The organism is Providencia sp. (genome assembly GCF_052096715.1).
GTDB lineage: Bacteria > Pseudomonadota > Gammaproteobacteria > Enterobacterales > Enterobacteriaceae > Providencia.
In genome coordinates this window covers 131,883-189,553 of the sequence record NZ_JBQDNB010000004.1, presented here as the reverse complement: position 1 = coordinate 189,553, position 57,671 = coordinate 131,883, and the positions used below count along the sequence as shown (strand labels likewise).

Here is a 57,671-nt window from a genome sequence, read left to right as displayed (position 1 = left end):
TAAAACTAGAGCAGTATTTTGTGAAACAATCTCTAATCCTGCCGGTTTTATCGTTGATATTGAGGCACTAGCCGAAGTTGCTCATCGTCATGGTGTTCCTTTAATTGTTGATAATACCGTCGCAACGCCTTATTTATGTCGCCCGTTTGAATATGGTGCGGATATTGTAGTTCATTCATTAACTAAATATATTGGTGGGCACGGCTCTTCTCTTGGCGGAATGGTTGTTGATTCGGGTAAATTCCCATGGGCACAATATCCAGATAGATTTTCTCTATTAATTGAACCTGATGTTGCTTACCACGGCGTAAGTTATACCGAACATTTTGGCGCAGCGGCTTTTATTGCCCGTTGTCGCGTTGCACCGTTACGTGGAACTGGCGCTGCACTTTCACCATTCAATTCATTTTTAATTCTTCAAGGGCTTGAAACACTTGGGTTAAGAATGGATCGCCATACTGAAAATGCATTAAAAGTAGCGAATTATTTAGATAAACATTCACAAGTTGAATGGGTTAAATATGCAGGCCTCGCGAGTAACCCTGAACATGCATTGGCGCAAAAATACATGGATGGCAAACCAGCGGGTATTTTGTCATTTGGTATTAAAGGTGGGCAAGAGGCTGGTGGGCGTTTCATTGATGCACTAAAATTAATTGTGCGTTTGGTTAATATTGGTGATGCCAAGTCTTTGGCTTGTCATCCAGCGTCAACTACGCATCGTCAGTTGAATGATGCCGAGTTAGCACAAGCGGGTGTTTCGCGGGATATGATCCGTTTATCGATTGGTATTGAGCATATTGATGATATTTTAGCCGATTTAGCACAAGCGTTAGATGCTGCTAAATAAAGATTAAGCTCAAAATTTAGTTGGTTTTTCATTTTAAACCATCAATTAAACAACTGCTATTAGATGATTTTTATTATCAATAGCAGTTTTTTATGGGCACTATTATATGGGGCTTAGGTGTTTAACGCTTATTTTGACTATGTATGACAACTAATATGATATTCATATGACATAGAAATGAGCATTTATATGAATTGAGTGAAAATAGCAGCAGGAGCGCTGAACTATTTTTTTTAGGTTGAGTCTGATATGTTGATTCTTATCTTCATCTTATCGAAGTAAATTTTGTTTTCATTTATTGATTGTTTATACACAGCAAGGTTACTAAAAATAAATTGTTGATTTGTTTATATGGGGTTTAGTAAAGCCAACGATAATGGAAATGATTGGAAGATCATGAGCATTAATCTTGTGTTAAAGCGTCCCTAATTATTAGATATTCATAAAAAGAATGGTTGAGATGAGATGATTATGGCAAATAATAAAATTGCCTATTTAAAATGGTGTCTGTTATTTGGATTTGTACTAGTAACTTATTTTATCCCACTTAATGGCCGGTTGCTTTGGCAGCCAGACGAACTACGTTACGCAGAAATAAGTCGTGAATTGATCCGTAGTTATAATTGGAGTGTACCGGAACTGCTTGATATACGTTACTTTGAAAAACCTATTTTTGGTTATTGGGTTGGTGCCGTATTTCAAATGTTGTTTGGTGAAAATAATGTCTCAGTACGGCTAGGTGCGGTATTTAGTACATTATTAAGTGGTTTTTTTGTCTACCTCAGTGCAAAAATGGCTTGGAAAAAAGAAAATATCGCTTTTAATGCCGTTTTTATTTATCTCTCTATGTTAATGGTATTCACCATTGGCACTTATAATATCCTAGACCCCATCGTAACAGCATTTATTACGATGATTATCTTCTTTTTTCAATGGGGATTAACCACAAAGTACTTTTCTCATAAACTTATCGCCTTTATTTTTATTGGTATTGCGTGTGGCTTAGGGGTATTAACCAAAGGTTTTTTAGTTTTAGTATTACCTACATTGGTATGTTCGGTTGCGGCTATTTATTTTAAACAGTTTAAAGAAATATTTTTCTTTTCATTTGTCGCTATATTTACGGCTTTTCTAATCTGCTTACCTTGGGCTTTTGTTATCGCGAGCCGTGAGCCTGATTATTGGCATTATTTTTTCTGGGTTGAACATGTACAGCGTTTCATGTCTAACGACGCTCAAAATAAATCGCCAATCTGGTTTTACATCCCTATCTTATTAGCCGCTGTTATTCCTTGGTTAGGATACTTATTTGCTTCTATTGCTCATGCATGGCGCCAAAAAGGTATTCATCTGTATTTTCTGCTCTGGCTAGTCATACCTTTCCTCTTTTTCAGTATTACAAAAGGAAAGTTACTTACCTATATTTTACCCTGCATTGCACCTATTGCTATTTTAATGGCAGCTTATATTGATAGTGCTTTTTTGCAGAAAAAAGTGGGTACTGTGCGTCTAAATGCCTGTATCAATATCGTATTTGGCCTGATAGCCACTATTGCCATTATTACTTCACCATATTTCCCTAAAATTAATGTTTATCAAATAGATGAAAGCAATAAGCTATGGTTAGCCGCAGGTGCATTTATATTTTGGACACTTGTGGCTTTGGTGTCGTTTAAACCAAAGTTTTGGTATCTCGCCGCCGCGTGCACTTTGGTGCTGAGCTTGAGTGTTGGTCATGTTATTCCAAAGTATATTGAAAGTAACAATACTCCGCAAAATGTGATTGCTAAGTACCAAGACAAGTTGTCGAAAAGAGCTGTTTTGTTGACAAACAATGTAGGGCTCGGGACGTCATTAGCATGGGTATTAAAACGTAGTGATATTACGATGCTTCATCAAACGGGTGAGTTAGGTTATGGATTGAAGTATCCTGATGCGGTAAATCGTTTTTATCGCTTAGATCAACTGACTAAGTTATTGGAAGACAATCATTATCGTGATGTTGCTGTCGTGGTTGATAGTTCTCAAGATACGATACTCGATGCATTACCCGGCAATCCCATCATTATTAAAGAAGGTAAACTGGTTTTTGCTTTCTACGAAGGGCTTTAAATAGAAAACCGCATAATAAATTATTATGCGGTTTCTAACCTAAACACATCGACGTAGTTAGACTAGCGAACTATTTTTTGTATGCTATTTTCATTTTTGTCTGCAAGTTGTTTATTCTTTGTTGGCGCAGCAGGACCATGATAAATAAATAGCATTGCCATACTATTACTCATCTCATTGACGTCGATTTCATTGATGATGCGGTTATCCCTTTGATGACTTGTTAAAGAACTTCTCATTAAGATATCTCCTCAGTGTGTTTAATCAGACGATTGGCTTCTGCAAGCTCATAACGCCTTGGTGTCAGTGCGGTTGTACTGTGATTACGGGCAAGTAGTGAATAAATGGTTGGTAAAACAAATAGCGTGAACAAAGTACCCACTAACATCCCGGTTACAATAACGAGGCCTAATCCAAAGCGGCTATTGGCTCCGGCACCAGTTGCAAATAGTAAAGGCACTAAACCGATAACCATTGCCGCAGTGGTCATTAAGATAGGGCGTAACCTAATTTGTGCTGCTTTTAAGATAGCTTGGCGTCGGTCTAATCCTTCATGGGCTTGTAATTCATTGGCAAATTCCACCATCAAAATGCCGTGTTTACTAATAAGTCCTATTAGAGTGACCAATCCTATTTGAGTATAAATATTCAAGGTGGCATAACCCAAAGCGAGTGGGATCAAGGCGCCACAAATGGACAGTGGGACGGTAATCAAAATAATCAGTGGGTCGACTAAGCTTTCATATTGTGCTGCTAAAACTAAATAAATGATAAGAAGCGCCGCCATAAAGGCAAAGGCGAGGGTGTTTCCTTCTTGTTTATATTGGCGCGAATCGGATTGCCAGTCGTGGCTAAATCCTGCGGGTAATTCATTTGCGATAGTATCAAGGTAGCTAACTGCTTCCCCTAGAGTAACGCCTGGTGCAGGAATTGCTTGGAAAATGGCTGCGTTTTGTTGATTAAACTGAGTAAGTTTATTGGGCTCAACTTGTGTATTGATATCCACAACCGTTGAAAGCGGGATCATGGTGTCATTTTGAGCTTTTACATAGTGGCGTGATAGTGCTTCCGGTGTTAGGCGTTGGCTGCGAATACTCTGTGGAATAACATCATAAGAACGGCCATCCATACCAAAGCGGTTTATATAGTTTTCACCAACTAATAAGTTGAGTGATTCACCAATATTTTGCATGCTAATGCCTAGGCTATTTGCTTTGGCTCGATTAATACGGATCTCAACTACTGGATTGTTGTAGTCAAGGTCACTATCGACCACCATAAATAGGCCACTTTTCCGAGCTTGTTGTTTAATCTCCTCCATTGTCTTATATAACACTGGATAGTCTTGCGGGCTCCTTAATACCATTTGAATCGGTAATCCCCCTGTGGAGCCGGGTAAGGCCGGTAATTGAAAGACAAAAATACTGCTTCCTTCAACATCCCCTACCATACCCTGTAAATCGGACTGAATTGCGGATGCGGGGCGTTCACGCTTTTCCCATGACGACAAATTTGTGCCCCCAAAACTTGACGATGGGCCATCGGTACCATTAATGATCCAAGTGCTTTCGGTCTCGGGTAATTGCATGAAAACATCATGTAATTTGTGAGAGAAGCGTTCAACATATTCAAGATTGGCATGTTGCGGTGATTTAATTGCAGTCAGTACACTGGATTGGTCTTCAACGGGCGCAAGTTCGCGAGGGGCTGATTGATAAAGTAATGGCAAACTGATTACGACAGCAATCGCCAGAATACCCGTTATCCAACGATTATTGAGGGAAAAATTAAGTACAACAGTGTAATAGCGAGCAAGCGTAGCAAAGAACTTTTCTGCTATTCGTGCCATTCGGCCTTCATTTTGCTGTGAATTCAACATAAATGAGCTCATGACGGGGGAAAGCGTTAATGCCACGATACCGGAAACGATGACGGCACCAGCTAAAGTCAGTGCAAATTCTTTAAATAAAGCGCCTGTTAAACCCGACATCAAGCCAATGGGCGCATAGACCGCCGCTAATGTAATTGTCATGGCAATTACCGGCCCTGAGACCTCTCGGGCACCTATCAATGCCGCAAGTACAGGCGATTTCCCTTCTTCAATATGGCGATGTACATTTTCGACCACTACAATAGCGTCATCTACAACTAGCCCAATGGCTAGAACCATCGCAAGTAGCGTTAACAAATTGATACTAAATCCGAAAGCCATCATTAGGGCTGCGGCACCGAGCATGGACAAGGGAATTGCTAAAATAGGAATAATGACACTGCGAATTGAACCCAGACATAGATAAATGACTACAATAACAATAAGTAATGCTTCAATTAAGGTATTGACCACTTGGCTTATGGAGGCCTTGATAAAGCGAGATGTTTCGAATGCCATCTCAATTTTCACTTCGGGTGGTAATGTTTTGATGATATCAGGCATTAATTTATTCATACCATCAACAATGACAAGGGGGTTTCCTGTTGGGGTGGCAAATAATCCTAAGTAAATCGCGGGTTCACCATTCATCAAACCACTGGTTTCGGTTGAAGATGCACCGAGTTCAATCGTGCCAACATCTTTTAAACGTACCAGACCATTGCCATCATTGCGTATGACGAGATCGCGAAATTCGTTAACGTTAGTTAAATCCGTATTAACGTAAACGTTAGAAAGCACGTATTCGCCTTTTACTTTACCGGGAGCGGCTTGGTAGTTGTTTTTGCGTACCGCCTCAGCAACATCAGCGGCAGAAAGTCCTCGGCCAGCAAGTTTATCGGCATCTAACCACAAACGCATTGCGAGTTGTTGCCCACCAAAAACTTGTACTTTAGCAACGCCTTCAATAGAGGAATACATTGGCTCGACGACGCGAGAAATGTAATCTGTTAAGGCTGGAATGGATAAATTGGTACTGGAAAAACCAATGTAGGCCACAGCAGTTGATTCTCCTGAGGAGAGTTCAATTACAGGGTCATAGGCTTCTTTTGGTAATTTATAACGGACCTGGTTCACTTTCGCCATGACTTGAGTAAGCGCTTGTGTTGAATCACGGTTTAGCGCCATACGTACAGTAACAAGGCTGCTTCCTTGTACTGATGAAGAAGATAAATAATCAATGCCTTCAACAGAAGAGACAGCTTGAGCAATAGGTTGAGTGACAAATCCCTGCATGAGTTTTGCTGAAGCACCAGGATATTGAGTTGTAATGGTAACAGTGGCACTTTCTAATTGTGGATATTGGCGAATAGGTAATTTACTTAATGCAAATAACCCGAGTAAAACAATTAATGCACTGACCACGAGTGCCAAAACAGGTCGACGAACAAAAATATCAGTAAATTTCATAGCGTCTTCCTTATGAACCTTGAGCCGTATCTATCATCGGTTGAGACAATGTATCTTGCGCTATAGGCGTGATTGGCGAACCATCATTTAGACGTAATTGCCCTGAAGTGACGACTTGATCATTTGCTTTTAAACCTTGTTCTATCTCGATTTTTCCATTCCAGCGTTGACCGGTTTTGACTGAAATTCGTTTTGCAGTCATGGCATTACCACTCCCCTTTGTAATAAAAACAGTGTCACCGTAAGCGGTATACGTTACTGCTGTTTCAGGGATCGTCAGCACTTCATTACTCACTTGGCGAACAACATTAACATTGGCATACATGCCAGATTTTAATGTGCCATCGCTATTATTTAATGTGGCTTGTAGGGCGATAGTCCGTGATTTGCCAATGAGTGGGTCAATAGCGGTAATGCGAGCGGGAAAGACTTTTCCGGGGTAAGCATCGACAGAAATATCAACAAGTTGTCCTTGGTGTAGTTCAGGTGAAGCTTGTTCGTCTAATGAAAAATTGAGCTTTAATGTTTGAGTATCAACGAGGCTAGCAATGGCTTCCCCAGGGCTTAAATATTGTCCATCATGCACTTGACGAATACCAATGACGCCATCAAAAGGGGCGTGAATAGCTTTTTGGGCGATCAAGGCATGGGTTTGTAAAATAAGTCCTTGGGCGATATCTCGTTCTGCTCGGGTACTATCAACTTGAGCCTCTGCTACTAAGTGCTGAGTTGCTAGTGAGCGTGTTCTATCATACAAGCGTGTTGCATTGCGCATTTGTGCTTGATAGCGAGTCAAATCGGCTTGTTCGACGGCATCATTGAGTTGAACTAAAAGTTGGCCTTTTTTAACTTGCTGACCAGATTCAAAATAGATTTTAGTAATACGACCTTGAGTTTCCGCGGCAACAAAAACTTGGTTACCAGCTTCTAATTCGCCTACGCCATAAAATGTACGAGGGGCACTCGCTAAAGTGACGGGTGCTAAGGCTACTTTGACAGGAGGATATTGATAAGCGGTTTGTTTATTTTCATCATGTTGTGCATAAGTCGAATAGATGGCTGCGCCACTACCTATTGTGAGTAATGTTACACAGAAGGTTATTATTGTTTTTTTATTCATATTTTTTTTAGTCATTCTAGTTTCCTACTACTTTTACGCAGTTTGCGTGAAATACAGACGCCGAAAATGTTCAGTAATAGCCACCACTATTAACTCACCCATAAGTGCACATGTTCGATTGCCCAAAATATTGTGATTTTGGCTAAGCTGGTTGAAGCAAATAAAACTAAGATCAACACCTGAGTAATAATCCACACTTGTTGCTCTCTAAAATTTTGTTGATTATCGATGACATAGTGCCTCCCCCTTAAAAATAACTTTAATTGACAAGTGCAGAGTGGGGCACTATAAAACCTTAAGTTAAGTTGAGGTCAAGCAAAGGTGTATGAAAATGGAAAACAAAGACACAAAAACGATAAAAATAAGGGAAGTCAAAGAAGAACCCATTGATTTTAGTAGGGCTTTAACGGTAGGTGAGGTTGCGAGTCGTTCTGGAGTGGCGGTATCCACGGTGCATTTTTATGAGTCAAAAGGATTGATTCAAAGTACCCGAACACAAGGAAATCAGCGACGTTTTCCACCCATTGTGCTGCGTTATATCGCTATTATTAAAGTCGCTCAAAGTACAGGTATCCCTTTGAAGGAGATTCAAGATGCGCTGGGACGTTTTCCGGCTAACAGTAAGCTAACTTCTGAGCAATGGAAAGAGATGTCAACGCAATGGAAAACATCTTTAGATCGACGAATCAAACAGTTAACTCGTTTACGTAATGAGTTAGATCACTGTATTGGTTGTGGCTGTCTCTCACTCAGCGATTGTCCATTGCGCAACCCTGAGGATTTTTTAGGAAGTCGAGGCCCAGGAGCACAAATTTTAGAACGTCCATAAAGCGATTATGGCGCAATATTTTATCCCTTTTTCTTTTCATAGTGGTAACTCACACTTTTCATTTTTTGGATAGCCACTGCTTAATGTGGCTATTTGTCTAATTATATCATCACTTTATTTCTCAAATTGCCGCGCTGATTGGATAATCTTTGCGTATAGCGGCTACCGATTTTTCCTTTTTTTGCGCAATGATAAGTCATGTTAATTATTTGTGAATGCATTGTTTCGAATGAGCAAGAAGAGGGCACAAAAATGAAAGGTTTGCAGGGGAAAGTTGCAATTGTCACCGGAGGCGCAACTAAGATTGGCGCAACAGTGGCGAAAATATTGAGCTCTTATGGTGTTAAAGTCACCATTTTTGATATCGATAGAATTAATGGCGAAAAAGTCGCTCAGTCTGAGCCTAGTATCGATTTTTTAGCGGTTGATATTACTGATGATCAACAGCTTAAACAAGGTATTGATAGAGTTGCGCAAAAATATGGTCAACTCGATTTTTTAGTTAATCTGGCTGCCACTTATCTTGATGAAGGCCAGTCATCCACAAGGCAGGATTGGCTCACTGCTTTGAATATTAACGTTGTTAGTGCTGTCATGGCGGCACAATTTGCTAAGGCGCATTTTGTAAAAGCAGGCAAAGGCGCGATTGTTAATTTTACCAGTATTTCATCTTCTGTCGCCCAGACAGGCCGTTGGCTTTATCCCGCATCAAAATCAACCTTACTTGAAGTGACACGTAGCCAAGCGATGGATTATGCCGCCGAGGGAATACGTGTGAATTCGGTCTCTCCCGGTTGGACATGGTCTCGAGTGATGGATGAAATTACGGGTGGCGATCGTCAAAAAACAGACCGCGTTGCGGCTGATTATCACCTATTAAAACGTGTTGGCGATCCTGAAGAAATTGCTCAGGTGGTGGCTTTCCTACTTTCTGATCTGGCAAGTTTTGTTACTGGCGCAGATTACGCTGTCGATGGCGGTTACTCCGCTATGGGGCCTGAACAGGCTAAACCCGCAATTCCCCGTCTTGCTGAATAAGACATCATCATTTTAATTTCATTGAGGAATAAACTATGCGTCGTATTGCAATCGTAGGTGGTGGTCAAGCGGGTATGCCATTGGCTTTAGGCCTCTTGAACAAAGGTTATGAAGTCACCGTCGCCACTAACCGCACACCGGATGATGTCAAAAATGGTCGCGTGATGTCTAGCCAATGTATGTTTGATATTTCACTGCAATTTGAGCGTGACCTAGGAATTAACTTTTGGGAAGACGAATGCCCACCCGTTGAAGGTATTGGCTTTACCGTTCCCCATCCAGAAAAACCGGGTGAAAAAGCGATCACATGGCGTTCTCGCTTAGATAACTATGCACAGGCAGTTGATCAACGAATCAAAATGCCTTACTGGATGGAGCTATTTGCCGCTCGTGGCGGTAATTTGCGCATCGAAGATGTGGGTGTTGCTGAGCTTGAGCGTTTAGCTGAAACTCATGATTTAGTGATACTCGCAGGTGGTAAAGGCGAGATAGTCAAACTTCTCGAGCGTGATGCATCTCGCTCACCCTATGATAAGCCACAGCGCGCATTAGCGCTGACTTATGTTCATGGCATGTTACCAACGCCAGAATATTCACAAGTCTCCTTTAATTTGATCCCCGGTATTGGCGAATATTTTGTGTTCCCCTCACTTACTAATAGTGGCGATTGTCACATCATGGTATTTGAAGGCGTTCCGGGGGGGCCGATGGATCAATGGAATGAAGCGCGTACTCCACAAGAACATTTGGCTTATAGCAAAAAGATCCTCAACACATATTTACCTTGGGAAGCGGATCGTTGCCGCAATATCGAGTTGACCGATGATAACGGTATTCTGGCGGGTCGTTTTGCACCAACGGTACGTAAACCTGTTCTGACATTGCCATCGGGCAAGGTAGTGTTCGGATTAGGGGATGCATTAGTGACCAATGACCCACTCACAGGACAAGGTTCTAACAATGCCACCAAAGCGTGCAAAGTCTATTATGACGCGATTTTAGCGCATGGAGACAAGGCTTATACCGCGGAGTGGATGACTGAAACATTCGAGCAATTCTGGAAATACGGCCGCAATGTTGTGGAATGGACTAATTCATTATTAGCCCCGCCAGAGCCTCATATTTTGCACTTATTAGGTGCGGCGCAACAATTGCCATCACTCGCCCATACTATCGCGAATGCTTTTAACTATCCGCCAGTATTATTCCCATGGTGGAAAGATGGGCAAGCCTGCGAAGCCTATATTCAATCACAAATGATGGAAGAAGCCCGCGCTTAACGGGAAGGAATCAGTATGTCTATGATTGCAGAGGATACGCTAATGTGTGACAGCCAATGGGGTCATACCGAATTTGAATCAAAAACGTTGCGCAATTTACTTGGTTGCTACCCGACAGGGGTGGCAATCGTCACGACGCGTACTGCGGATGGTCGTGATGTTGGGTTGACCATTAACTCATTTGCATCCCTTTCACTCGATCCTCCGCTAGTGTTATGGAGTTTAGTTAACCATTCGCCGAACTTAGCAGCATTTCGTGATTGCCAGCATTTCACTATTAATATTTTGGGTAAGGATCACCAAGAGCTAGCCATGCGTTTTGCGAATCCTCGTATTGAAAATAAATTTGAGAATGTTGCCATTCATATTACGCCAGAAGGTTTACCTGCATTACATGGGGCTATCGTCACTTTAGTTTGTGAAAATCACAAACAGGATCACATTGGTGACCATCTATTAATGGTTGGACATGTTCGCCGTATTGGCAGTGAAACGGGTAAACCTTTAGTTTTTCATAGCGGTGCTTTTACTGCTTTACATGACGCGCTCTAGGCGCAGGAGACACTATGGATCAGCAATTATTAATGTCATTTGCCACGCAATTACAACAAGGCAATATTCAGGTTATCGACCTGACACAGACGCTATCACCGTCTTTTCCTGCGCTGCAACTGCCGGAGCAATTCGGACAGGTATGGTCATTTAGTATGGAGCAAATCTCCCGCTATGATGACAATGGTCCTGCATGGTATTGGAATAATTTTAGTTGTGGTGAGCATACTGGCACCCACTTTGACGCCCCAATTCATTGGATAAGTGGTAAAGATCAAGCCAATAACACCGTTGATACCATCCCTGTGCACCACTTTGTTGCCCCAGCAGTGGTTGTTGATGCGAGTAAAGAAGTGGCACAAAATTCGGATTGGGTACTGACTGTCGATTTCCTACAACAGTGGGAAGTTAAACACGGAAAAATTCCGTCAAATGCTTGGGTTTTGTTTAGAACTGATTGGTCGAAAAAATCAGATAATCCAGAAGCGTATGTCAATATGCGTGAAGACGGCGCTCATACGCCGGGGCCTTCTCAAGAGGCGGTCGAGTGGCTTATTCATCAGCGTGATGTAAAAGGTTTTGGCGTTGAAACTATCAATACCGATGCAGGGCAATCCTACGCTTGGCCGGTGCCTTATCCATGCCACACTTTAATGCATGGCAATAACAAATATGGCCTGCAATGTTTGAAGAATCTCGATCAACTGCCTGCAACAGGAGTGGTAATTGTGGCTGCGCCTTTGAAAATTGAAGGCGGTTCTGGTAGTCCTTTGCGTGTACTCGCACTCGTGGGGTGAGGTATGGCGACATTCTCCGATCCTCAAGTCATTGTTGTTGGCAGTGGAATGAACTCATTAATGTGTGCCGCCTTATTGGCAGTGCGCGGAAAATCGGTTTTAGTGCTTGAGCGAAATGAAAGCTTAGGTGGCTGTATTCGTACAGAAAATTTATTTGAAGGCTATACCCATGACCTGCTTTCTTGCTGGTATTCCTTATTTGTGGGCAGTCCTGGTTATCAAGAGCTCGAACCCTATTTAAAAAAACAGGGTTTGGAATTTGCGCAATGTGATTATTCAACCGGATTGGTTCAACCGGATGGTAAATCAATTGCTTTAAAACGTGATATTGCTGAAGCGGCTAAGCAACTCGATAGTATTGCTCCTGGTGATGGTTTGGTCTTTCGTCGAATGGCCGATAAATTATTTACAGAAGATGCGGCGCTAACTTTTGGTTTGTTAGGACAGAATCCGTATAGCGGTGGCATGTTAAAGCTGTTGTTTTCTGAGTGGCGCAAACGCGGCGTTGATGGATTGCTTGATTTCGCTAAGTCGGGTGTTGAAAGTTTTCGTCGTTGGTCTGAACGTGAATTACAGCATGATTTTAGTCGCGCGCTGATGGCTCCATGGGTGTTGCACACTGGACTCGGGCCTGATGAAGCTAGTTCAGCGTTGATTGGTAAGCTTACTTTTGCCGCGGTTGTTGCAGGTGGAATGCCGGTTGTTAAAGGGGGAAGTTTCCGTATTGTCGAGGCTTTTGCCAAAGTCATTGAAGAGCACGGCGGTCAATTACAAACGGGAATGCATGTTGAGAAAATTATCACTCAAGGCAGTGGAAAAAATAGTCGAGCGACGGGTGTCATTGCAAATGGTGAAGTGTTCAATGCCACTGAAAGTGTGGTGTGCAATGTGACGCCGACTCAGTTGTATGGCTCATTACTTGATGATGTTTCTCCCCAAGTGATGCAAAGTGCAAAAGGCTATCGTTATGGACGAGCAGGTATGCAAATCCATTTTGCATTGAGTGCGCCGCCGCCATGGTGTAACCCTGAATTGCGCAATGTGCCTTTAGTGCATTTTACGGAAAGTATGGAACAAGTTTGTCTATCGGTAACACAAGCGAATAATGGTTATTTACCTGACAGGCCGACTTTTGGTATTGGCCAGCCAACCGCATTAGATCCAAGTCGAGCCCCTGATGGTGGGTGGATCTTATGGATCCAGATGCAAGAATTACCTCGTCAATTAAAAGGTGATGCGGCAGGGGAAATTACAGTTCCAGCGGATGGTCGTTGGAATGAAACTGTCCGTGAAGCAGTCGCGGATAGAATCCAGCAACGTTTAGAGTTGGTCATGCCTGGTTTTACTTCCTTAATTGTTGGACGAAAAGTAATTTCTCCAGCAGATTTAGAGAATTACAACTGTAATCTGGTTGGTGGCGATCCTTATTCAGGAACCTGCTCACCTGATCAATTTTTCTGGTTACGTCCTTTTGCTGCATCAGGGCAAACAAAAACACATCAAACCGCAGTGAAAAATCTATTTCATATTGGAGCCTCAACTCATCCTGGTCCCGGTCTTGGTGGCGGCTCAGGATATTTAGTTGCTCAGAAATTAGCTGTAAAACGTAGAACATAATCAAATAAGCAATGGAAATGCACAATAACAAGCAAAGCACACACAGTAAGACAACCCACTATGGCAGGAAAAATGATGAATAAGAAAACAATCAGCAAGCTGGTAGCAGGTTCGTGTCTCGGCGCACTTTCATTGGGTGCTGTTGCAACCGAAGGGGGAGGATTAGGGATCTATCCTGACGGATTAGAGAATTTTATGTCAGGTGCGCTGCCACCGCCAGGAGTTCATGTATTGATGTACGGCGGTAATGCGCACTATGACAGTGTGCGAGATAACAAAGGCGATAAAATACCCGTTCCGGGTTTTAGTGTGAATGTGAATGTTTTAGCGCCGCGTTTAATTTGGGTTACTGATCAAAAGATACTGGGTGGCGATCTGGCTTTTCATACTATCGTCCCATTGTTAGATGTGACCGCAAAAGCGGCAGGGAAAAAAGATACCAGTCGAGGCTTGGGGGATGTTACTTTTGGTCCTGCATTGGGTTTTCATCCATCCGCTGATTTACATTATGTGGTTGGCTTAGATGCTTATGCGCCAACAGGAAAATACAGCAAAACAGATCCATCAAGCTTAGGTAAGAATTACTGGGCGCTACAGCCAGTTTGGGCAATTAGCTATATTCCACCTGTTGGAATCAATGCCGATTTAAAAATGATGTATGACTTTAATTTCAAAAACAATGATACGAAAACCCGCTCAGGGCAGGCCTTTCATACCGATTATGCATTAGGTTGGGGATTTGGTAATGGTTGGGTGGCGGGTATTGGCGGCTATACCTTCTGGCAAACAACGGATGATAGCGGTGACAATTCAGCTCAAGGTAAGGCTCGAGCTTATGCGATTGGACCATCAATTCGCTATGCGAATCCACAAGGCTGGTTGTTTACGGCTAAGTGGGAGAAAGATTTTGGTGTAAGAAATCGTCCAGAAGGTTCACAAATTTATCTAAAGGCTTCAATTCCATTCTAATTATTTTCAGTAATTAATGAGAAAGCACCGCCCAGTAAATGATCATGGTGCGGTGCTTTCTGGTGAAGAGTTTCTCTGATTAATAATAATTTAATGATTTGTTAATTAGCTTATGGATATTTTGTATTAATAATAATTAGCTATTTGGATTAATTAGGCTTTTTTCATACTTTGGCTTGGTGTTTCGCCATAACGATGTTTATATTCGGCGCTAAATCTGCCCATATGTGCAAAGCCCCAGCGCAATGCGACACCAGTGACATTTGTGGCTTCCCCAGATAACAATTCAGCGCGTACTCGCTCCATTCGTAAATCACGTAAATATTGCATCGGACTGATATCTAAAAACTCTTTAAATCCAGCATATAAGCTACGTAAACTGACCCCTGCAATATGTGCAAGTTGCTCAACCGTAATAGGTTCATGGGCATGAGCTTCTAAATATTCTTGGACACGGCGAACATGGCGAGGACGAATTGTCGCTCTTCTTAAGCCCGAGTCTTCAGCGTAATTATGAATATGAGTAGATAATAATGTGACTGAAACTAGTTGTTCTACTTGAGTAGCGATCAATTTGTGTTGGAGTAGATCGGGCGTTTTTGTCGCGCATTCAATCAAATAATTCATTAATGTGCGCCACGCAATGCAAGACTGCCAAGCAAATCCTAGTTCAAAGACTAAAGGCTTATCTAAGGTATGACCGAGTTGTCCAACCAAAGAACGTTCTAGTAGTGACCGTGAAATGCGCAGCATGAATTGGTCGTTATCGCTATTCCAACGCATTGCTGTGGATTCTTCAGGACTGAGTATTGACGCCATTTGTGGATTGGATTCTAGATGTTTTCCCCCACTTTCAATAATAGCACTTCCTGAGAGGGGCATTTGTACGAGAAAAAAATCTTGAAGTTGACCCGGGACAATACAAACATCAGCGCCATATCTTAAACGGCTAAGGGAAATATCGCCCATTGGAATATAGTGCATACGCGCATCAAGGCGTTGATGTGGATTAAGTAAATGAAACTGATGGGGCTTCATGACTCGGCCTACCATCGATTTTATTTCTTCAGGATCAGCAGAGGTAAAGAGTAACCGTTCTGAAGAACAGAGTTGGTTTTCTATGGGTGTTGTGTTGCTCAGCATCGGAGATACCTCCAGTTTAATGCTCTTCATACTTAAAGCTGTAGGGGTGTTGGCATCATAAAGCAACCCGAATCACATACTTATGTATGCTCATCGGGATAGCTTTTCTTGCCGCCTACCTACAACTTGAATTATTTAGAGCATATATCTGATGTTTATATGTATTATTATTTTAATAAAATCAAGGTGTTGTTTTTATTTTTTAGTCTATTGATTATCGATGATGCGAATTAGTTTATGTCTACAATTTTATGTTTGGTTTGAGTGAGTTGTTAATTTTAACCTAGTCTCATTATTTAACATTTCATTAAACTATTTGTAACTAATTGTGATTTGAACATAACATAAACAATTTGCCTTACCTAGCCGAATATGTGCAAAAACTATCCAGAAAATGCAAAAATACAGAAAGAGTATGGTTATTGTGATGTCACTAACAATATAAAAAATAAAGTTATTTTTTTGAAAAATAGCAAAATATCCATGATTTATCATATTGTTATATATATTCATCTAATAGTTAATATAGGAAACCATTTAATAAACTGTTTGCATGTGATTACTTAGCGTTATCAACTATCACCTTTATATTTGTAGGGCTTAATAATGGTTAAGTGATGATTTATAGTGTTTTTTGCTTATTAAATTTTACTTCTCACCTCAACGCATATCCTTAGAAAATTGCAATATTTCCCTTATTTTACAGTCTATTTGTCCGTTATATGCATGTCCTATCCACTCTCTGCATAAATCTAATATCCATGATTAATCATGGATTGACCTATACGTAACAAAAAAGATACAAATAAGAAACACAAAAAAGATAAAAACATTCTGATGTTGATTGGTGAGGTTAAAATGGCTGAGCGCTCGTTTGTACAAGAAGTTCAAAAATTACGACAAGGGCAAGGTGACGTTTTCAGCGGTGAAGGCATCCTTGCTGTAATAAAAGCATTACTAGAATCTGGTGTCTCTTATGTTGCCGGCTATCAAGGTGCACCAATATCTCACTTGATGGACGTTTTAGCTGATGCGCAAGATATTTTATCTGAATACGGTATTCGTTTTGAAAATAGTGCTAGTGAAGCGACTGCTGCGGCAACACTTGCCGCCTCTGTTAACTATCCGCTACGTGGTGCTGTGACTTTTAAAGCGACTGTCGGTACCAACGTGGCGTCGGATGCTCTTGCGAACTTATCATCTGGTGGCGTATTAGGCGGCGCGCTGATTATCGTCGGTGAAGACTACGGTGAAGGATCGTCAATTATGCAGGAGCGTAGTCATGCTTTTGCCATGAAATCTCAAATGTGGTTGTTAGACCCTCGCCCCAATTTACCGTCGATTGTTCAAGCCGTAAAAGATGGTTTTGACCTTTCTGAAGCGAGTAATACTCCGGTTATGTTGCAAATGCGTATTCGCTCTTGCCATGTGCATGGTCAATTTGTTTGTGCTGATAATCAACATCCTAAATATACAGTTAAAGATGCACTCGAAAATCCAACGCGTGATGTCAGTCGGATAGTTCTACCGCCTGCGAGTTTTTTACACGAAAAAGAGAAAATTGCATCTCGTTGGCCAGCTGCAATCGAATTCATTAAACAGCGTGAGCTGAATGAGTTTTTTTCTGAAGATGCCGATGATGTGGGAATAGCATTACAAGGTGGTTGTTACAACACACTGATCCGCGCGTTGAATAAAATTGGGCTGGCGGATGTATTTGGTAACAGCCAAATTCCATTGTATGTCATGAACGTAGCATACCCATTAGTTGATGATGAGTTTGAACGTTTTTGCCGTAATAAAAAAGCCATATTAGTCCTAGAAGAAGGTCAGCCAAATTTTGTTGAGCAGAATGTCGCTAATATTTTGCGTCAGCGCGAAATTAGCACGGCATTGCACGGTAAAGATATGCTACCGATGGCGGGAGAATATAACACGGCAACCGTCTTGGCGGGTATTCGCTCCTTTTTTGAACGTTATGAAAAAATTGCACCACAAGTTAAAGCCGCCGCAAAACAAATTCGTATTCCAACTATTAATGTTGCAGCGCCACTAATTGAAGATTTAGAGCCTGAGTATGTCAATGCCGCTGAACCAACTTTGGATGAGACTGTCCATGCGCGCCCACCAGGGTTTTGTACCGGTTGTCCTGAGCGGCCTATTTTTACTGCCATGAAATTGGTAGAACGCGAACTTGGTGAACATCACATCAGTGCTGATATTGGCTGTCATTTATTTTCGATTCTTCCTCCATTTAATTTAGGTAATACCACTATGGGTTATGGCCTTGGTGGGGCGGGTGCAGCGGCATTGAATGCAAAAGCTAGCAAACGAGCAATTTCTGTTATGGGGGATGGCGGTTTTTGGCATAACGGTTTAACTAGTGGGATTGCCAATAGTGTATTCAACCGTAGTGATAACTTAACTATCGTTATTGATAATAACTATACCTCAGCAACTGGTGGCCAAGATATTTTGTCATCGACTGCATTAAACCCAACTCGTAGTACAGGTCATGAAATTGAAAAAGCAGTGAAAGGGGTTGGTGTTAATTGGGTGAAAACAATTAAGCATACCTATGATCTTAAAACCATGACTAAAACATTGCGCGAAGCACTGACCACCAATGAAAGTGGGCCGAAAGTACTGATTGCGCAAAGTGAATGCATGTTGAATAAGCAGCGACGTGAAAAGAAAGTCGTTCGTAATAATATTGCAGCAGGTAAGCGGGTTGTTCGTGAACGTTTTGGTATTGATCCTGATACTTGCACGGGGGATCACTCCTGTATTCGTTTATCGGGTTGTCCATCGTTATCGATTAAACCAAGTCAAGACCCACTCAGAACAGATCCGGTCGCAACGGTGATGGACAGCTGTGTTGGCTGTGGTTTATGCGGTGAAGTTTCTCACGCCGCAGTGTTGTGTCCTTCTTTTTTTAAAGCTCAAATTATTACCAATCCAAATGGTTGGGACAAATTGCGCCACCGAGTTCGCGGTTGGTTCATTGGCTATTTACAACGTCGTGATTCACGTCGTCGTGAACAATTGAGTTTTTAAAGAGGCCTATATGACTGCTTATTCATCAACAATAAATTCATCAACGGCACATTCATCGTCAACAATGCAGTCGATGATCGCATTACAACCAATAAAAATCGCTATTTTAGCCATGGGCGGTGAAGGCGGCGGTGTACTCGCCGACTGGGTCGTCAATTTAGGCGAAGAAAACGGCTATTTTGCGCAAACGACCTCCGTGCCGGGTGTAGCACAGCGTACGGGTGCCACTATTTATTATGTTGAGTTATTTCCGGGCGCGGATAATCCGCAAACACCTACCCCTGTCTTGGCGCAAATGCCGATGCCCGGTGATGTTGATATTGTCCTTGCTTCTGAATTAATGGAAGCCGGTAGAGCGGTGCAACGTGGTTTTGTCACACCAGAGCGCACCACATTAATTAGTTCGACACATCGTGTTTATTCCATCACAGAAAAATCAGCGATGGGCGACGGGCGTGTCGATAGCAAAGCTTTAATACGTCATACAGGTCAAGCGGCTCGCCAATTTATTCATTTCGATATGGCTCAAGCGGCGCAAGACAGTGGCAGCGTGATCAGCGCTGTCTTATTTGGTGCCTTGTTTGGTTCTGGTGTATTGCCATTTAGCCGTGAACAATTTGAAGAAACTATTGTACGCGGTGGTGTCGGTGTAAAACCTAGTTTACGTGCTTTCACGCTTGGCGCTGAAAAAGCAGCGCAACCTGAAGAGGCTTATGTGTCTCCTGCTGCGCAACAGGTTGTTCATGCACCCAAAAATAAACTCGTTGCCGCATTATTGGCTCGTATTGAAACCGAATTTTCTCCTCATGTTCACTATTTAGCGATTGAAGGGGTTCGCAGGTTGATTGATTACCAAGACCCTGCATACGCCACTTTTTATTTAGAGCGGCTCAAAAAACTATTTGCCCAAGAAGGCGGCCAAGATGAGCGCTTGCAGCGTGCTCTTGTTCGTCATTTGGCACTTTGGATGTCTTATGAAGACACCATCCGCGTTGCTGATCTTAAAATTCGTGATAGCCGCTTTGCCCGAGTACGCAGCGAGGTACAGGCAAAAGATAACCAACTTTTGGACATAAATGAATTTATGCATCCACGTATTGAAGAAATTTGCGAGACGCTTCCCAACAATTTAGGTCGCTGGCTTATGCGTCCACATTGGTTTCACAAAGCGCTTCGCAAATTTGCACAAAAGGGCCGCACTATCACTACCAGTTCTCTCGGTGGGTTTTTACAGTTGTACCTGCTGGCGGCTTGGCGGCGCGGAAGACGTTCAACTTTACGTTATCAATTGGAAAATAAACGCATTGATAACTGGTTAATCGCCGTTGTCGAAGCGGCTCGCACTAATCCTGCATTAGCCACGGAAATCGTGCAGTGCCAGAGAGTGGTTAAGGGCTATAGCGATACTCACGCACGAGGTTTGCGCAACTTTCAAACCTTAATGGAAATTGTTCAACGCCAAGGTAGCCAACTTTCACCCATTAATTTGCGAGAACTACGTGAAGCAGCACTTGCTGATGAACATGGCAACGAATTAAAAAAATGCCGCCAACGTTTGGCGATGGAATAAGGAAAATATCATGAGTCTGCTGAAATTTACTCGACCACATAAAATTCATTTCTCTGAGTGTGATCCGGCGGGAATTGTGTTTTATCCACAATATTTCGTGATGTTTAACAATCTATTAGAGCGTTGGATTGATGAGTTGATCCCCGAAGGTTTTGCTGGATACATCCTTGATCAACGCTTTGGATTACCTACGGTTCATCTAGTAGCTGAATTTAAAGCGGTTAGTCGCATGGGCGATAACGTGCAGCTTGAATTACAGGTAGAACGTATTGGTCGTAAATCGATAACGTTACGCCAAAGTTGTACCAGTTTAAGCGGTGAATTGCGTATGCAAGTTACGCAAACCTATGTCACAACTTCATTAGAAACGCATCAGTCGATAGCGATACCTGAAGCGCTTTATAACGCCTTAACCCAGCAACCGGTGTAACGGCACAAAGTCACAAAGGAGACATTCCATGAATATCGTTTGTATTGGCGGCGGTCCCGCAGGGCTTTATTTCGGGTTGCTGATGAAATTGCAAAATCCACAAAACCGTGTGGTGGTCGTTGAACGTAACCGTCCTTATGACACTTTTGGTTGGGGTGTCGTGTTCTCTGATGCAACGCTCAGTAATTTGCGCAAAGCCGATCCAGTTTGCGCAGAAACTATCTCCGCAGAATTTAGTCATTGGGATGATATCGATATTCATTTCAAAGGTACCTGCAATCGCAGTGGTGGTCATGGTTTCATTGGGATTGGACGTAAAAAATTACTCAATATTTTACAAGATAGATGTATTGAAGTCGGCGTTGAACTCGTTTTTGAAACCTTAGTTACGGACGATCAAGAAATTGCACTTCAGTATGATGCGGATCTACTGATTGCATCCGATGGGATCAATAGTGCAGTACGTACACGCTATGAAAATGTATTTAAGCCTGATATCGATCAGCGCCGTTGCCGCTTTGTTTGGCTAGGAACTAAGAAGATCTTCGATGCATTTACTTTTTTGTTCGCTGAAAATGAACATGGTTGGTTCCAAGTCCACGCCTATCAATTTGAAAAAGGGTTATCGACTTTTATCGTTGAAACAACGGAAGAAACGTGGCTCAAGGCGGGTATCGACCAAATGTCACAAGAGGATGGTATTGCTTATTGTGAAAAGCTATTTGCACCTTGGCTTGATGGAGAAAAATTGATTGCCAACGCAGCACACTTACGTGGCGCTGCCATTTGGATCCGCTTTCCTCGAGTCATTTGTGATAACTGGGTACATTGGACTACACCATCAAATGGTAAAGATGTACCGGTTGTCTTGATGGGGGATGCTGCACATACTGCGCATTTTTCAATCGGTTCAGGGACTAAATTAGCCTTAGAAGATGCGATTGAACTTTGTGAAAGCTTGAAGGCAACCAACGGTGATTTACGCAAAGGATTAGCACACTATCAAAAAGTACGTAGCGTTGAAGTGTTTAAAATTCAAAATGCTGCGCGTAATTCTACTGAGTGGTTTGAAAATGTCAGCCGCTATGAAAACTTAGCACCAGAACAATTTGCATACTCATTATTAACCCGTTCTCAGCGTATTTCTCATGAGAATTTACGTGCTCGTGATGCTAATTGGTTGAAAACCTATGAACAGTGGTTTGCACAGCAATCGGGGGTAATCTCTTCTGATAACCCAATCCCACCCATACTCACGCCTTATCGCTTACGTGATATTGAACTGAAAAATCGAGTTATTGCCTCGCCAACGATGCTTTATTGCGCAACCAACGGCGTAGTCAGTGATTTTCATTTGGTGCACTTAGGTAGCCGAGCACTCGGTGGGGCAAGTCTTATCATGACTGAAATGACGGCTATCGCACCCGATGCGCGTGCAACTCTTGGTTGCCCGGGTATTTGGAATGATGAGCAAGTCATCGCATGGAAAGCTGTGACTCAATTTGTGCATCAAAAAACGGATGCAAAAATCGGAATACAGTTAGGACATGCGGGGCGTCGTGGCTCAACTCAGCGTGGTTGGGAAAAAGAAAACTATCCATTAGCGAAAGATAATTGGCCGTTGGTTTCAGCGTCTGCATTGCCTTATTTACCTGATGTTTCTCAGATGCCATCAGAACTGAACGAAAAGCAAATGGCTGCAATTATCGATCAATTTGTTGCGGCAACAAGATGCGCAGATAGCGCGGGTTTTGATTGGTTAGAACTGCAAGCGGGTCATGGTTATTTACTTTCAAGTTTCATTTCACCGCTGACTAATCAACGTACGGATAACTACGGTGGAACGCTTGAAAATCGTTTACGTTTCCCGCTGGCGGTGATTCGTGCGGTCAGAAATGCATGGCCGCAAGGTAAACCACTTTCTGTTCGTATCTCTGCAACAGATTGGGTTGATGGCGGAACCACGGTTGATGAAGCGGTATTGATTGGGCAAGCCATGCATCAGGCTGGTGCCGATATGATTGATTGCTCCTCAGGGGAAGTTTCACCATTACAACAGCCTGTCTATGGGCGTATGTATCAAACACCAATGGCTGACCGTATTCGTAATGAAGGTTCAGTACCTGTTATTGCCGTTGGTGCTATCACTGATGCCGATCAGGTTAATAGCATTATCGCGTCAGGTCGTGCTGATTTATGTGCATTATCGCGTCCATTACTGGCAGATCCGGCATGGTTGCTTCATGAATGTGCCCGCCTTGGGTGGAATTCAGTCAGTTGGCCTGCACCTTATGAATATGGTCGCCAACAATTACTACAACAATCAAAAAACCGCTAAGCGCCTTAGCCGGATAGGAGGAAAACCTTATGAGTACTCAGTCCCATGATCAATACCGAGAAAGTGTCGCTGGACGTGCTGATGTTGAAGACACTCCCGAGCTGGTGGCGTATTACAAAGAGCTTGATGCATTAAAAACAGGTGCGTTATGGACTGTCGCTAACAAAATCGAGCCATGGCAGCCAAAATCGCAATCAGTGCCTGTGCTGTGGCGCTACCGTGAGTTACGTGAACATGTTTTACGTTCTGTTGAACTGGTTACACCAGAAAAAGCAGGGCGCCGAGTGATTTATTTAAATAACCCAGGGCGACAAGATGTTGCTGCCGCAGTGGGCTGGCTCTATTCAGGCTTACAAGTGATGCATCCGGGAGAAGCAGCATCTGCTCATGCGCATTCATCGTCGGCATTGCGTTTCATTATGGAGGGTCGCGGGGCTTATACCATCGTTGAAGGGCAAAAAATGATGTTAGAAGCTAACGATTTTGTCTTAACGCCTAATGGTACTTGGCATGAGCATGGCGTTGCCGATGATGGTTTACCGTGTATTTGGCAAGATGGTTTAGATATTCCATTAGTTAATGCGCTGGAAGCGGGTTTTTATAAAGTTCATCCAGATTTAAACCAAGTACAGACAAGGCCAATTGATTACCCCGTTGGCATGTGGGCAGGTACGGCTTTACGCCCACATAATATTGGTTGGGATAAACCGTATTCGCCCTTGTTTAAATATCAGTGGGGACCGACCTATGAAGCTTTACAGCGTGCTGCAAAAGTGGCGGATGGCTCTCCTTTTGATGATGTTCTCATGCATTACACCAATCCGCTCACCGGAGGACCGGTAATGCCAACGATTGGCGCGAGTATGCAACTTTTACGTCCTGGCTTTGTGGGGAAAGCTCATCGCCATACGGGAAGTTTTATTTATCAAGTGGCGAAAGGTCAAGGTTATTCAATTATTAATGGGCAGCGTTTTGATTGGCAAGAACGCGATATTTTTTGTGTGCCATCATGGATGTTCCATGAACACGTCAATACTTCGAACAACGATGACGCTTGTTTATTTTGCTTTAACGATTTGCCCGTTATGCATTCGCTTGGGCTCTATTACGAAGAAGCGCTGGCTGAGAATGATGGGCACCAGAAGATTATCAGCTGATCATTATACCCGTTGTGTTTCAAGTGTTGATGACCACTTGGCGCGAATTATTTTGGGTATGTTTTGATTATTTACATAAAGAATTTCTTTAAGTGACAAATTTGTTAGGTCAGTAAACCTAACTCAAGGAGAAGAATTATGCGTCTTATTACTTACCGTTCAGATATTACTGCTGCCGCACGTTTAGGTGCAATTGTTGATCAACAAGTGGTTGATTTAGCAAGATTGGCCGAAGAGCAAGGGCAGTATTTACCGGATAACATGTTGGATTTTATTGATTTAGGTCCACAAGGAGTACGTGCAGGCACTGAGCTACTCAATATTTATCAAGGGCAATTCCCAGCGGGGACGGCATGGCCGGTGCAGAATGTGAAGATTTTGGCGCCTATCCCTCGTCCGAGAAAAAATATTTTTGGGATTGGGCTTAACTATGTAGAGCACGTCGCTGAGTCTAGCCGAACGCTTGATACCTCAAAAGAGTTACCAAAAGAGCCCGTCATTTTTTCTAAGCCACCAACAACCGTGATCGGCCCTGGAGATGCGATTGAGCATAACAGCGCAATTACTCAACAGTTAGATTGGGAAGTTGAATTAGCGGTCATAATGGGAACTCGAGCAAAAAGCGTTTCTCATGATGATGCCCTGAGCTATGTCTTTGGTTATAGCTTAATGATTGATATGAGTGCGCGTGATTGTCGCCGTGCAGGTCAATGGATTTATTCGAAAGGCCAAGACACCTTCGCACCTTTTGGTCCTTGTATCGTCACAGCAGATGAGATCCCAGATCCACACACACTGAATCTCAGTTTGAAAGTAAATGGTGTGACTAAACAAGATTCAAATACACGTCATATGCTATTCAATGTAAATGCATTAATTGCAGATATCAGCAAAGGGATAACCTTAGAGCCGGGGGATATTATTGCGACGGGGACACCTGAAGGCGTTGGTGCGGGTCGTTCACCACAAGAGTGGGTGTGGCCAGGGGATGTGATTGAGGCATACGTCGAGAAAATTGGCGAGCTACGCCATCCCGTCGTTGCAATCTAATTGCAGTATCAACACCAAGGAGCGTGACTGATGTTAAATTTAGCGCAATTTAAAGCTGCGGCGGTGCAGGCCGCCCCCGTTTTCCTCGATACTGACGCAACCGTAGATAAAGTTTGTCGCTTGATTGAAGAAGCGGCAGATAACGGTGCAAAATTAGTGGCTTTTCCTGAAGTGTTTATTTCAGGATATCCTTATTGGAGTTGGGTCATGAACCCGATTGATGGCAGCTCATGGTTTGAAAAACTGTGTAAGTCAGCAATTGAAGTACCGGGGCCTGAAATTCAAAAGGTGGCTCAAGCGGCAGCTCGCCATCATATCAATGTGGTTATTGGCGTGAATGAGCGCAATCCTAATGGGGTTGCCACGTTATATAACACCTTAGTGACTATTTCAGATGAAGGCCGAATTCTTGGGCGTCATCGTAAATTGGTGCCGACATGGGCTGAAAAATTAACCTGGGCAAATGGTGATGCTTCATCGCTGAAAGTTCATCAAACCAGTGTTGGCCCCTTGGGTGCCTTGGCTTGTGGCGAAAATACCAATACATTGGCACGTTTTGCTTTGCTTGCACAAGGTGAGCTCGTCCATATCGCCAGCTATATTGCGTTACCTGTCGCGCCGAAAGATTACGATATGGCAGAGGCTATCCGTTTGCGTGCCTCTGCTCATTGCTTTGAAGGGAAAGTTTTCACTATTGTTTCCTGCTCTACGGTTTCGCCAGAGATTATTGATGCTATGGCGGCAACACATCCAGAGTCTCGCGAATTATTAGCGCGCCCTAACAGTGCATTTTCAGGCATTATTGGTCCTGATGGTCGTGTTATCGGTGAGCCGTTGATTGATCAAGAAGGTATTGTTTATGCGGATATTGATTTAAATAAATGCATTGCACCACGCCAAATGCATGACATTACCGGACACTATAATCGTTTTGATATTTTTGATTTACAGGTTAATCGTCGTCCTTTAACGGCTGCTCGTTTTCATCATGATGGACAAGATGAAGATGAACTTAACCCATTTACACCATCAGATGATAATTCATTGGAGAAAGGCCTATGAGCCACGGACGCATTTTTCGTATCGGGCAGATAGTGCCCTCATCAAATACCACGATGGAAACGGAGATCCCTGCCATTTTACGTGCACGTGAAGCGTTGTTTTCAGAGCGTTTTACTTTTCATTCTAGCCGTATGCGTATGCAGAAAGTCACCAAAGATGAACTCGCTAAAATGGACTCAGACAGCGACCGCTGTGCGATTGAGCTATCAGATGCTGCGGTTGATGTGCTTGGCTATGCTTGTTTAGTGGCGATTATGAGTATGGGTAAAGGGTACCACCGAGTATCAGAAAAACGCTTATTTCAGCGCACTGTAGATAACGGTCATCCTGCACCCGTTGTGACCAGTGCTGGTGCATTAGTCGATGGCTTACATGCGATTGGTGCGAAAAAAGTGTCTATTTTGACGCCTTACATGAAGCCGTTGACGCAATTAGTGATCGATTATATTGAAAGCGAAGGGATAGAAGTTGTTGATAGTATCTCATTAGAGATCCCCGATAATCTGGAAGTGGGTCGCCAAAACCCATTAGCACCGGTTGAAATTACGAAGAAACTTAGTACTAACGTCGATGTCATCGTGGCTTCTGCTTGCGTACAAATGCCATCATTACCTTCAATTCAGTTGATTGAGGATCGAGTGGGTTTACCCGTATTGTCCTCATCGGTTGCGACAACCTACATGATGTTGAAAAAATTAGGTTTAGACACTCGAGTTGATGGTTTCGGTTCGTTACTTAGTGGAAAGTTTTAACTAAATTATGTTAAGAGTTAAGTTTCCTTCTGCTACTCTTCTAGTAACAAATGCAATAATGCATCAAGAGAGGCAAGAGGGCGAGATGTCAGATTCAAAAGTCTTTGTTGATAATTATCTACCTGCCCTATTGGGGCAGGCATGGATGTTAGTTTCATCTGAATTTCATGCGGTTGTTGAGGCTCATGGTTTATCTGTCTTAGAATGGCGTGTACTTTCAACCCTTGCCAATAATGGCTCTATGGGGATCACTGAGCTTTCACAAAAAACAGTGAGTAAACAACCCACTATTACCCGAGTGCTACAGCGATTAGAGCAACAAGGGCATGTGATTAGACATAATAATCACAGTGGTAGTGACCGACGGGTTACTTTAGTGAGTGTTACTTCAAGTGGTATGCAGTTAGTTGAAGGGTTACTGGTTGAGGCTCAGCTACATGAACAGGCGGTACTTGCTCCATTAGGGGCTAGAAAAAGAAAAATGCTAAAACAAGTACTACAAGAGCTTATCGAACGTCATTCAGTTGATATAAATAAGGTCGATAAAAATGTAACTGAGCAAAATGATCTTGAATAAGATTCTCTAGAAAGCGACAAACTAGTCAAATAATGACGGTTTGGTGCGACTATTGATTGCACTCGCTAGATTGTAAGATAAAAAATGAATATGATTTTTAATATCAATAAGATATAAATAAATAATATTAGAGAGGGTAGAGCGGATAATATCTTGTAACACAATGATTGATATGGTTGTTTCTGATTTCTTTATTTTTTTTATCTCATCATAAATTGCGACTTTACATTGATTCAATTTATCTATTTACTGATCATCAATGATTAGCTAAACATGGAGCAATCGATGTCGGTAGTGACACTTGTACTCGTTTTTTTATTAGCCGTTGTTGTGAGCGTATTTGTCTCACGCTTGCTAAAAGATATTATCCCATTACCCCTTATTCAGATAGCGTTGGGTGCAGGGTTATCTCTGTTCGGATTTACGGTTGAGTTTGAACCTCATTTATTCCTATTTTTATTTATTCCGCCACTGCTCTTTCTTGATGGTTGGCGCATTCCAAAAGAAGCGCTATTTCAAGAGATCAAACCCATTATGTCACTGGCAATTGGTTTGGTTGTCGTTACAGTTATCGGTATGGGTTTCTTCATCCATTGGTTGATCCCCGCGATTTCATTGGCCGTCGCGTTTGCATTGGCGGCAATATTGTCACCCACAGACCCAGTTTCTGTCTCTGCGATGACAGTAAATTCCCCTCTTCCATCACGTATGGCTCATATTCTTGAAGGTGAATCGTTGCTCAATGATGCAACAGGGCTAGTATGTTTTGGTTTTGCGGTGTTAGCGGCCACAACGGGTGTCTTCTCTTTAGTTTCAGCTGCGGGCCAGTTTGTAGTGGTGGCTGTTGGCGGGATTTTAGTGGGCTTATTGGTCGCGTGGGCAATAGGTTGGTTAAATCAATTTTTAGTTAAGCGTACGGGTGAAGAACCTGCTATTCAGATAATGATCAGCTTGTTAATGCCATTTACCGCTTATCTGGTCGCTGAACATTTACTTGTTTCTGGGATTTTAGCTGCGGTGGTTGCGGGTATCGCAATGCACTATGAAAAAATTGCAGGTCGTATGCAAGCGGCAACCCGTATGCAAAGTAAAGCGGTTTGGGATACGGTACAAACTGCATTGAATGGTATGATTTTTATCTTATTGGGCGAGCAGCTGCCGGGTATGTGGACAAACATGCCACAGGTCGCTGAGGCCGCGGGAGCGAGCCACCCATGGATGTTGTTTGTCTATGTTGCAGTGATAACTATTACGTTGGCAATACTACGATTCAGTTGGGTATGGATTTCAATGACATTAACCGTCTTCCATAATCGCCGCCGTGGTAAAGAAGCTGACGTAATGCATATTCGCATGATGGCGATTATGGCAACCGCAGGGGTTCGGGGCGCAATTACTTTGGCGGGTATTTTAACGCTGCCATTATTGATGCCTGATGGTTCCTTGTTCCCAAATCGAGATGTTGCTATCTTTTTAGCTATGGGTGTTATTTTGTGTTCATTACTGATTGCCAGTATTGCACTGCCTATTTTGACTAAAGGATTAGTACAAGACTTACCTTATGATAATGACGAAATTCGTGCACGTTTGGCGCTAAATGAAGCTGCAATGGCACATTTACGCGAGTTAATGAATCATCCGTCGGAAGATATGGATGAAATCGCGATGCGGACAGAAGTTGGTGCTCAGTTATTAGAGATCTATGGTAGACGATTAGATAACTCAGATGAAACTGAGTCAGATGTCTTTGATTTACATAAGATGATTGATATGGAGCGCAATATGTCTCGTTCAGCGCTTAAAGCTAAGCGTGATGCTCTATATCAAATGCGTAAAGGTAAAAATATTAATGAACGTGTTTATCATCGTTTGCGTGATGAGCTTGATTTAAAAGAAGAAACATTAAATCATCATAAAAATAATAAACACTAATTAGTCTTGAGTTTTATGATTAGAACGGTCAGAGAGATGTTGTGCTCTGGCCGTTTTTTATTTATAAGTTATTACAAATAATCTTTTTTAATTGGACGAGCTCACATAATTCTTTCTGAGATTTTTTGCACTATTTATAATTTATTTTGGGTTCATATTTAATATTTTTACTATTTAAGCGGTATTTTTGGTCATTTAATCTTCTTATTATAGTATTAAAAGTATCAACTATGACTCTTTTAGAGGTTATAATTCATCCGTATTATCAATTGAATTTGACAACCAACATTGAATTGATAATGTATTAGTTAATTGTTTTTAGGAAAAATTATGTCATCGTTTGTCGCTTATTCAGTTGTGATTATTACCATCACTTAGTGGTGGGGATAAGCTGCATTCTAAACCCGCCAGATAGGCGGGTTTTTTGTTCCTGTCTGGTTAATTGTCAGTAGGAGTTATTTATGTGTTCAATGAAAAATGGCCAGAAATTAGCATCTGACCCCGAGTGTAATCTACAACCAACGGATACTCTTGAGGAGATGATTCAAATGATCAGTGATGCAAGATTGCATTTTTTATGCGGTAAAATTGCATCGGGAAAATCAACCTTATCAAGCAAGTTGGCGAAGCGCCCTCAAACTATCGTACTCAATGAAGATGAGTGGCTGACAAAATTATATCCGGGTGAAATTACTGAACTCGCTCATTATGTTGAAAAAGGCGCGTTAATTAAAACGTTGTTAGAAAATCACATTAAACAGCTTATCAGTGCGGGACTCACCGTGGTAATGGATTTCCCAGCTAATACACCAACACAGCGGAAATGGTTGAAATCACTGGCAGAAGTATCGGCTGTTCCATATGTTTTTCACGTATTATCGGTTGATAATGATGAGTGCAAAAAAAGATTAGTGGCGCGTAACTTAACGGGTGAAAACCCATTTAAAACGTCTGAGGCAGCATTTGATTTGATAACCAAACATTTTTCCTATCCTGATAGTCAGGAACAGCTCGTGTGTAAATTTTATTAATGAGCTAATAATGAGTTTGAGCGGCTGATTGTCTATGCCTATAGTATCAGTCGCTTCAACGGGTAAGCTGTGCATCATTATTTAGGGCGATACATTTTAACCTTCTGTTGCTGTTCTATCCAATAATAATCTGCCGGTCCACCTGCACGCAGTAAGGGTTTTTGTTGCGCACTATCATATAATCCATTTTCTAATGTTGATTCATCAATATGCACCATAACTACCTCTCCCATAATCATCCAAGTATCGAGTAGATGTCCACTCGCATTTTTAAGTTGTTGGTATTGTGTCACGACACATTCCATCGAGACTGGGGTCTGAGCAATACGAGGTGGTGTAACTATTGTTGAAGGGAGGGTAGATAATTGCGTTAAAGCAAACTCACTTTCACCTCGTTCTAATGTTGCGCTACTCATATTCACTTGCTCACTAAGCTCTAGCGTTGCAAGGTTATAAACAAATTCGCCAGTTTCAATTGCATTGGTAACGGAGTCTTTTTTTCCGACACTTGAGAAAACGAGAATCGGTGGTGAGTAATTAAAAATATTGAAGAAACTGTAGGGTGCGAGATTAGTTCTTCCTGACTTGTCGCAAGTCGATATCCAGCCAATAGGGCGAGGGGCAATTAGGGATGGGATTGGATCATGGGGCAAGCCATGGCCAAGGGTGGGCTGGTAACTATAAAATTTAATTGTCATTAATTTCTCCTTTTATTCTATTTTAATGGATAACAACATAAGAAGTAGAGTCAAAAAGTGAAAAATGCAGTCAGTGTATAGAGTTAGCATTAAATGGATAACTAATTATATTAATTAGCTTAATTAACAGTTAATAATTATTTTATATCAAATAATTATATCTTGTAATTAATTTTATAGATGTATTGCACTTTTTAATTTAACTTTGGCTGAGCGTTGCTCTTACTCAAATATTGTGTTGGTATGATTTATTTAATATTGTTTTTTATTTTTCCTGAAATTTTAAACTGATTTTTAATTGTTATTTATAAGATAATAGTTTCATTTTGATAATAAATAATAACTGTGATATCGGTCGCATTAAATAATATAATTAAATGATTTTTTTATTATACTATGATTTTTATTTGTTTTTTATGGCCTTGATTTTTATATGTATTATTATTTTTTTATTTTCCCATATGTCTATTTATTATTATTCGATAGATATTGGCTATTGAATTATATCTATTCGATCGATACAAACGTATTTACAGGTTGAATTGATAATTTTATATTTTGATAAGGTTATATTTATTTTAATTTCAAGTTTGTTCGTTTTTTAAAAATTAAATTTATTCTTAATTTATTTTTAATCGTTTATTAATGGCTATTAAATGATTTTAAATTATTATTTATTGGTTTCTAATATGATGAAAAATAATATTCTATTACGTAAAGATATTGGTTCTTTTTTAAGATCTGCAAGAATAAATAAATCACTAACTGGATTGCAGTTAGGCGAAATTTTACATGTTAGTCAACAACAAATATCCCGCTATGAAAGAGGAGAAACAAGTATCAATATTGAGACATTAGATATTTTATTGGCAGTATTAGATAAAGACTGGCCAGATTTTTTTTTCCAAGTTTTGGCGAATTACTCTGAAGAAATTGCCGATATGAAGATGCAAAATGATTTTATTTTTCTAAATTAAATTTGTTTAATTTCAATGAATTATTTTTTAAATAATATTCAGATTACTGATTTTTATTTTAGATGATGTCTATTTATTAAATATTGAAGTGTTAAATAAATATGAAATTTACACGATTAATTTTTTGATGGTGTATTTATTTTCAATCAAATTTTTAATTAAAAGGATAAACGGATGAAATTAATTAAATTAGCGCTAATAACCGCTTTTACGGTATCAACTTTATCTTTCAGTGCCATGAGTGAAAATGCAGGAACACTTGATTTTACTGGAACGGTCGTGAGCTCTCCTTGTAATATCGCTCAATCTTCCTTGAAGCAAGTTATTGATTTTGGGCAATTATCTAGGCGATCTCTTGAAAATGGTAGAGTTGCTGAGGTTGATTTTGATATTAAATTTACAGGTTGTGACTTTACTGATTTCAATAAAGATTCCGGCGGAAAACCCATGGTAGTTAAATCGATGGAGCTAGTTTTTACAGGGCAACGTTACGCCGATCTTACCAATACATTACTGTCTACTTCTGCGGGCAATACTAATAATGTTGGGATAGGCATTGATGGTTTTGAATTCGGTAAAGCGAAAGATGTTTTACCACTGATTATTAATAAAAAAGGGGATAACACATTATCGTTTAAAGCATTAGCAAAAGCGGTTGATACGACTAAGGATGTTGCTGAAGGTAAATTTAATGCCACATCCAATTTCCGCATTACTTACCAATAATGATGTTGGATGCCCGTCAGTCTATATCTGACGGGTAATAAGCGGATGAATGGAGGAGATTATGATTGTTTATCAAAATCTTGGGAGACGCATAGCGCTGTTAGTAATTATTTATATTTTTACGAGTTCTACTGCGCATTCAGTTAAAAAATTAAATTTTCAAGGTATCGATATGATGACGTTGATCATGGGGAGTGTTATTGCCACGCCATGTTCGATCGTGATGGAAAATCGTTATCAGACTATTAATTTCTCATCACTGACACTCACTATGCTATCTACTGAGACTGCTCGAGAGTTACATAATCAGCCCTTTATCATTGAACTACGTGATTGTGGCAGCGCATTTTCTTCTTTGGATCATAAAACTTGGACCATACGTTTTATGGGACACAGCGCGGAATATATTCATGCTTTTGTATTACAGGGGGCTTCCCAAGGGTTAGGGGTTTCTGTACTGGATGACTCGCTCAATATTCTCGTTCCTGGGCAAAATTACCCATTATCTAACAATGTATTACGGCAAAGTAAATCGGGACAAACACTCTTTTTACGCTATTTCTTACGTTTAGAGCTGACAGGGCAACCTATTGAAGCTGGCAGCTATCAAGGGCTAATCCGTTTTTTCATCGATTATCAATAAAACATATATAGATATTTTGGCGAAATTCTCTTTTTGGGGAAGCATTCTTATCGTATTTGGGATGGTATAGAGCATGACGTTCATATTTAGCTTCAAATATAAAAAAATCAGACTGGTTGTTGTGTTCGCGCTTAGCATTATTTCATGGGCCGTTTATGGTACTGAATTTAATACGGAAATGTTGGATGCCGAAGATATTCAAAATATTGATATGAGCCAGTTTTCCGTTGCGGGATATGTACCCCCCGGCGACTATGTTTTGACTATTTTTGTTAATGGCTTACGTTTAGGGGCTCCTCGTGAGGTCTCCGTTTATAAAGATCCCGCTAATCCTCTCTCTGTTTTAAAACATTCAATTTATAAGCAAAAACAGCCGACAGCAGGATTTTCTCAGACGATCTGTATTTCCCCTGATTTACGCGATTTAATGGGATTAAAAAGTAGTGCAATGGAAAAATTAATGACTTCTCATGAAGGGAAATGCCTTGATTTTTCTGCATTAACTGGGGCTCAGTTAAAAGTAGAACTTGCCACATTATCATTAAAAATCACGATCCCTCAAGTTTGGATGGAATATCGAGACCCTTTTTGGGTGCCTCCTGCACTATGGGAAGAGGGGATGAACGGGGGATTTATTGATTATAATGTTAACGCATCAGCAACGAAGGAAAACGAAGGAACTAAGCGTGTTTATTTATCCACCAATGGAACTTCAGGGATAAATATAGGTGCTTGGCGTTTGCGGGGTGATTTCAATGCAACGTATCAAAAGCAGCGGGGTGGATATTACCCTCAAGAAGCACATCAATTTGATTTTACAAGGTTATATGCTTTCACCTCATTAAAAGAGTCAGCCGCTATCCTAACATTGGGAGAAAACTATTTTTATTCTGACATTTTTGAGTCTTGGCAATATAGCGGACTTTCTCTTGAAAGCGATGATCGCATGTTGCCACCTAAATTGGTGGGATATGCTCCTGAAATCATAGGTGTTGCAAATACTAATGCCATTGTGATTGTGCGTAGCCAAGATAGAGTTATTTCAGAAACGGCTGTTCCGCCTGGACCATTTCGTATTCAAACGTTAGATAGCGGAGTTAGGGGGGTATTGGATGTCACGGTACGAGAAGAAAATGGCGAAGAAAAAAAATTCAGCATAAGCACCGCATCATTGCCTTATTTAACCCGTCCGGGGCGGGTAGTCTATAAATTGGCAGCAGGTAAAACGCGTTACAATAATCGTCATCTCACCGGTGAACCTGTTATTAGCAGCGAACTTTCTTATGGCGTATCAAACGCGTGGTCTTTATATGGAGGTAGCCAATTAAATACTGACTACCAAAGTGTTGCACTAGGAATTGGACGTGATTTATTTGCAGTTGGAGCTGTATCAATCGATATAACGCAATCATTTGCACAGTTCACAGATGACAGATTACAAGGCCGTTCTTATCGGCTTAATTATGCAAAATCATTTGATGATGTACGTACTGATATTACTTTTGCGGGTTATCGTTTTGCGGATAAAGAATATCGGACATTAAATCAGTTTATGGATGAAGATAGAACCAAACAAGTAACACGGGCGGCGAAAGAAAACTATCAAGTTTATCTTAATAAGTATTTTGATCATTTTAATCTCTCAATGAATTATCAATACAGCACTTATTGGCAGGGTGACCCTCAAACTCAATATGGTCTATACGCCAATACTAATATAAGTTTTCCTCAGTTATCTCAACATAATGCCAATGTTTCTTTATCGGCGACTAGAACAGAACGTGATAATGGTTATGAAGATGACGCAATTAATTTGTATTTAACAATCCCTTTGTATAGCGGTCATAGTTTGACTTTTTCTGAGCTTTATTCACGTTCAGCGGGTAATAACCAATTTAATCATAATGTGGGTTATAGCGGTTATGGGGATCAAGAAAATTATAATCTCAATATGGGATATAACCATGGGCAGAATATAGATAGCCAATCTAGTTTCAGTGGTTTTTATTCAAAAGATTTATCCCAAGCCAATATTTCTGCTAATGCCAGCTATGTTCCTCATCAATATCACAGTATCGGCGCATCAATAAATAGCGGTATCACATTGACCTCTAAAGGCGTAGCGCTGCATCGCTCCGCGAATGGTGACACACGTTTGATGGTCGATACGCCAAATGTTAGTGGAGTGCCTCTTGATAATGGCGTGATTAAAACCAATGCCTTTGGCCTAGCCGTTATTCCTAATGTGAATAGTTATCGTAAATCAACTGCATCAATTAATACCAGTAAGTTACCCGACAATATAGAAACGCTAGATTCAACTATTGATATCACTCTCGCTAAAGGGGCGATTGGTTATCGCAGTTTTTCTGTGCTGCAAGGGGAAAAGTTGTTTGCGATTTTGAGACTGAATAATGGCAAAACGCCACCTTTTGGTGCGAGTGTGCGTAATGATGAAAACCAAGAGTTGGGTATTGTGGGGGAGGATGGTGTGACATGGATAGTTGGAGTGTCTTTACAAGAAAAACTGTCTGTTTATTGGCATAACCAAAAACAGTGCGAACTCGTCTTACCTGAAAAACGCCATCCAACGTCAGATATGCTTTTGTTACCTTGCACGCCAGAAAACACACCGGCTCGAGTATTCGAAAGCTAAGTAATATTTTGCATCTAATTACATGATTCAATACATTTTTATGAGGTTAGTTATGTTAAGCATAAAGATAGGTGGCAAGTTAAGTGGGTTAGTTTTTTTCGTTACCAAAGCTTTATTTGTCGTAATTACTGTATCTGCTAGTGCTTATGGTGCAGTGACATTGGATAGAACACGCATTATTTTTCAAGGAGATAAAACTTCAATCAATATCAGGATCGCCAATGATAATCCAGAAGAGGCATATTTAGCACAGAGCTGGATAGAAGATTTACAGGGGAATAAGTTAACGAAAGGCGCTTTGCTAGCAACGCCGCCTTTGCAGCGAATAGAACCTAATAGCCAAAGTTTAGTGCGTTTAAGTGCGACGCCATTATTGAGTCAATTGCCCCAAGATAGAGAGTCAGTATTTTATTTTAATTTACGAGAAATTCCGCCGAAATCTAATGAAGACAACACGTTACAGATTGCATTGCAATCACGAGTCAAATTGTTTTATCGCCCTGCGAGTACCTTGGCTGAATCAGAAACTAAGTGGCCTCATAAAGTGACGTTACAAAGAATTCATAACGGTTATCGGCTCAATAATATTACGCCATTTAATTTAACTGTGATTGGTTTTGGTAATAGCAAACAACAGTCTGAGCAAAGCGCTTTTCAAGTCATGATGGTTTCTCCAAAATCGACAAAAGATATTATATCCGATGCAATATCAAAGCCTTATCTTACCTATATCAATGACTATGGTGGTAAACCTACATTGGCTTTTAGTTGCCAAGGAGAGACCTGCACCGTAACAGGAGAGCAGTAATTGTTATATAAAAATAGGTATTTTTACTTGTTACGGGTAAATGCTAAGGAGGGATGATGAACCAAATCATGAAGTGCTCACTGATTTTTATGGGTGGAATTTTAAGTTATTCCACAATGGCAGAAAACCTTGATATCAATATCACCGAAAAAGAATCGAATTTCGAATCGTCACTGCAAGGGTGGTTGAATGTGAATGCCTGTGTGTTTAATGCGCCATGCAACTTACTTGTAAAACAAGGATTGAGCTTGACTCATTGCGGAGCGGGAGAAGTTTTTGATGATGTGGCGATCCGTCATGCAACGGCTAAAACACCGGTAATATTACAGTTTTATGATGTACGGCAGGGGCAAGTTATTCGTCGTTATTCACTTGGTTTATTCAATGGTAATAATGCAATAAAGCTACCTTTTTTAGACGCAAAGCGAAGCATTTTGCGATTAGAGGTTATCTATGAATAAGCTGATTGCCTTGTTTTGGTTGTTGATGATGATTGGGTTTTCTCATCATGCACCAAGTTCCGGCCACTTAGATGTGGAATTTAGCGGTGTGCTTGTGCGAGGTTCTTGCCAATTGACCGCTGAGTCCATCAATAAAAAAATTCGGTTAGATAATTTGCGGTGGCAATTTATCAATGAAAATGAATCGAGTGCGGTTACGCCATTTTCGATCGGCATTGAAAATTGTAGTCAAACTGATTTAAACAAAACAATTAAATTCACTTGGCAAAGTCATCAGCTGGTCAATATTAATGGTAACAGTTACATCTCCACCCAAGGTTCCAGTGGCGTCGTTTTAGGGTTGGTGGATAGTGAGGAAAAACCCATTGTTTGGAATACCGCAATGGAGATCGGCGCGGTTTCTACCGTCGGGAGCGAGCAACAAATAGCCTTTGGGGTATTAGCACGCAAACCTGCATCTGGTGAGGCGAATGTTGGCGATTTTTCAGGTCGAGTGACATTTGCACTGGAGTATGAATAGTGAAATTAATCAATAAATTAACTAAATATTCTTGGTGCTTGTTATTGCTGACTTCCATGGGGCAAGCCGATGTACTCGTCGATGTCACGGCCACAATGATTTCGCCTGCATGTGATATTCGCAGTGAAGACAGTAGTTCACCATTAAAAATTAGCTTTGGTATTATCAAGATAGATAATCTTAGTGATTTAAGCGTGATGCAAAATTTTCCTCTCTATATATCGGGTTGTCATATTAATAAAGATTTGGCGATTATGTTGGAGCCTAAAAATGATGGCTCATTAGTTTATAACGGGAAAGCCATTTTAGCGACGAGTACGGATGGGCTAGGTATTGATATCAGTGATATTACCGGCGGTAAGGTTCGTTCATTGAATGTAGGGATCAAACAGTTGGTTTACCCTGAAAAAATCGATGCAACGCAGTATCGAATGGACTTGCAAGCTCAACTGGTGAATACGGTTCCAGTGAGCCAGTTAGCCGTCGGAAAATTCACCTCAACCATGATGGTTTTAGTCACTTACAACTAGTGGAAATTGGCGCTATGTTTAATCTTAAATCAAAAATTAGCACTTACCCAATCAGTTTTTTTCTTCTCTTTTTTATTTTATACAGTGTAAAAACTAACGCGGATTATGCAGCAAAAATCCAAAATCCAACGGCGGGCTATTTGATTAAATTAGATAGTAATAGCGTGATAGAACCAACTTCACATAGGGGGACAGATGGTAAAAATTATTATCGAGTTGGCCAGCCAATTGTGGTGGAGGGAGGCGGTTCATCAGTGAGTGTGACTGGGCTGGTGGATTGTGTTGGTCGAAGATGGGGTGACAGTAATACTCAGATTCTCTCTGACAATGCATTTCATCGTTTATTCATGTATGTGCCAACCTTGGGAACAAATATAGAAGGAAAAGTGGCATATCATATTAACAGTAATTTAATGATGACTGTTGAGACCCGAATCATGAATTGGCTGAATATCAACGCGGGAATGTGTTCATATTCCTATCCTGGCATGACAAGACCGGCATCGAACTTTACGAATCAATTTCCTATAACGATTACTTTTTATATTAATGAGCGAATTATTGATGGTCAATTGGTAATTGCGGAAATAGATCTTGGCGGATACGTTCGCGCATTTACAGCACAAAAAACTGTTCCACCTTATGATAGTTGGCCACTGAATGAGTCGACTGTTCCCATGCGATTAGCGGCTTCCCAACTTAATGTGGGCGCATTATGTTCAACAATGACCAGCACAGGGCAGGCAGGTACGGTGAATTTACGTCATGGGCAATTAAATAGCCTAAACTATGACAGTACCGTCATGGAAAAAATTACCTACAGTTGTAAGTTTGTTTCATCGACGAGAGTTCACTTGAGGCTTGATTATGCAACAGATGATGACCCACAAAAGCGTCTGCCTTTGACCAATGACCTCAATCAGAAAATTTACAGCCAATTAGTGCTAATAGATGAATTAACGGGGCAATCAGGTACTGATTTCAGATTGGATATTCATGGGTCGAGAGAGATCAATATTCGTAGTCGTATTCAAGGGGAAAATGCAGATGCAGGGGATTACCATGGATCTGCATGGTTGATTGCGACTTTTGATTAACCTGTTTTTATTCACCAATTCGCTGAATAAAACTTGAGGGTGTTTGCCCTAACCATTTTTTAAACATCGTTGAAAATGAGCCCACACTGCTGTAACCCAAGTCAAAAGCCACTTCAGTAATCGATTTTCCTGCTGAAATATGGGTTATTGCGCTAAGCAAACAAGCTTGTTGTCGCCAATCAGAAAATGATAATCCTGTTTGAGCGCCAAAAAAGCGGCTAAATGAGCGCTCGCTCTTATGGACTTTTTCTGCCCATTCTTGGGGTAAAGAGGTAATTTGCGGATTTTTAAGAAATTCACGGCACAGCTTAGCTAAGGTTTCATCTCGTGGAATGGGGGCGAAAAAAGGTAAAGGTTTAGCTTGGGTAATTTCATGCAAAATAAGTTGGATCATAATGCCATCACGGCCGTGAATATCATATTCGATAGGCATATCGACGGATTCAAGTAATAGCTGACGTAGTAATGGCGATACTCTGAGCACCTCACATTTCTGGTTTTGGCGCGGCGCGGCTTTCGGTTCGATATAGAGACTGCGGGTACTGACGTTGAGCATTCGTGTTTCGTGTGGCGTGTTTTCAGGTATCCACACACCACTATCGGGGGGAATGACCCATTCGCCATCTGCGGTACTGACTTCAATTAACCCTGTGGCTCCATAGAGAAACTGTGCTCGACGATGAACATGGGAATTTAGCAACACATTAGGCAAATAATCGGTTCCGATAGCGAGTACATCGCGTTCGATGGCATCGACGGTTTTAAGTGGAATATTTCGCATAGTGATCTTTCTTGGCTGAGATTCAAATATTGTTGCTTAATTTGTGAATTTTGGCAATCTCGATAACAATAACCTTACAATTAGAGTGGTTGGCTGAAATTCAGATCTGTTTGTCTGTTTTTCGAAAGTTGGCAAACACATAAATGTTTACCCTAGCGCGGCAACTTAATGCATGCCAAAGGTAGGGTTATCATGAAAAATAAAACTAATCAGGCTGGTACCCATGAGCCCCTGATTGAACCTCTCACCCGTCGTCGCTTTATTCAAGGCAGCTCTGCACTTATGGCTGTCCCGTTTATCGCGTCTCAATCTGTCGCTTCAATTGCAGAAGACGCCTCGGTCATTCCAACAAAAACAATCATAAAGGATGATGAACGGGTGGTATCGACCTGTAGTAGCTTTGACTGCGGTGGGAAATGTGATATTCGAGCTCATGTAAAAGCCGGAGTAGTCACTCGTATAAGTACAAGACCAGATGCTGATCTAGATGAAGAAATGCCAATCATGCGGGCTTGTGTACGTGGACGTAGTTACCGTAAATTTGTTTATCATCCTAATCGCTTAAAGTATCCGATGAAGCGAGTTGGCAAGCGGGGGGAGGGGCGCTTTGAGCGTATTAGCTGGCAAGAAGCAACAACGCTGATTGCAGAAAATATGCAACGGATTAATCAGCAATATGGGCCTGCTTCTCGTTTCGTTAGCTTAAGTACGGGGGTGACTGGTGGCATTTTCTCGGGTGCCAATATGCTACGCCGCTTATTTAATCTTACAGGTGGATTTCTGGAGAATTACCATTCGGTGAGTAACGGCAACACCATGGCGGTGACACCTTACACCTATGGCACTTCAGCTAGTGGTAGCACTCTTGATACTTTAGAAAATACGCCACTTGTGATCCTATGGGGGCATAACCCTAATGAAACTATTTTTGGTCATACCAATCATTATTTTCAAAAAATGAAAAAAAATGGCACCAAATTTATTGTTGTCGACCCTCGCTATTCAGATACTGCGTCGTCATTAGCCGACCAGTGGATCCCGATTTTACCGACGACTGATAACGCCATGATGGATGCGATGATGTACGTGATCATCAGCGAAGGGCTCCATGATCAAGCCTTTATTGATAAATATACCGTCGGATTTGCTGAGCACCAAATGCCAGAAGGTGTGCCAGAAAATGAGTCATTAGTGGCTTATTTAATGGGTCACAAAGATGGCGTTGCCAAAACCCCAGAATGGGCAGAGCCAATCACGAAAGTACCTGCTGAGACTATCCGACAGTTAGCTATTGAATATGCAAGCACCAAACCTGCTGCATTAATGCAAGGTTGGGGACCACAGCGTCATATTTGTGGTGAACGTTCTGCTCGTGGAGCAACACTACTGGCGACCATCACTGGTAATGTCGGAGTGAAAGGCGGATGGGCAGCAGGTTACGGTATGGCTGTTACGCCTGATTTGCGCAAAACATTGGCAGGGCCAAGCCTATTTGAAAATCCGGTTAAGGCGAAAATCAATATCACTAACTGGGTGCAAGCTTGTGAAAATAAAGATCTTGTTACGCCTAATAATGGCTTAAAAAATGCCGAAAAGCTCGACACAGAAATCAAAATGATTTTCTCGTTGGCGGGCAACTACATGACTAATCAGAATCCAGATATTTTGCATGCAGCTAAAGTTTTAGAGGATGAAAGTAAGGTTGAATTTATCGTCTACAGCGACCTTTATATGACGCCAAGTGCGAAATATGCTGACATTTTGCTGCCTGAAACCAGTTTTATGGAACGTTGGAATGTGGGCGGAACGTGGGGAACCGGTAATTATATTATTTTATCTGAAAAAGTGATTGAACCTGAATTTGAGCGTCGCAGTGATTATGAATGGCTACGTGAGGTGGCTGATAAACTCGGCGTGGGCGAACAATTCAGTGAAGGTCGCACTGAAAAACAGTGGATAGAGCACTTAGTCAACGATGCTCATGATAAGCGTCCTGAAGATGGCATTCCAACCTTTGATGAGTTACTGGTTAAGCGTCGCCACTTACTCAAACATCAGCCTCATACTGGACATGTTGCATTTGAAAAGAATATCAAAGACTTAGTCAATAATCCGTTTGAAACACCTTCAGGTAAAATTGAAATTTTCTCTAAGCGTCTACATGACCGCCATGATGTGGATATTCCTGCATTATCCCATTATGTACCTGCTATTGAAGGACCTGAAGACACACTAACTTCACGTTACCCATTGCAACTGATTACTTGGAAAGGGCGAAATCGTGCCAATTCCACCCAATTTGCCAATCCTTGGTTACAAGAAGTCCAGCGCCAAGAGCTTTGGATAAACCCTATTGATGCAAAGCGAAGAAATATTGCTGATGGTGATAGCGCGAAAGTGAACAATGACCGCGGTATCACTATGGTGCCAGTAAAAATCACCCAGCGCATTATGCCTGGTGTGGTCGCCTTGCAGGCGGGGGCATGGTGGATGCCAGATGAAAAAGGCATCGATCAAGGTGGGTGTGCCAATGTTCTCACTTCGGCGCGCAGTACCGCCATGGCACACGGTAATGCGCATCAAACCTTATTGGTGGAGGTAACGAAAGCATGAGTAAATTCCTTGTTCACCCAGCGATTAGCGATAAGCAGCTTGGATTTTATATTGACTCGGCACGTTGTTCTGGCTGTAAAGCGTGTCAGGTTTCTTGCAAAGATAAAAACGAGCTCGATGTGGGGCGTAAGTACCGACGTGTTTATGAAGTTGCTGGGGGCGAATTTATCGAAAATGGCACTGGCGGGTTAGTGAATAACGTTTTTGCTTATACGTTATCCATTTCATGCAACCATTGCGATGACCCAATGTGTGTGAAAAATTGTCCGACGACGGCAATGCATAAACGAGAGGGTGACGGCATTGTGCTCGTCAATACGGATAAATGCATCGGATGTGGTACTTGCGCGTGGTCTTGCCCCTATGGCGCACCGCAAATGAATCCAGAAACCAAACAAATGTCGAAATGCGATTTTTGTATTGATTTACAACTAAAGGGCGAGCAGCCGGTATGCGTGGTGACTTGTCCTTTAGGGGCGATTCAGTTCGGGCCGATTGATGAGTTAAGACAGCGTTATGGCCATCAAGCGGATGTGAAAGGGTTGCCAGACTCTTCCATTACTCACCCGAATTTAGTGATTCATCCACACCAAGGCGCAGGGCGTAGTTCGAACCATCATCAAGGCGGCACAAAATGAATGAGTGGTCATTATTGTTATTCACATTTTTAATGCAGGCATCTATTGGTTTAACAGTGATGCTAGGGCTAAATACTAGAAAATTAACCGTAGTATTGGAAGGCAAGAATCAGTCATCTTTTTTACTGTGGTATTTATTTGTTGCCTGTATTTTTGCAGGGATTGGATTGCTGTCCTCTATCACTCACTTAGGGGTTCCACTTAATGCACCTAACTCTTTATTAAATATTTTTTCATCGTGGCTGAGCCGTGAAGTGGTGTTTACCGCCACCTACTTTTCGCTTCTTGGACTCACTTTCTTATGGTTATGGTTTAAAAAACGGTTGTCGTATGTGTTACTCGGGCTTGCCATTATTGCAGGGCTGTGTGATGTGTATGCTATGGCATCAATTTATCGTTATACCTCAATGTTAACGTGGATGAATGATAATACCTATTTGATGTTCTATGGCACGATGTTAACTCTAGGTGCCGCGGGCTATTATTTGCTGGTTAATTTATTGCTGAAATTTAATGCTAGTTTCACTGCGGCACAAATTTCGACTCGTGGATTATGGATATTGTGGGGTGTGATAGGAATAAGTTTATTTATTCGTTTGGTCTATCAACCTGTCTATGAAAGTTACCTAGTACACGCAAGTTATAATAATGAATCAATCACATTTCCTATAGATTCTATTCATGCTTACCAAGAAATTTGGTCACTGCGTATCACTAGCTGGCTTATCGGAATATTAGGGGTATTTATTTTAGGCTTTGGTTTATTTCGTCAAATAAAATCCAGTTCAAAAGGGCAGGAGTATGTAGTTGCTGGCTGTTGCTGTGCTTTAGTGGCGGAGTTTATGTTGAGGTACTGTTTTTACGTTATTCACTAATACTCGTCATACTTCGTGTTGTCGCGGTGTTGGCTTCATTCAGCTACCTAGGTCACATACTTTTGTATGCTCCCAAGGATAACTTCATTTTGCCGCCTAGCGACAACACGAATTATTTGAGTATTGGGTGTTGTTCATACTTCGTGTTGTCGCGGTGTTGGCTTCATTCAGCTACCTCGGTCACATACTTTTGTATGCTCCCAAGGATAACTTTATTTTGCCGCCTAGCGACAACACGAATTATTTGAGTATTGGGTGTTGTTCATACTTCGTGTTGTCGTGGTGTTGGCTTCATTCAGCTACCTATTTAATAGGCTAAAAACAAATAAATTAAAGAGTTATTTTTATGATCCATTTTTCACATTATGCTGCGGCATTTAATATATTAGGGACCTGTTATCTTTTTTCACCAGAAGATGAAACCAGCCGATATGCGATGAATTTTTTTAAAACCCCTGATTTTGCTTCTCAGTGGCCATGTAAAATAGAGAATCAATTGAGCAGGGAAATAACTCAAGCGCTTAATATCGATATCAAACAGCTTCATCGCCAATGGACAGATTTATTTATTGGCCCAGAGGCGCTACCTGCGCCGCCTTGGGGGTCTGTTTATCTCGATCCTGAAGGTGTCTTACAAGGTTCTTCAACAGTAGCATTGAGTGAGTTTTTAAAGCGGGAACGTTTAAAAGTACAAACCCGATACCCAGAGCCTTCAGATCATATTGGATTGATGTTGTTTCAAGCGGCAGTATTGGCTTCACAGGTGAGAGAAACGGCGTTGAATGAGCTACTTGTCGATCACTTAGGCTGCTGGTTACCACAATTTACTAAGCAACTTAATGTGGCTACGGTTAGTCCTTTTTATAGTGCATTAACGAAATTAACACTCACAACGGTAGTATCATGTCGCTGGTAATGTATTTAATTTAGTTAATATCTTTCAAATTTTTTGGATTAAATTTAATGAGTTAAGCGTAATATTTGAATGATAAAAAAGTAAAATACAAATAATTATAGAATAGTTGATTTAGCTATAATAAATACAAATTAAAATGATTCTTATTTTACCTTTCTAAGCCATAATGCATTTTTTAAGTCATACTACTTAGTAGTAGGTATCTATAATTAAAAAGGGGTGTGCTGTTATGGGACTATTTAATCGATTATTATCTCATGAAGATGCAGGAAAATTACTATTACGCTTGTCTGTTGGTGGCTTAATGCTTTTTCATGGTATGAGCAAATTAATGACGGGCGCGAGCGGTATCAAAGCATTGCTCGCTTCTTATGGCTTACCTGAATTTATTGCTTACGGTACTATTGTAGGTGAAGTAATTGCACCTATCTTTATTATTCTGGGTATTTTAACGCGCCCGTCAGCGTTGCTGGTGGCGTTTACCATGTTTGTAGCATGGTTAATGATCGGTATGGATAAAACATTTTTACTCGATAAAACCGGAGCATGGGCAATCGAAAGCCTCGTTTATTTCTTTGTGAGTGGTATTGCTTTAGCATTTTTGGGTGCGGGTAAATATTCAGTGATGCGAAATGCGTGTTGGCGTTAATTTAGTTTAAGTTTTGTTTTTTTGAATCTTATTTTTTATAAAGGCCATCAATACATATTCTGTACTGATGGCTTTTATTTTGATACGTAATTTTATGCGTAGTAAAGAAATTCAAATCAAAATGGGATTTTTGAAATATTGGTTATTTAGGCTGTTTTGGCTATAATGACTATTCGAGCCATTTTGTACAGTAGGTGATGTATGGAAACAATTCCCGCACAACTCGCTAAAAACCAATTTGGTGATTTGTTGATGAAAGTTCAACGTGCACCTGTTGAAATAAGCAAGCACGGTAAACGTGTCGCTGTTGTTATCTCTCCAGATGAATATGACCAGCTGATGCAGCTAAAATTGCAGAGTTTAAAAGCGGTTTTGGCTGAATCTATTACGCAAGCAGAACGTGGAGAATTTCATACTATTGACGATGTGTTTGCACCATTGACTGCGGATGAACTTGAAAATAAGGCTTAAGGATGAGCGTTAGATTTACGTATAAAGCAAAAGAACATATCCGCTCAATCAAGCTTTATTCTCTGCGTCGATGGGGAGCTAATGTTGCTGAGGCTTATGCAAATTCTTTGCGTGTGACAATGACGAATATATTGGCTCATCAGCCATCTCTTGGTCGTGACCGTAGTGAAGATTTGCATTTAGGCGTTTTTAGTTTTCCTGTTGAAAGCCATATTATTTATTATCGAAAGGCACCGGAAGGTATTGAAGTGCTGGCAGTATTACATCATACACAGGATCCAAACTCTCATTTATAAAAATCCGGGTGGTAATACGCTTTGTTGTTAATTATTTAATATTATTAAAGAAAAAGACCATCAAAAAATTTCTGATGGTCTATTTTTTTGAAAAATACCAGTTAATGACTTTCTAACACGGTTTTACGAAAAAATTCATCTAATAAACGGCTGTCACGACAACCTGGCTCAGGAAATTGCATTCGCTCTGCGTTAGCGATAGTCTCTGATACGAGTTGGTCTATAGCTGGTCGTCTTGCACCATAATGACTTTCGTCTGCTTGGCTTTTTATTACCAACAACTCATCAATTTCTAACCGTACTAATTTATTTGTAACCGTTGCATTAACGAGCTCTGAAAACTCCATTGGCGGCATACTCTTACTCCTTTCTATCCAACGCAAAGCTAATACCGCACGTAGCAAATAAAAATATTTTTTAAGGCGAACTTGTTCACCTTTAAAGTCAGTATGTAAGTTACGTTTACTGATTGATAAGTAGTGGTAACGTGACTTTAACGGTGAATAAAATTGCGCTGCCAGTTGCTCTAATTGAGCAAAAAATACCTCATCTTTAAAATAAACAATTGGTGAATGCAGCCACTCTATTAATGCAGGGTTAGAGTTACGCATCAATTTCAATGCCTTAGATAACTCCCAACCAGACACATCCAGCTCATCATCAATCGGTTTTTCTATCACATCGCGTTTTTTATCCAGTGTTAGGTACCAATCAAGTTTATGCACATAGATAAACCTGACATCATAGTCGCTGTCGCGGGAGGCAAAACCCCAGCCGCGACTACCGGATTCACACGCAAATAGTATTTTAACGTGATAAGTCTCTTCTATTTCTTTGAGTGTTTTATGTATCCGTTCCTTCATTAGCACGGATACGCTTTCATGGTCAGTTTCCATGCTTTCTCCTATTACTTTTTTATATTTATCCCTTCACACACACGACTTGGCGTAAGGTGTGAACAATTTCTACCAGTGATGATTGTGCCGCCATTACCGCGTCTATGTCTTTATACGCCATAGGTATTTCGTCAATCACATCACTGTCTTTTCGGCACTCAACATGGGCGGTAGCCATTTTTTGGTCACTGACTGAGAAACGTTTTTTGGCTTCTGTTCGGCTCATCACACGGCCTGCACCGTGGCTACAGGAACAAAAACTCTCTTCGTCACCCAACCCGCGGACAATAAAGCTTTTTGCCCCCATTGACCCTGGAATGATCCCCATTTGACCTTTTCGTGCCGATACCGCACCTTTTCGTGTCACTAAAACGTCTTCACCAAAATGTTGCTCTTTTTGCACATAGTTATGGTGGCAATTGACCGCTTCTTGCATTGTGGTAAAAGGTTTTGGGATCTCCCGTGATAGTGCCTCTAACACGCGGTGCATCATCACTTCACGGTTATGGCGGGCAAAGTCCTGCGCCCAACCGACCGCTTGCATATAATCATTAAAATGCGTACTACCTTCTTCGAAATAGGCCAAATCTCTATCGGGCAAATTAGCGATATGCTGTTGCATATCTTTTTGCGCCAGTGCGATAAACAAATTACCAATCGCATTTCCGACACCTCGCGACCCGCTATGTAACATCACCCACACGCGGTTTTGCTCATCCAAACACAGCTCAATAAAGTGGTTTCCCGTTCCCAGTGTTCCTAAGTGTTTGTAATGGTTGGTTTGGCGTAGTTTTGGGTATTTATCACAAATACGTTTAAACTCTTCATCTAAGTGTGTCCAGTGGGTATCGACAATATCTGGAGTTCGATACCAAGCGCCTTTATCACGTCCATGTCGATGTGTGGTTCGACCGTGCGGAACCGCAGCCTCAATAGCAAAGCGAATATTTTGCAAGCTATCCGGCAAATCAGATGCCGTTAAGGAGGTTCGCACGGCAATCATTCCACAACCAATATCCACACCCACCGCCGCAGGGATAATCGCCCCTTTGGTTGGGATCACGCTCCCAATGGTTGAACCTTTCCCCACGTGCACATCAGGCATCACAGCAAGGTGCTTGAAAATAAACGGCATTTTGGCGGTATTTTGTAGCTGGATTACAGCTTTCGGGTCAACAGGAACCCCATTGGTCCACATTTTTACTGGTGCGCTATTTTCTTGAATCAATTCATTGAATTTATTGTTTATCATTATTTATTCCTTAATTTTTACTAATCCGTTTAATACTTGGTCTAAACCGCCATAAACTGAAATTTGGTCGATGCGATGCGCAATGTTTTCTAAGGTTTCAAGCTCTTTTAAACGCAGTGCAACTGGGTTGTTTTCCATCACTTTTGCGGTATTTAGCAATGAACGCGTCGCGGCAGTTTCTTCTCGGCGACGAATAACATTGGCTTGGGCGGATTTTTCTGCTTCAACTACTTGAGATAAAATCGTGCGCATATCTCCCGGTAAAATAATGTCTTTCACACCGATGCTGTCGATTTCCAGACCAAAGCTAGCCGCACTTTGGGCAATTTGTGCCAATATTAATTCATCTATTAATTGTTTGTTTTCCAGTAATTCATCAAGTGAACGGGTGCCGACAATTTCTCTTAATGCAAATTGTAGCTCACGGTACAGATAATCCACAGGCTGGGTCAATTTCGAGAATGCCATTAAGATATCTGCATAACGCCAGTTAGCCGAAAGATTGATGCGTAACGTCACTTTATCTTTAGTTAAAATCTCTTGTCCGCTCACTTCAAGGGATTGCAAGCGGGTGTCTATTATTTCAACTTCTGGTTTGTGGTTGATTTTCCAATAACCGTAAGTTCCTGGTTGTAATAAATTTTGGATCTCACCATCAATTTTTAACATACCGACATGCCATGCAGGGACTTGGCTAATCAAGGCCAACTCATTGCCTTTAATACGTTTTTTACCCATTAGTCGTGACACAAATACGGTTTCAATTACACTATGTTCTGTTGATTGCAGTTCTACTTTTAAGTTATTGCCATTTTTCCAATACAACCGACGAGTCGCGGGTGGCAATATTTCGCTTAAGCTATTGTGTAAATAAATAAATCCGATTTCATCATCAGATAACGCTACATCAAGGCAGTGCTCATCAACCCAGTCAGGGTGAAATTGGCGCAAGTGCTCCGCGAGTTTTTCCTCAATAGGTTCATTGTCGAGGGTGAACAGTGACACGGTCAATTTGTTAAACCAATCATATAAACGGTGCTCACCCGCAGTCAGTAATTGTTTAAAATCTCCATTTTTAGCGGTCAATGCGATTTGTCCCTGAGCGATATTTATTTTTTTCATTATTTTATCCTTTTTTAAAATTTATCCGGCACTGAAGAAAAAAGCGAAGTGGTGAGGGGAAAAATAGAGTGCCTGACTGGGCTGTCTAAATTTCTGCTCATCACTCGGCGTGGCTCTCGAGTGGCGGCTTTAAGCTTAACTTCAGCTTAGTTTTATACAGTTGGATTTGTATTTTTTTCAGGAGTCGAACCTGATAGCGTTGCTATTACCATAAGGTATCTTCCTGACGGCGGCATACAGACCATGTAGTGACTCGGGTCACCATGTCTGCACCGGTTGAACGCGAAGTTCAGACAATTTCCGGCAGTGGATGAATTTATTATTGCCAGAAGCGTGCCAACTTTGATGAAGAGACAATAAATGTTTGTATTAAATTGAAAAATAAAGATTAAATATTTATTGTTGAATTTGGCTAACATTACCAAGAGAAATGAATTAGGCTATTTATTATCTTTCTATATCGTCATTTATAAATTTATATAAACTCATTATGAATAAAAAACGTAAAGTGGTCATTGGTGTATTGGGTACAGTTCTTGATAGGCGAGGTAAAAAAGCTAATCGCTGGACAAAATGGCGCCCAACGGTAGGCCTGTGCCAACAACCTGAGCTTGATATTGATCGGGTTGAATTGCTGCATCAGGTCGACGACCACTCAATGGCGAGTCGGGTCAAAGATGATATTGAAGAAACCTCGCCTAATACTGAGGTGATGCTGCATGAAGTGGACATTGCCGACCCGTGGGATTTCGAAGAGGTGTATACCTCGCTATTAGATTTTTCGGCAAATTATCCATTTGATACCGATAATGAAGAGTATCTGGTGCATATCACGACCGGTACCCATGTGGTTCAAATTTGTTGGTTTTTATTAACGGAAGCTCATTATTTACCTGCCAAATTAATTCAAACCTCACCGAGCCAAAAGGGGAGAGAGAAAGATCCGATAGGTATTCACACGGTGATTGATCTTGATCTCAGTCGTTATACTCATATTACCAGCCGCTTCCAAAAAGAGCAGCAGCAGCAGGTGTCGTTTTTAAAATCCGGTATTGCGACCCGAAATGCCGCATTTAACGCCATGATTGAACAAATCGAGCGGGTGGCATTGCGCTCAAAAGCGCCGATTTTACTGAATGGGCCTACGGGAGCGGGAAAATCGTTTTTGGCGCGACGTATTTACCAGTTACGCGAAAGCCGTCATCAAGTAAAAGGGCGATTTGTTGAAGTAAACTGTGCCACTTTGCGGGGTGATAACGCCATGTCGACGCTATTTGGCCATGTAAAAGGTGCGTTTACTGGGGCGCTAAATGCACGAGGCGGTTTGTTAAAAGAAGCCGATGGCGGCATTTTATTTTTAGATGAAATTGCAGAACTTGGCCTTGACGAGCAGGCGATGTTACTCAAAGCCATCGAAGAAAAACGTTTTTTCCCCTTTGGTTCAGATAATGAAATTTACAGTGATTTTCAACTGATTGCCGGCACCCATCGCAACCTTGCAGAGCAAGTGGAGGCGGGTAAGTTTCGGGAAGATTTATACGCCCGTATCAATATGTGGACCTTTGCCTTGCCGGGGTTAAAAGAACGTCGTGAAGATATTGAACCCAATATTGATTATGAATTAGCCAAATTTTGCCAAGACCAGCAAAGCCAAATCCGTTTTGATAGTGAGGCTCGTAACGTCTATGTGAAGTTTGCTTGTTCCCCACAAGCCCAGTGGCGTGGCAATTTCCGTGAACTTGGCGCCTCGATTAACCGGATGGCTACTTTTGCCGAACGTGGGCGCATCACTAAAGTGGTTACCGAGGAAGAAATTAGCCGTTTGCAGTCTCAATGGCAGCCAAAATCAACAAATACATTACCAACGCAAATTGGTGAGATTGATTTATTCGATAAGCAGCAACTGGCAACGGTACTGGAAGTTTGCCGCCGTTCATCATCTTTGTCAGAAGCGGGGCGTGAGCTGTTTGCGGTATCGCGGCAACACAAAAAACAGCCCAATGATGCAGATAGGCTGCGAAAATATCTCGCTAAATTTGAGTTGGATTGGGATGGGGTGAAGGCGGGGGATTGAGGGGAGTTATATTGCTAAATCGCAGAAAGAAAAATCCCCGCCGAAGCGGGGATGTGGGGGTTAGTATTTGATCATACAAAGTGATTTCACCCATACACGATAGGCAGGGGAATTACCTGAAGTAATCGAGTTGCTAGTAATCTTTTTAGTTAGGTTGTTTGTCCAGTATTCACCGGGTATATGCGCATCATGGTAAGTATCTATTTTTTTCAGGGGGTTCTGAAGTAACGTTGCTAATTTTGATTCATCAGCAAGGTTGTCTCCGTTATTTAGACACTCTCGACTAATATCATTTTTTAGTAGAGCCGTTTGGTTCGAGGGGTAGAAATATGTATTTATTGTTATCGTTGCGCGTATAGCTTCAAGTTTATAGCTATTTTTATTCGGCCTAGCGACTAGTTTGATGACATTTTTTTGACGATTTGGTTTATTCTTTATATAAGGGACCGAATAGGTACCAAAGCCTATTACATCTGGATGGCTATTCTCCCACGTGTAATTAGTATAATCCTTTATCGTCGAATGGAAATGAAAATACTGTTGGTCAAGTACTACGGTGGGGTAGGTTATATTTTGGAAAGAATAGAAATAGATATCAATCTCTTGTTTTGCGCCCACATAATTAATTGTAGCAAAATCAAGGGATACTGTTACTTTTTCTGCCTTTGAGCTTGATACAGATGCAGTATATACACCTGATGTTGTGGTTTCTTGCATAATAGCGTGATTTAAAACTCCACCGTTTGAAGTGAGCTTTGGTTTTTTACCTGAAATAAATGCTCCATTTTTATCAACTAATTTTAAGGTTATTGTGGCGTTGTTTTTACCATTACCTTCAACGGAATCGGTATCAACAGATAGCTCACTTTTCCCGCTGTCAAAAACAGGGGCGCCTGCTTGGATGTTGATTACTTTTGTCTCCGTTGTTTTGGCAGTATTATTGATACTAACTGTTAATGTATGCTTTCCTACAATGTTAAACTTAGTGTCGCTTGAATAGATTCTATTGCTATGATCAATCCCTCCTATTGAGGGTAAAGTTTGCTTGTCACTCGATAAAGTAATGTCACTTGGACTGACATTCAAAACATCGTTACCATGTTTATCTTGTAGCTTGATAATTACTGAAACGATCTGTCCAGCTTCCAGGGGGCCAAAAGTGCTTATCACAATGACGTCAACACTCTCTGCGCCTTGCGGAGCCATAAATTCGATCTCGATAGGTTTTATCAAACGGCTAGTATTAACTACCACATCTAATTGATGTTTACCGACTTTTGTCGATTGCCAATTTGTGGTGTATTGCCCGTTAGAGCTTTCTGTCCAAGTGATACTTTCTTCTTTGCGATTATGTCTTAATTGAATATCTTGATTAGCAACATTAATAACACCATTGCCGAACTGATCTTTGAGTTGCAATGTCAGTGGAGTATCCACACCTAATTTGGTGGTTGCTGACATACTTAACTCAACTTTCGCAACATTTTTAGCGCCTTCCAGTGGTTTCACATCAATGTCGATATTTTTTACCTGACCATTTACCTCAATCGATAAAGTGTGTGCTTTAACTTTCTCTAAGGTTATCTGAGCGGCATAGATACTATTGTGTAATGGTGTTTTCACCCACGATGCTTTCGTGGTAATGGTGCTATCAGTATTCTTAAACTGAATATCTTTAGGTGCAACATCTGCTACTTCATTGCCATAGTTATCCAACAAGGTGAGGGTTAACGTAGTGCTTTCACCCGCATTCATTGAAGTTGCCGCAGTGGTTAACATAATCTCTTTAACGTTGTTAGCTCCTTTCAGTGGTTTCACCTCAATGTCGATATTTTTTATCTGACCATTTACCTCAACCGATAAAGTGTGTGTTTTAACTTTTTCTAAGGTTATCTGAGCGGTATAGACACTATCGTGTAATGGTGTTTTCACCCACGATGCTTTCGTGGTAATGGTGCTATCGGTATTTTTGAACTTAATGTCTTTCGATGTAACATCTGCCACTTCATTGCCATAGTTATCCAATAAGGTGAGGGTTAACGTAGTGCTTTTACCTGCATTCATTGAAGCTGCCGCAGTGGTTAACATAATCTCTTTAACGTTGTTAACTCCTTTCAGTGGTTTCACCTCAATTTCGATATTTTTTACCTGTTTATTTATCTCAACCGATAAAGTGTGTTGTTTAACCTTCTCTAGCGTGATTTGAGCCGTATAAACACTATCGTATGATGATGTTTTTACCCACGATGCCTTAGTGGTAATAGTGCTATCTGTATTCTTAAACTGAATATCTTTAGGTGCAACATCTGCCACTTCATTGCCATAGTTATCAAGCAAGGTGAGAGTTAATGTGGTGCTTTCACCTACATTCATTGATGTTTTCGCGCTAGTTAATTTAATCTCATTAACATTGCTAGTACCTCTCAATGCACTCACCGTAATTTCTTTTGCATTAACATTCTTGTTATTAACCGTTGCAGTTAATGTGTGTTTACCCACTTTGGTTAATGGTAAAGTGGCTTTATACACGCCTGCCGATTCCATATTCCAAGCAATACTGCGGCTATCGATAGGTTCTGAGGTATGGCTATCTTTTAACGCAATATCAACTCCAGTAACACCTGTGACTAAGTTGCCATATTGGTCTTTCAGTTCTAAAGTTAATCCAACTTTTTTACCTGCATCAAGCGTATTACTATTTGTGGAAAGTGTTGCGGCTTTCACCACATCTTTTCCGCTTGGGTAGGTGGCTTCTACGGTTTGAATGCGGCTTGGTTGGTTATTGACTGTGGCTTTAAACTGGTAATTACCGACAGTCTCTAACCGTTGTTTGGTGGTATACACGCCATCTTGCTTAGTTGCCCATGTAGCTTTGATAGCTTTACCATTATTGATGAGCTGAATATCACTTGTATCGATATTAATAACACCGTTATCAACGCTATCAGTTAAAGCTAATGTCAATAGCACTTCTTTGCCTGCCTCAATGGTACCTTCATTGGTTTCAAGTGTGCTTTTATAGACCTTACTTGCACCTTTGGCCGGGGTAACCGTTAACTCAAATTTATCGCTGAGTATTTTATCTGCCGCCACTTGAATCGATTGTTTACGCAGTTTATTCATGGTGAGTTCTTGAGTGTATAGTCCACCACTAAGTTCTTTCCATATGGAGGCCGATTGCAAGTCAGTCAATAACGTCAAGTTCGACGATGCCCTAGTCAGTTTGTTACCAAACTTATCTTTTAGACTTACTGTTAGGGTGACTTTCTCTGCTGAATTTACTGTGTTGCTTTTTGCACTATGAGTGATAGATAGGGTGTCTAATGAACCACGCAAACCATCTTTATCATAAGAGCCAATAGGAATTTCTGTTGGTGCGTTGACTTTCCAATCGACTGTTTCTGACTGGCCGTTGACTTCGACGATGATTTTATAGTTACTCATTGTGGCTGGAGGGAGCGGAGCGACATATCTATTTATATTGTTTTTTTCCATAAATATAATGTCTTGTTTTTTACCACCAATTGTTACAGTTATATCGCCACTGCTGATATTTTTAACTGGGTTGTTATAAGCGTCAGTTAAGCTAATGGATAGTGATGATGATTGTCCTGCATCGCTGTTGGCTATCGGTGAAATGGTGATTGTTTTTACAGCATTTTTACCCATAGGTGAATTGACCGTGACAGTGGTCATATCTTTAACCTGATCAATACTCGCAGTGAGTTTGTGATCTCCAACTTCACTGAGTGTGATAGTGGTGGTATAGAGGCCTAAACTATGGACATCTTCATTCCAAGTTGTTGAAATTTCGTTATTACCATTGCTAAGAATAATAGTTTTGTTGTCGATATTGATAACAGGATTATCACTAATATCAGTTACTTTAAAGGTTAGAATAACGTCATCACCTGCGGTGATAGTTTTTAGGCTGGTCGTTAATTTCGCACTGTGTGCATTGTCTTTACCTGCCGATGGCTTCGCATTAATTAATATATTACTGCTTGGTATTAGATTTACAGTGGCTCTCAATGAGTGCATGCCATTCATTGTGATGATGGTCGAGGCGGTGTAAATACCGTTTCCTTTTGATGTCCAGACTAAACCTGTGAGGTTTTTCTTAGTATGCGAATCATTAATGACGATATCATTCGCATTAACTCCTTCAACGCCATTACCCCATTGGTCGGTTAATGTGAGTGTCAGTTCCGTTTTATTTCCCACTATCAGTTGATTGGTACTGGTTTTGAGCTCGACAGTTTTAACATGGGTTGGACCTACTGGTGCGCTGACATTAATCGCCAGTAGTGTATTTGCTCGGTTGTTAACTCGACTGACAAAGGTGTTTTTCCCTTGTTGATGCAATGGGAGCGTGGTGGTGTAAATACCTGCACTTTTCTCTAACCAAGTTAGTTTAGAAACAAGTGTATTGTTATGTTCTAATTGAATGTCGTTGGTTTGTACCTTTTCAACACCATTGCCATGGCTGTCAGTCAGTGTTAATCGTAGTTCGACTGAATCATTCACAGATAATTTACTGTTAATAACGTCTAATTTCACGTTTTGAACGGCAGATTGGCCTTCTGGTGAGCCAACATCAATGTTTTCTTCTTTATTAACACTATTGACTGTCACTGTTAGCGTATCTTTACCCCGTTTTTTCAATAATAGCTCGGTGGTGTAAGTGCCGTCTGCATTGTCTTTCCACACGACGGAACCGGTTTGTTTATGATTGATTACAATACTTGTGCTCTCAATTCCCCTTAAGGTATTGTCAAAATAGTCTTTTAAGGTAACGGTGAGCTTTAATTTATCACTCGTTTTAAGATTAGCCGTTGGGGTAGCTGTGAATAACATTTTCGCCACCACACCACGTTTATTTTGATCGCCGCTACCATTACCATTGATTGCAACTAGGGTGCTCGGTTTTTTGACAGTCCATAGTTTAGGAACTGAATCGTGATTATTGACGGAGACAATAAGGTCATATTTGCCACTTTGTTGGCCTGGTAGTGTGCCAATGTAGTTACCATTAGGTTGTAGAGATACGGGAATTATCAATGTGTTGTTATTACCGACTTTAACTGTTACCTCTTTGATACCTTCGATAGGGTGGCCATTTGAGTCTGCTAGTGAGACCGCTAATGTGCTTTCTGCCCCTGCTATAGGTTCGAGTATAGCGAGGATCTTAATTTGAGTAACTTTGCTGTTGCCTACGGCTTTTTCAACTAGGATACGGAGAGTTTGACTATTGATGTTATTAGCAGTAGCAATTAGCTCATCGTTACCAAGCGTATCTAACAGGAAACTCGCGGTATAAGTACCATCTTGTTTATCTACCCAAGTCACCTTATTTTTTTGGTTATGGG

Annotated in this window: 47 protein-coding genes (1 of these 47 only partly in view); 37 read left to right on the top strand and 10 right to left on the bottom strand. The window is 41.1% G+C overall.

Features of this window, described 5'->3' with window-relative positions:
• Together ACTH6U_RS05355 and arnT are read left to right on the top strand one after the other, a co-directional pair.
• Positions 1 to 850: the 3' portion of a bifunctional O-acetylhomoserine aminocarboxypropyltransferase/cysteine synthase gene (locus ACTH6U_RS05355; RefSeq protein WP_294109801.1), read on the top strand. 425 nt of this gene lie to the left of the window's left edge; only the last 850 of its 1,275 coding nucleotides appear in the window; its start codon lies beyond the left edge, outside the window; it ends in the stop codon at positions 848 to 850.
• A 465-nt stretch (positions 851 to 1,315) separates the two neighbouring features.
• A complete protein-coding gene (gene arnT / locus ACTH6U_RS05350) occupies positions 1,316 to 2,962 on the top strand; it encodes a lipid IV(A) 4-amino-4-deoxy-L-arabinosyltransferase (protein WP_441831756.1) in 1,647 nt (548 codons plus the stop codon).
• A 62-nt stretch (positions 2,963 to 3,024) separates the two neighbouring features.
• On the opposite strand, the gene ACTH6U_RS05345 is transcribed toward arnT, so the two are convergent.
• Genes ACTH6U_RS05345 through ACTH6U_RS05335 form a run of 3 tightly spaced genes read right to left on the bottom strand, consistent with a single transcriptional unit; the run spans position 3,025 to position 7,422 of the window.
• Complete coding sequence (locus ACTH6U_RS05345; protein WP_441831755.1) at positions 3,025 to 3,201, bottom strand: hypothetical protein; 177 nt, start codon at positions 3,199 to 3,201, stop codon at positions 3,025 to 3,027.
• The gene (locus tag ACTH6U_RS05340) at positions 3,201 to 6,302 is read right to left on the bottom strand and encodes a MexW/MexI family multidrug efflux RND transporter permease subunit (RefSeq protein ID WP_441831754.1); all 3,102 of its coding nucleotides are present in this window, start codon (positions 6,300 to 6,302) and stop codon (positions 3,201 to 3,203) included. Before ACTH6U_RS05340 ends, ACTH6U_RS05345 begins: the two co-directional genes overlap by 1 nt.
• A gap of 10 nt (positions 6,303 to 6,312) precedes the next feature.
• On the bottom strand, positions 6,313 to 7,422 hold the full coding sequence (locus ACTH6U_RS05335; RefSeq protein WP_441831793.1) for an efflux RND transporter periplasmic adaptor subunit: 1,110 nt from the start codon (positions 7,420 to 7,422) through the stop codon (positions 6,313 to 6,315).
• Positions 7,423 to 7,753: 331 nt separating this feature from the next.
• Here ACTH6U_RS05335 and soxR point away from each other — a divergent pair, with 331 nt between their 5' ends.
• The 7 genes from soxR to ACTH6U_RS05300 all read left to right on the top strand — a co-directional run bounded on the left by soxR (position 7,754) and on the right by ACTH6U_RS05300 (position 14,504).
• Positions 7,754 to 8,251 (top strand): redox-sensitive transcriptional activator SoxR, encoded by a 498-nt coding sequence (soxR, locus tag ACTH6U_RS05330; RefSeq protein WP_294109793.1) that lies wholly within the window; start codon positions 7,754 to 7,756, stop codon positions 8,249 to 8,251.
• 198 nt (positions 8,252 to 8,449) lie between these two features.
• The gene (locus tag ACTH6U_RS05325; RefSeq protein ID WP_294109791.1) at positions 8,450 to 9,289 is read left to right on the top strand and encodes an SDR family oxidoreductase; all 840 of its coding nucleotides are present in this window, start codon (positions 8,450 to 8,452) and stop codon (positions 9,287 to 9,289) included.
• Positions 9,290 to 9,324: 35 nt separating this feature from the next.
• Positions 9,325 to 10,569 (top strand): styrene monooxygenase/indole monooxygenase family protein, encoded by a 1,245-nt coding sequence (locus tag ACTH6U_RS05320; protein WP_294109789.1) that lies wholly within the window; start codon positions 9,325 to 9,327, stop codon positions 10,567 to 10,569.
• A 15-nt stretch (positions 10,570 to 10,584) separates the two neighbouring features.
• Positions 10,585 to 11,121, top strand: a complete 537-nt coding sequence (locus tag ACTH6U_RS05315) for a flavin reductase family protein (RefSeq protein ID WP_294109787.1) — start codon at positions 10,585 to 10,587, stop codon at positions 11,119 to 11,121.
• A 14-nt stretch (positions 11,122 to 11,135) separates the two neighbouring features.
• The gene (locus tag ACTH6U_RS05310; RefSeq protein WP_336430993.1) at positions 11,136 to 11,918 is read left to right on the top strand and encodes a cyclase family protein; all 783 of its coding nucleotides are present in this window, start codon (positions 11,136 to 11,138) and stop codon (positions 11,916 to 11,918) included.
• Positions 11,919 to 11,921: 3 nt separating this feature from the next.
• Positions 11,922 to 13,535: a phytoene desaturase family protein gene (locus ACTH6U_RS05305; RefSeq protein WP_336430992.1), complete on the top strand. Its 1,614-nt coding sequence runs from the start codon at positions 11,922 to 11,924 to the stop codon at positions 13,533 to 13,535.
• Between the two features lie 75 nt (positions 13,536 to 13,610).
• A complete protein-coding gene (locus tag ACTH6U_RS05300) occupies positions 13,611 to 14,504 on the top strand; it encodes a SphA family protein (RefSeq protein ID WP_294109782.1) in 894 nt (297 codons plus the stop codon).
• Positions 14,505 to 14,657: 153 nt separating this feature from the next.
• On the opposite strand, the gene ACTH6U_RS05295 is transcribed toward ACTH6U_RS05300, so the two are convergent.
• The gene (locus tag ACTH6U_RS05295; RefSeq protein WP_294109780.1) at positions 14,658 to 15,647 is read right to left on the bottom strand and encodes an AraC family transcriptional regulator; all 990 of its coding nucleotides are present in this window, start codon (positions 15,645 to 15,647) and stop codon (positions 14,658 to 14,660) included.
• 858 nt (positions 15,648 to 16,505) lie between these two features.
• On the opposite strand from ACTH6U_RS05295, the gene ACTH6U_RS05290 reads away from it, so the two are divergent.
• The 11 genes from ACTH6U_RS05290 (at position 16,506) to ACTH6U_RS05240 (ending at position 30,603) form a co-directional block, all read left to right on the top strand.
• Positions 16,506 to 18,704: a thiamine pyrophosphate-dependent enzyme gene (locus tag ACTH6U_RS05290; RefSeq protein ID WP_441831753.1), complete on the top strand. Its 2,199-nt coding sequence runs from the start codon at positions 16,506 to 16,508 to the stop codon at positions 18,702 to 18,704.
• 10 nt (positions 18,705 to 18,714) lie between these two features.
• Positions 18,715 to 20,274 (top strand): indolepyruvate oxidoreductase subunit beta family protein, encoded by a 1,560-nt coding sequence (locus tag ACTH6U_RS05285; protein ID WP_441831752.1) that lies wholly within the window; start codon positions 18,715 to 18,717, stop codon positions 20,272 to 20,274.
• A 10-nt stretch (positions 20,275 to 20,284) separates the two neighbouring features.
• Positions 20,285 to 20,704, top strand: a complete 420-nt coding sequence (locus tag ACTH6U_RS05280) for an acyl-CoA thioesterase (RefSeq protein ID WP_441831751.1) — start codon at positions 20,285 to 20,287, stop codon at positions 20,702 to 20,704.
• Between the two features lie 28 nt (positions 20,705 to 20,732).
• Positions 20,733 to 23,042 carry a bifunctional salicylyl-CoA 5-hydroxylase/oxidoreductase gene (locus ACTH6U_RS05275; RefSeq protein WP_441831750.1) on the top strand — a complete coding sequence of 770 codons (2,310 nt, stop codon included), beginning with the start codon at positions 20,733 to 20,735 and terminating at the stop codon, positions 23,040 to 23,042.
• A gap of 29 nt (positions 23,043 to 23,071) precedes the next feature.
• Complete coding sequence (locus ACTH6U_RS05270; protein WP_441831749.1) at positions 23,072 to 24,199, top strand: cupin domain-containing protein; 1,128 nt, start codon at positions 23,072 to 23,074, stop codon at positions 24,197 to 24,199.
• Between the two features lie 138 nt (positions 24,200 to 24,337).
• Positions 24,338 to 25,249 (top strand): fumarylacetoacetate hydrolase family protein, encoded by a 912-nt coding sequence (locus ACTH6U_RS05265; RefSeq protein WP_294109766.1) that lies wholly within the window; start codon positions 24,338 to 24,340, stop codon positions 25,247 to 25,249.
• A gap of 30 nt (positions 25,250 to 25,279) precedes the next feature.
• Positions 25,280 to 26,311: a carbon-nitrogen hydrolase family protein gene (locus ACTH6U_RS05260; RefSeq protein WP_441831748.1), complete on the top strand. Its 1,032-nt coding sequence runs from the start codon at positions 25,280 to 25,282 to the stop codon at positions 26,309 to 26,311.
• On the top strand, positions 26,308 to 27,063 hold the full coding sequence (locus tag ACTH6U_RS05255; RefSeq protein WP_434720835.1) for a maleate cis-trans isomerase family protein: 756 nt from the start codon (positions 26,308 to 26,310) through the stop codon (positions 27,061 to 27,063). The genes ACTH6U_RS05260 and ACTH6U_RS05255 overlap by 4 nt, the downstream gene beginning before the upstream one ends.
• 85 nt (positions 27,064 to 27,148) lie before the next feature.
• Positions 27,149 to 27,640: a MarR family winged helix-turn-helix transcriptional regulator gene (locus ACTH6U_RS05250; RefSeq protein ID WP_294109758.1), complete on the top strand. Its 492-nt coding sequence runs from the start codon at positions 27,149 to 27,151 to the stop codon at positions 27,638 to 27,640.
• Between the two features lie 285 nt (positions 27,641 to 27,925).
• Positions 27,926 to 29,572, top strand: coding sequence for a Na+/H+ antiporter (locus tag ACTH6U_RS05245; RefSeq protein ID WP_294109756.1), 1,647 nt, complete (start codon positions 27,926 to 27,928; stop codon positions 29,570 to 29,572).
• Positions 29,573 to 30,033: 461 nt separating this feature from the next.
• The gene (locus ACTH6U_RS05240; RefSeq protein WP_441831747.1) at positions 30,034 to 30,603 is read left to right on the top strand and encodes an AAA family ATPase; all 570 of its coding nucleotides are present in this window, start codon (positions 30,034 to 30,036) and stop codon (positions 30,601 to 30,603) included.
• 77 nt (positions 30,604 to 30,680) lie between these two features.
• On the opposite strand, the gene ACTH6U_RS05235 is transcribed toward ACTH6U_RS05240, so the two are convergent.
• A complete protein-coding gene (locus ACTH6U_RS05235; RefSeq protein ID WP_441831746.1) occupies positions 30,681 to 31,301 on the bottom strand; it encodes a flavin reductase family protein in 621 nt (206 codons plus the stop codon).
• Positions 31,302 to 31,990: 689 nt separating this feature from the next.
• Between ACTH6U_RS05235 and ACTH6U_RS05230 the strand changes: the two genes are divergently transcribed.
• The 9 genes from ACTH6U_RS05230 (at position 31,991) to ACTH6U_RS05190 (ending at position 39,719) form a co-directional block, all read left to right on the top strand.
• Positions 31,991 to 32,278 carry a helix-turn-helix domain-containing protein gene (locus tag ACTH6U_RS05230; protein ID WP_294109752.1) on the top strand — a complete coding sequence of 96 codons (288 nt, stop codon included), beginning with the start codon at positions 31,991 to 31,993 and terminating at the stop codon, positions 32,276 to 32,278.
• A 174-nt stretch (positions 32,279 to 32,452) separates the two neighbouring features.
• Positions 32,453 to 33,004 carry a fimbrial protein gene (locus tag ACTH6U_RS05225; protein WP_441831745.1) on the top strand — a complete coding sequence of 184 codons (552 nt, stop codon included), beginning with the start codon at positions 32,453 to 32,455 and terminating at the stop codon, positions 33,002 to 33,004.
• Between the two features lie 61 nt (positions 33,005 to 33,065).
• Positions 33,066 to 33,647, top strand: coding sequence for a fimbrial protein (locus ACTH6U_RS05220; RefSeq protein WP_441831744.1), 582 nt, complete (start codon positions 33,066 to 33,068; stop codon positions 33,645 to 33,647).
• 73 nt (positions 33,648 to 33,720) lie between these two features.
• Complete coding sequence (locus tag ACTH6U_RS05215; protein ID WP_441831743.1) at positions 33,721 to 36,303, top strand: fimbria/pilus outer membrane usher protein; 2,583 nt, start codon at positions 33,721 to 33,723, stop codon at positions 36,301 to 36,303.
• Between the two features lie 52 nt (positions 36,304 to 36,355).
• Complete coding sequence (locus ACTH6U_RS05210; RefSeq protein ID WP_441831742.1) at positions 36,356 to 37,111, top strand: fimbria/pilus periplasmic chaperone; 756 nt, start codon at positions 36,356 to 36,358, stop codon at positions 37,109 to 37,111.
• A 56-nt stretch (positions 37,112 to 37,167) separates the two neighbouring features.
• Positions 37,168 to 37,572: a fimbrial protein gene (locus tag ACTH6U_RS05205; protein WP_441831741.1), complete on the top strand. Its 405-nt coding sequence runs from the start codon at positions 37,168 to 37,170 to the stop codon at positions 37,570 to 37,572.
• On the top strand, positions 37,565 to 38,092 hold the full coding sequence (locus tag ACTH6U_RS05200) for a fimbrial protein (protein ID WP_294109740.1): 528 nt from the start codon (positions 37,565 to 37,567) through the stop codon (positions 38,090 to 38,092). The genes ACTH6U_RS05205 and ACTH6U_RS05200 overlap by 8 nt, the downstream gene beginning before the upstream one ends.
• Positions 38,092 to 38,622, top strand: a complete 531-nt coding sequence (locus tag ACTH6U_RS05195) for a fimbrial protein (protein WP_294109737.1) — start codon at positions 38,092 to 38,094, stop codon at positions 38,620 to 38,622. The genes ACTH6U_RS05200 and ACTH6U_RS05195 overlap by 1 nt, the downstream gene beginning before the upstream one ends.
• A gap of 14 nt (positions 38,623 to 38,636) precedes the next feature.
• A complete protein-coding gene (locus ACTH6U_RS05190; protein WP_441831740.1) occupies positions 38,637 to 39,719 on the top strand; it encodes an adhesin in 1,083 nt (360 codons plus the stop codon).
• 7 nt (positions 39,720 to 39,726) lie between these two features.
• Here ACTH6U_RS05190 and ACTH6U_RS05185 read toward each other — a convergent pair whose 3' ends face one another.
• Entirely contained in the window at positions 39,727 to 40,500 is a 774-nt protein-coding gene (locus ACTH6U_RS05185; protein WP_294109733.1) for an AraC family transcriptional regulator, read from the bottom strand.
• 192 nt (positions 40,501 to 40,692) lie between these two features.
• Here ACTH6U_RS05185 and ACTH6U_RS05180 point away from each other — a divergent pair, with 192 nt between their 5' ends.
• From ACTH6U_RS05180 to ACTH6U_RS05150, 7 genes are all read left to right on the top strand, one after another.
• Positions 40,693 to 43,113 carry a DMSO/selenate family reductase complex A subunit gene (locus tag ACTH6U_RS05180; protein ID WP_441831739.1) on the top strand — a complete coding sequence of 807 codons (2,421 nt, stop codon included), beginning with the start codon at positions 40,693 to 40,695 and terminating at the stop codon, positions 43,111 to 43,113.
• Positions 43,110 to 43,751 carry a DMSO/selenate family reductase complex B subunit gene (locus tag ACTH6U_RS05175; RefSeq protein WP_441831738.1) on the top strand — a complete coding sequence of 214 codons (642 nt, stop codon included), beginning with the start codon at positions 43,110 to 43,112 and terminating at the stop codon, positions 43,749 to 43,751. The genes ACTH6U_RS05180 and ACTH6U_RS05175 overlap by 4 nt, the downstream gene beginning before the upstream one ends.
• Positions 43,748 to 44,626, top strand: a complete 879-nt coding sequence (locus ACTH6U_RS05170; RefSeq protein ID WP_434720821.1) for a dimethyl sulfoxide reductase anchor subunit family protein — start codon at positions 43,748 to 43,750, stop codon at positions 44,624 to 44,626. The genes ACTH6U_RS05175 and ACTH6U_RS05170 overlap by 4 nt, the downstream gene beginning before the upstream one ends.
• 346 nt (positions 44,627 to 44,972) lie before the next feature.
• A complete protein-coding gene (locus ACTH6U_RS05165; protein ID WP_441831737.1) occupies positions 44,973 to 45,542 on the top strand; it encodes a molecular chaperone TorD family protein in 570 nt (189 codons plus the stop codon).
• Between the two features lie 229 nt (positions 45,543 to 45,771).
• Positions 45,772 to 46,191 carry a DoxX family protein gene (locus tag ACTH6U_RS05160; RefSeq protein ID WP_294109725.1) on the top strand — a complete coding sequence of 140 codons (420 nt, stop codon included), beginning with the start codon at positions 45,772 to 45,774 and terminating at the stop codon, positions 46,189 to 46,191.
• A gap of 201 nt (positions 46,192 to 46,392) precedes the next feature.
• Positions 46,393 to 46,662 carry a type II toxin-antitoxin system Phd/YefM family antitoxin gene (locus ACTH6U_RS05155; RefSeq protein WP_294109723.1) on the top strand — a complete coding sequence of 90 codons (270 nt, stop codon included), beginning with the start codon at positions 46,393 to 46,395 and terminating at the stop codon, positions 46,660 to 46,662.
• Positions 46,663 to 46,664: 2 nt separating this feature from the next.
• Complete coding sequence (locus tag ACTH6U_RS05150) at positions 46,665 to 46,958, top strand: type II toxin-antitoxin system RelE/ParE family toxin (RefSeq protein WP_294109721.1); 294 nt, start codon at positions 46,665 to 46,667, stop codon at positions 46,956 to 46,958.
• A 101-nt stretch (positions 46,959 to 47,059) separates the two neighbouring features.
• Here ACTH6U_RS05150 and ACTH6U_RS05145 read toward each other — a convergent pair whose 3' ends face one another.
• The 3 genes from ACTH6U_RS05145 to ACTH6U_RS05135 are packed head-to-tail and all read right to left on the bottom strand — an operon-like array spanning position 47,060 to position 50,228.
• Positions 47,060 to 47,854 (bottom strand): nucleotidyltransferase domain-containing protein, encoded by a 795-nt coding sequence (locus tag ACTH6U_RS05145; protein ID WP_441831736.1) that lies wholly within the window; start codon positions 47,852 to 47,854, stop codon positions 47,060 to 47,062.
• Positions 47,855 to 47,879: 25 nt separating this feature from the next.
• On the bottom strand, positions 47,880 to 49,106 hold the full coding sequence (locus ACTH6U_RS05140; protein ID WP_294109717.1) for an RtcB family protein: 1,227 nt from the start codon (positions 49,104 to 49,106) through the stop codon (positions 47,880 to 47,882).
• A gap of 3 nt (positions 49,107 to 49,109) precedes the next feature.
• Positions 49,110 to 50,228 carry a slipin family protein gene (locus tag ACTH6U_RS05135; protein ID WP_441831735.1) on the bottom strand — a complete coding sequence of 373 codons (1,119 nt, stop codon included), beginning with the start codon at positions 50,226 to 50,228 and terminating at the stop codon, positions 49,110 to 49,112.
• Between the two features lie 490 nt (positions 50,229 to 50,718).
• Here ACTH6U_RS05135 and rtcR point away from each other — a divergent pair, with 490 nt between their 5' ends.
• Positions 50,719 to 52,302: an RNA repair transcriptional activator RtcR gene (gene rtcR / locus ACTH6U_RS05130; protein WP_441831734.1), complete on the top strand. Its 1,584-nt coding sequence runs from the start codon at positions 50,719 to 50,721 to the stop codon at positions 52,300 to 52,302.
• A gap of 60 nt (positions 52,303 to 52,362) precedes the next feature.
• Here the strand turns inward: rtcR and ACTH6U_RS05125 are convergent, their stop codons facing one another.
• Positions 52,363 to 57,651: an invasin domain 3-containing protein gene (locus tag ACTH6U_RS05125; protein WP_441831733.1), complete on the bottom strand. Its 5,289-nt coding sequence runs from the start codon at positions 57,649 to 57,651 to the stop codon at positions 52,363 to 52,365.
• Positions 57,652 to 57,671: the final 20 nt, after the last annotated feature.

Bases quoted from the DNA above. Each gene is read 5' to 3' on its own strand.
- ACTH6U_RS05160 (WP_294109725.1), top strand. From the start codon at position 45,772: ATGGGACTATTTAATCGATTATTATCTCATGAAGATGCAGGAAAATTA.
- ACTH6U_RS05270 (WP_441831749.1), top strand. From the start codon at position 23,072: ATGAGTACTCAGTCCCATGATCAATACCGAGAAAGTGTCGCTGGACGT.
- ACTH6U_RS05150 (WP_294109721.1), top strand. From the start codon at position 46,665: ATGAGCGTTAGATTTACGTATAAAGCAAAAGAACATATCCGCTCAATC.
- ACTH6U_RS05295 (WP_294109780.1), bottom strand. From the start codon at position 15,647: ATGCTGAGCAACACAACACCCATAGAAAACCAACTCTGTTCTTCAGAA.
- ACTH6U_RS05145 (WP_441831736.1), bottom strand. From the start codon at position 47,854: ATGGAAACTGACCATGAAAGCGTATCCGTGCTAATGAAGGAACGGATA.
- ACTH6U_RS05155 (WP_294109723.1), top strand. From the start codon at position 46,393: ATGGAAACAATTCCCGCACAACTCGCTAAAAACCAATTTGGTGATTTG.
- ACTH6U_RS05290 (WP_441831753.1), top strand. From the start codon at position 16,506: ATGGCTGAGCGCTCGTTTGTACAAGAAGTTCAAAAATTACGACAAGGG.
- ACTH6U_RS05250 (WP_294109758.1), top strand. From the start codon at position 27,149: ATGTCAGATTCAAAAGTCTTTGTTGATAATTATCTACCTGCCCTATTG.
- ACTH6U_RS05245 (WP_294109756.1), top strand. From the start codon at position 27,926: ATGTCGGTAGTGACACTTGTACTCGTTTTTTTATTAGCCGTTGTTGTG.
- rtcR (WP_441831734.1), top strand. From the start codon at position 50,719: ATGAATAAAAAACGTAAAGTGGTCATTGGTGTATTGGGTACAGTTCTT.
- ACTH6U_RS05180 (WP_441831739.1), top strand. From the start codon at position 40,693: ATGAAAAATAAAACTAATCAGGCTGGTACCCATGAGCCCCTGATTGAA.
- ACTH6U_RS05230 (WP_294109752.1), top strand. From the start codon at position 31,991: ATGATGAAAAATAATATTCTATTACGTAAAGATATTGGTTCTTTTTTA.
- ACTH6U_RS05275 (WP_441831750.1), top strand. From the start codon at position 20,733: ATGAATATCGTTTGTATTGGCGGCGGTCCCGCAGGGCTTTATTTCGGG.
- ACTH6U_RS05240 (WP_441831747.1), top strand. From the start codon at position 30,034: ATGTGTTCAATGAAAAATGGCCAGAAATTAGCATCTGACCCCGAGTGT.
- ACTH6U_RS05140 (WP_294109717.1), bottom strand. From the start codon at position 49,106: ATGATAAACAATAAATTCAATGAATTGATTCAAGAAAATAGCGCACCA.
- soxR (WP_294109793.1), top strand. From the start codon at position 7,754: ATGGAAAACAAAGACACAAAAACGATAAAAATAAGGGAAGTCAAAGAA.
- ACTH6U_RS05260 (WP_441831748.1), top strand. From the start codon at position 25,280: ATGTTAAATTTAGCGCAATTTAAAGCTGCGGCGGTGCAGGCCGCCCCC.
- ACTH6U_RS05310 (WP_336430993.1), top strand. From the start codon at position 11,136: ATGGATCAGCAATTATTAATGTCATTTGCCACGCAATTACAACAAGGC.
- ACTH6U_RS05225 (WP_441831745.1), top strand. From the start codon at position 32,453: ATGAAATTAATTAAATTAGCGCTAATAACCGCTTTTACGGTATCAACT.
- ACTH6U_RS05200 (WP_294109740.1), top strand. From the start codon at position 37,565: ATGAATAAGCTGATTGCCTTGTTTTGGTTGTTGATGATGATTGGGTTT.
- ACTH6U_RS05315 (WP_294109787.1), top strand. From the start codon at position 10,585: ATGTCTATGATTGCAGAGGATACGCTAATGTGTGACAGCCAATGGGGT.
- ACTH6U_RS05345 (WP_441831755.1), bottom strand. From the start codon at position 3,201: ATGAGAAGTTCTTTAACAAGTCATCAAAGGGATAACCGCATCATCAAT.
- ACTH6U_RS05215 (WP_441831743.1), top strand. From the start codon at position 33,721: ATGACGTTCATATTTAGCTTCAAATATAAAAAAATCAGACTGGTTGTT.
- ACTH6U_RS05190 (WP_441831740.1), top strand. From the start codon at position 38,637: ATGTTTAATCTTAAATCAAAAATTAGCACTTACCCAATCAGTTTTTTT.
- ACTH6U_RS05185 (WP_294109733.1), bottom strand. From the start codon at position 40,500: ATGCGAAATATTCCACTTAAAACCGTCGATGCCATCGAACGCGATGTA.
- ACTH6U_RS05175 (WP_441831738.1), top strand. From the start codon at position 43,110: ATGAGTAAATTCCTTGTTCACCCAGCGATTAGCGATAAGCAGCTTGGA.
- ACTH6U_RS05170 (WP_434720821.1), top strand. From the start codon at position 43,748: ATGAATGAGTGGTCATTATTGTTATTCACATTTTTAATGCAGGCATCT.
- arnT (WP_441831756.1), top strand. From the start codon at position 1,316: ATGATTATGGCAAATAATAAAATTGCCTATTTAAAATGGTGTCTGTTA.
- ACTH6U_RS05220 (WP_441831744.1), top strand. From the start codon at position 33,066: ATGATTGTTTATCAAAATCTTGGGAGACGCATAGCGCTGTTAGTAATT.
- ACTH6U_RS05135 (WP_441831735.1), bottom strand. From the start codon at position 50,228: ATGAAAAAAATAAATATCGCTCAGGGACAAATCGCATTGACCGCTAAA.
- ACTH6U_RS05265 (WP_294109766.1), top strand. From the start codon at position 24,338: ATGCGTCTTATTACTTACCGTTCAGATATTACTGCTGCCGCACGTTTA.
- ACTH6U_RS05165 (WP_441831737.1), top strand. From the start codon at position 44,973: ATGATCCATTTTTCACATTATGCTGCGGCATTTAATATATTAGGGACC.
- ACTH6U_RS05255 (WP_434720835.1), top strand. From the start codon at position 26,308: ATGAGCCACGGACGCATTTTTCGTATCGGGCAGATAGTGCCCTCATCA.
- ACTH6U_RS05210 (WP_441831742.1), top strand. From the start codon at position 36,356: ATGTTAAGCATAAAGATAGGTGGCAAGTTAAGTGGGTTAGTTTTTTTC.
- ACTH6U_RS05320 (WP_294109789.1), top strand. From the start codon at position 9,325: ATGCGTCGTATTGCAATCGTAGGTGGTGGTCAAGCGGGTATGCCATTG.
- ACTH6U_RS05285 (WP_441831752.1), top strand. From the start codon at position 18,715: ATGACTGCTTATTCATCAACAATAAATTCATCAACGGCACATTCATCG.
- ACTH6U_RS05325 (WP_294109791.1), top strand. From the start codon at position 8,450: ATGTTAATTATTTGTGAATGCATTGTTTCGAATGAGCAAGAAGAGGGC.
- ACTH6U_RS05280 (WP_441831751.1), top strand. From the start codon at position 20,285: ATGAGTCTGCTGAAATTTACTCGACCACATAAAATTCATTTCTCTGAG.
- ACTH6U_RS05305 (WP_336430992.1), top strand. From the start codon at position 11,922: ATGGCGACATTCTCCGATCCTCAAGTCATTGTTGTTGGCAGTGGAATG.
- ACTH6U_RS05340 (WP_441831754.1), bottom strand. From the start codon at position 6,302: ATGAAATTTACTGATATTTTTGTTCGTCGACCTGTTTTGGCACTCGTG.
- ACTH6U_RS05300 (WP_294109782.1), top strand. From the start codon at position 13,611: ATGAATAAGAAAACAATCAGCAAGCTGGTAGCAGGTTCGTGTCTCGGC.
- ACTH6U_RS05335 (WP_441831793.1), bottom strand. From the start codon at position 7,422: ATGAATAAAAAAACAATAATAACCTTCTGTGTAACATTACTCACAATA.
- ACTH6U_RS05235 (WP_441831746.1), bottom strand. From the start codon at position 31,301: ATGACAATTAAATTTTATAGTTACCAGCCCACCCTTGGCCATGGCTTG.
- ACTH6U_RS05205 (WP_441831741.1), top strand. From the start codon at position 37,168: ATGAACCAAATCATGAAGTGCTCACTGATTTTTATGGGTGGAATTTTA.